Annotated in this window: 54 protein-coding genes and 1 tRNA gene (2 of these 55 cut by a window edge); 21 read left to right on the top strand and 34 right to left on the bottom strand. The window is 70.3% G+C overall.

The genetic code is table 11. The annotated features are described in order from the left end of the window. The 5 genes from ABZX02_RS26730 to ABZX02_RS26710 all read right to left on the bottom strand — a co-directional run. Positions 1-367 carry the 5' portion of a M50 family metallopeptidase gene (locus ABZX02_RS26730; protein WP_355301812.1) on the bottom strand. Its footprint begins 314 nt before the window's first position, so the window shows 367 of its 681 coding nt (coding positions 1-367); its start codon is at positions 365-367; its stop codon lies beyond the left edge, outside the window. Positions 368-445: 78 nt separating this feature from the next. Next, positions 446-1,075: a DUF4383 domain-containing protein gene (locus ABZX02_RS26725; RefSeq protein WP_355301810.1), complete on the bottom strand. Its 630-nt coding sequence runs from the start codon at positions 1,073-1,075 to the stop codon at positions 446-448. Positions 1,076-1,146: 71 nt separating this feature from the next. Continuing rightward, positions 1,147-1,800, bottom strand: coding sequence for an SAM-dependent methyltransferase (locus ABZX02_RS26720; RefSeq protein WP_355301808.1), 654 nt, complete (start codon positions 1,798-1,800; stop codon positions 1,147-1,149). 119 nt (positions 1,801-1,919) lie between these two features. Continuing rightward, a tRNA-Glu gene (locus ABZX02_RS26715) sits at positions 1,920-1,991 on the bottom strand. Positions 1,992-2,136: 145 nt separating this feature from the next. Further along, positions 2,137-3,627, bottom strand: coding sequence for a PucR family transcriptional regulator (locus tag ABZX02_RS26710; protein ID WP_355301806.1), 1,491 nt, complete (start codon positions 3,625-3,627; stop codon positions 2,137-2,139). A gap of 88 nt (positions 3,628-3,715) precedes the next feature. Between ABZX02_RS26710 and ABZX02_RS26705 the strand changes: the two genes are divergently transcribed. From ABZX02_RS26705 to ABZX02_RS26690, 4 genes are read left to right on the top strand one after another with little or no spacing between them, the layout of a single operon-like run. Beyond that, positions 3,716-5,137: a sodium:solute symporter gene (locus ABZX02_RS26705; protein ID WP_355301805.1), complete on the top strand. Its 1,422-nt coding sequence runs from the start codon at positions 3,716-3,718 to the stop codon at positions 5,135-5,137. Continuing rightward, positions 5,134-6,072, top strand: coding sequence for an agmatinase (speB, locus tag ABZX02_RS26700; RefSeq protein WP_355301803.1), 939 nt, complete (start codon positions 5,134-5,136; stop codon positions 6,070-6,072). Before ABZX02_RS26705 ends, speB begins: the two co-directional genes overlap by 4 nt. Further along, complete coding sequence (locus tag ABZX02_RS26695) at positions 6,069-7,682, top strand: thiamine pyrophosphate-binding protein (RefSeq protein ID WP_355301801.1); 1,614 nt, start codon at positions 6,069-6,071, stop codon at positions 7,680-7,682. Before speB ends, ABZX02_RS26695 begins: the two co-directional genes overlap by 4 nt. Continuing rightward, on the top strand, positions 7,679-9,067 hold the full coding sequence (locus ABZX02_RS26690) for an aminobutyraldehyde dehydrogenase (RefSeq protein WP_355301799.1): 1,389 nt from the start codon (positions 7,679-7,681) through the stop codon (positions 9,065-9,067). Before ABZX02_RS26695 ends, ABZX02_RS26690 begins: the two co-directional genes overlap by 4 nt. Here ABZX02_RS26690 and ABZX02_RS26685 read toward each other — a convergent pair. From ABZX02_RS26685 to ABZX02_RS26660, 6 genes are all read right to left on the bottom strand, one after another. Next, entirely contained in the window at positions 9,042-9,842 is an 801-nt protein-coding gene (locus ABZX02_RS26685; protein ID WP_355301797.1) for an oxygenase MpaB family protein, read from the bottom strand. The two genes, ABZX02_RS26690 and ABZX02_RS26685, sit on opposite strands and share 26 nt — an antisense overlap. Before the next feature lie 44 nt (positions 9,843-9,886). Next, a complete protein-coding gene (locus ABZX02_RS26680) occupies positions 9,887-11,704 on the bottom strand; it encodes a penicillin acylase family protein (RefSeq protein ID WP_355301795.1) in 1,818 nt (605 codons plus the stop codon). A 57-nt stretch (positions 11,705-11,761) separates the two neighbouring features. Beyond that, a complete protein-coding gene (locus ABZX02_RS26675) occupies positions 11,762-12,352 on the bottom strand; it encodes a hypothetical protein (RefSeq protein WP_355301793.1) in 591 nt (196 codons plus the stop codon). Between the two features lie 77 nt (positions 12,353-12,429). Next, positions 12,430-16,188, bottom strand: coding sequence for a hypothetical protein (locus ABZX02_RS26670; protein WP_355301791.1), 3,759 nt, complete (start codon positions 16,186-16,188; stop codon positions 12,430-12,432). A gap of 185 nt (positions 16,189-16,373) precedes the next feature. Then, complete coding sequence (locus ABZX02_RS26665; RefSeq protein ID WP_355301789.1) at positions 16,374-16,958, bottom strand: hypothetical protein; 585 nt, start codon at positions 16,956-16,958, stop codon at positions 16,374-16,376. Position 16,959: 1 nt separating this feature from the next. Continuing rightward, positions 16,960-18,501 carry a tachylectin-related carbohydrate-binding protein gene (locus tag ABZX02_RS26660; protein WP_355301787.1) on the bottom strand — a complete coding sequence of 514 codons (1,542 nt, stop codon included), beginning with the start codon at positions 18,499-18,501 and terminating at the stop codon, positions 16,960-16,962. A gap of 205 nt (positions 18,502-18,706) precedes the next feature. On the opposite strand from ABZX02_RS26660, the gene ABZX02_RS26655 reads away from it, so the two are divergent. Then, entirely contained in the window at positions 18,707-19,651 is a 945-nt protein-coding gene (locus ABZX02_RS26655; RefSeq protein WP_355301785.1) for a zinc-binding dehydrogenase, read from the top strand. On the opposite strand, the gene ABZX02_RS26650 is transcribed toward ABZX02_RS26655, so the two are convergent. The 5 genes from ABZX02_RS26650 to ABZX02_RS26630 form a co-directional block, all read right to left on the bottom strand. Beyond that, positions 19,641-19,985 (bottom strand): hypothetical protein, encoded by a 345-nt coding sequence (locus ABZX02_RS26650; protein WP_355301783.1) that lies wholly within the window; start codon positions 19,983-19,985, stop codon positions 19,641-19,643. The genes ABZX02_RS26655 and ABZX02_RS26650 overlap by 11 nt on opposite strands. 50 nt (positions 19,986-20,035) lie before the next feature. Beyond that, on the bottom strand, positions 20,036-20,740 hold the full coding sequence (locus tag ABZX02_RS26645) for a zf-HC2 domain-containing protein (protein WP_355301781.1): 705 nt from the start codon (positions 20,738-20,740) through the stop codon (positions 20,036-20,038). Beyond that, a complete protein-coding gene (locus ABZX02_RS26640) occupies positions 20,737-21,288 on the bottom strand; it encodes a sigma-70 family RNA polymerase sigma factor (RefSeq protein WP_355301779.1) in 552 nt (183 codons plus the stop codon). The genes ABZX02_RS26645 and ABZX02_RS26640 overlap by 4 nt, the downstream gene beginning before the upstream one ends. Positions 21,289-21,411: 123 nt before the next feature. Then, positions 21,412-22,347 carry a DUF1996 domain-containing protein gene (locus ABZX02_RS26635; RefSeq protein WP_355301777.1) on the bottom strand — a complete coding sequence of 312 codons (936 nt, stop codon included), beginning with the start codon at positions 22,345-22,347 and terminating at the stop codon, positions 21,412-21,414. A 154-nt stretch (positions 22,348-22,501) separates the two neighbouring features. Next, positions 22,502-23,065, bottom strand: a complete 564-nt coding sequence (locus ABZX02_RS26630; RefSeq protein ID WP_355301775.1) for an anti-sigma factor — start codon at positions 23,063-23,065, stop codon at positions 22,502-22,504. 151 nt (positions 23,066-23,216) lie between these two features. Between ABZX02_RS26630 and ABZX02_RS26625 the strand changes: the two genes are divergently transcribed. From ABZX02_RS26625 to araD, 3 genes are read left to right on the top strand one after another with little or no spacing between them, the layout of a single operon-like run. Then, positions 23,217-23,861, top strand: a complete 645-nt coding sequence (locus ABZX02_RS26625) for a GntR family transcriptional regulator (RefSeq protein WP_355302150.1) — start codon at positions 23,217-23,219, stop codon at positions 23,859-23,861. Next, the gene (locus ABZX02_RS26620) at positions 23,848-24,753 is read left to right on the top strand and encodes a dihydrodipicolinate synthase family protein (RefSeq protein WP_355301773.1); all 906 of its coding nucleotides are present in this window, start codon (positions 23,848-23,850) and stop codon (positions 24,751-24,753) included. The genes ABZX02_RS26625 and ABZX02_RS26620 overlap by 14 nt, the downstream gene beginning before the upstream one ends. Further along, positions 24,750-26,456: an L-arabinonate dehydratase gene (gene araD / locus ABZX02_RS26615; protein ID WP_355301771.1), complete on the top strand. Its 1,707-nt coding sequence runs from the start codon at positions 24,750-24,752 to the stop codon at positions 26,454-26,456. The genes ABZX02_RS26620 and araD overlap by 4 nt, the downstream gene beginning before the upstream one ends. Here araD and ABZX02_RS26610 read toward each other — a convergent pair. Together ABZX02_RS26610 and ABZX02_RS26605 are read right to left on the bottom strand one after the other, a co-directional pair. Continuing rightward, entirely contained in the window at positions 26,453-27,328 is an 876-nt protein-coding gene (locus ABZX02_RS26610; RefSeq protein ID WP_355301769.1) for an alpha/beta fold hydrolase, read from the bottom strand. The two genes, araD and ABZX02_RS26610, sit on opposite strands and share 4 nt — an antisense overlap. A gap of 89 nt (positions 27,329-27,417) precedes the next feature. Next, a complete protein-coding gene (locus ABZX02_RS26605; RefSeq protein ID WP_355301767.1) occupies positions 27,418-27,642 on the bottom strand; it encodes a hypothetical protein in 225 nt (74 codons plus the stop codon). Positions 27,643-27,867: 225 nt separating this feature from the next. Between ABZX02_RS26605 and ABZX02_RS26600 the strand changes: the two genes are divergently transcribed. Both ABZX02_RS26600 and ABZX02_RS26595 read left to right on the top strand, forming a co-directional pair. Continuing rightward, on the top strand, positions 27,868-28,176 hold the full coding sequence (locus tag ABZX02_RS26600; RefSeq protein ID WP_355301765.1) for a hypothetical protein: 309 nt from the start codon (positions 27,868-27,870) through the stop codon (positions 28,174-28,176). A 150-nt stretch (positions 28,177-28,326) separates the two neighbouring features. After that, positions 28,327-29,310 (top strand): LacI family DNA-binding transcriptional regulator, encoded by a 984-nt coding sequence (locus ABZX02_RS26595; RefSeq protein ID WP_355301763.1) that lies wholly within the window; start codon positions 28,327-28,329, stop codon positions 29,308-29,310. 190 nt (positions 29,311-29,500) lie between these two features. Here ABZX02_RS26595 and ABZX02_RS26590 read toward each other — a convergent pair whose 3' ends face one another. Together ABZX02_RS26590 and ABZX02_RS26585 are read right to left on the bottom strand one after the other, a co-directional pair. Next, on the bottom strand, positions 29,501-31,282 hold the full coding sequence (locus ABZX02_RS26590) for a long-chain fatty acid--CoA ligase (protein ID WP_355301761.1): 1,782 nt from the start codon (positions 31,280-31,282) through the stop codon (positions 29,501-29,503). A 30-nt stretch (positions 31,283-31,312) separates the two neighbouring features. After that, on the bottom strand, positions 31,313-33,451 hold the full coding sequence (locus ABZX02_RS26585; protein ID WP_355301759.1) for a molybdopterin-dependent oxidoreductase: 2,139 nt from the start codon (positions 33,449-33,451) through the stop codon (positions 31,313-31,315). 301 nt (positions 33,452-33,752) lie between these two features. Between ABZX02_RS26585 and ABZX02_RS26580 the strand changes: the two genes are divergently transcribed. Then, entirely contained in the window at positions 33,753-34,700 is a 948-nt protein-coding gene (locus ABZX02_RS26580; protein ID WP_355301757.1) for an MASE1 domain-containing protein, read from the top strand. Here the strand turns inward: ABZX02_RS26580 and ABZX02_RS26575 are convergent. Next, a complete protein-coding gene (locus ABZX02_RS26575) occupies positions 34,697-36,268 on the bottom strand; it encodes an alpha/beta fold hydrolase (RefSeq protein ID WP_355301755.1) in 1,572 nt (523 codons plus the stop codon). The genes ABZX02_RS26580 and ABZX02_RS26575 overlap by 4 nt on opposite strands. Before the next feature lie 189 nt (positions 36,269-36,457). On the opposite strand from ABZX02_RS26575, the gene ABZX02_RS26570 reads away from it, so the two are divergent. Then, positions 36,458-37,444, top strand: a complete 987-nt coding sequence (locus ABZX02_RS26570; RefSeq protein ID WP_355301753.1) for a PHP domain-containing protein — start codon at positions 36,458-36,460, stop codon at positions 37,442-37,444. On the opposite strand, the gene ABZX02_RS26565 is transcribed toward ABZX02_RS26570, so the two are convergent. Beyond that, positions 37,407-37,985 (bottom strand): hypothetical protein, encoded by a 579-nt coding sequence (locus ABZX02_RS26565; RefSeq protein WP_355301751.1) that lies wholly within the window; start codon positions 37,983-37,985, stop codon positions 37,407-37,409. The genes ABZX02_RS26570 and ABZX02_RS26565 overlap by 38 nt on opposite strands. Positions 37,986-38,173: 188 nt before the next feature. Between ABZX02_RS26565 and ABZX02_RS26560 the strand changes: the two genes are divergently transcribed. The 3 genes from ABZX02_RS26560 to ABZX02_RS26550 are packed head-to-tail and all read left to right on the top strand — an operon-like array spanning position 38,174 to position 41,679. Then, on the top strand, positions 38,174-39,502 hold the full coding sequence (locus ABZX02_RS26560) for a DNRLRE domain-containing protein (RefSeq protein ID WP_355301749.1): 1,329 nt from the start codon (positions 38,174-38,176) through the stop codon (positions 39,500-39,502). A 21-nt stretch (positions 39,503-39,523) separates the two neighbouring features. After that, the gene (locus ABZX02_RS26555; protein ID WP_355301747.1) at positions 39,524-40,726 is read left to right on the top strand and encodes an MFS transporter; all 1,203 of its coding nucleotides are present in this window, start codon (positions 39,524-39,526) and stop codon (positions 40,724-40,726) included. Then, the gene (locus ABZX02_RS26550; RefSeq protein ID WP_355301745.1) at positions 40,723-41,679 is read left to right on the top strand and encodes a hypothetical protein; all 957 of its coding nucleotides are present in this window, start codon (positions 40,723-40,725) and stop codon (positions 41,677-41,679) included. Before ABZX02_RS26555 ends, ABZX02_RS26550 begins: the two co-directional genes overlap by 4 nt. Positions 41,680-42,190: 511 nt before the next feature. On the opposite strand, the gene ABZX02_RS26545 is transcribed toward ABZX02_RS26550, so the two are convergent. From ABZX02_RS26545 to ABZX02_RS26515, 7 genes are all read right to left on the bottom strand, one after another. After that, positions 42,191-42,397, bottom strand: coding sequence for a hypothetical protein (locus ABZX02_RS26545; protein ID WP_355301744.1), 207 nt, complete (start codon positions 42,395-42,397; stop codon positions 42,191-42,193). A gap of 183 nt (positions 42,398-42,580) precedes the next feature. Beyond that, on the bottom strand, positions 42,581-43,867 hold the full coding sequence (locus ABZX02_RS26540; RefSeq protein ID WP_355301742.1) for an ABC transporter substrate-binding protein: 1,287 nt from the start codon (positions 43,865-43,867) through the stop codon (positions 42,581-42,583). A gap of 10 nt (positions 43,868-43,877) precedes the next feature. Beyond that, entirely contained in the window at positions 43,878-44,978 is a 1,101-nt protein-coding gene (locus tag ABZX02_RS26535) for a branched-chain amino acid ABC transporter permease (RefSeq protein WP_355301740.1), read from the bottom strand. Beyond that, entirely contained in the window at positions 44,975-45,862 is an 888-nt protein-coding gene (locus ABZX02_RS26530) for a branched-chain amino acid ABC transporter permease (protein WP_355301738.1), read from the bottom strand. Before ABZX02_RS26530 ends, ABZX02_RS26535 begins: the two co-directional genes overlap by 4 nt. Beyond that, the gene (locus ABZX02_RS26525) at positions 45,855-47,675 is read right to left on the bottom strand and encodes an AMP-binding protein (protein WP_355301736.1); all 1,821 of its coding nucleotides are present in this window, start codon (positions 47,673-47,675) and stop codon (positions 45,855-45,857) included. Before ABZX02_RS26525 ends, ABZX02_RS26530 begins: the two co-directional genes overlap by 8 nt. After that, a complete protein-coding gene (locus ABZX02_RS26520; protein WP_355301734.1) occupies positions 47,672-48,451 on the bottom strand; it encodes an ABC transporter ATP-binding protein in 780 nt (259 codons plus the stop codon). Before ABZX02_RS26520 ends, ABZX02_RS26525 begins: the two co-directional genes overlap by 4 nt. Next, on the bottom strand, positions 48,448-49,221 hold the full coding sequence (locus ABZX02_RS26515; protein WP_355301732.1) for an ABC transporter ATP-binding protein: 774 nt from the start codon (positions 49,219-49,221) through the stop codon (positions 48,448-48,450). Before ABZX02_RS26515 ends, ABZX02_RS26520 begins: the two co-directional genes overlap by 4 nt. A 215-nt stretch (positions 49,222-49,436) precedes the next feature. Between ABZX02_RS26515 and ABZX02_RS26510 the strand changes: the two genes are divergently transcribed. The 3 genes from ABZX02_RS26510 to ABZX02_RS26500 are packed head-to-tail and all read left to right on the top strand — an operon-like array spanning position 49,437 to position 51,101. Then, a complete protein-coding gene (locus ABZX02_RS26510) occupies positions 49,437-49,901 on the top strand; it encodes an SRPBCC family protein (protein WP_355301731.1) in 465 nt (154 codons plus the stop codon). A gap of 12 nt (positions 49,902-49,913) precedes the next feature. After that, on the top strand, positions 49,914-50,633 hold the full coding sequence (locus ABZX02_RS26505; protein ID WP_355301729.1) for a SigB/SigF/SigG family RNA polymerase sigma factor: 720 nt from the start codon (positions 49,914-49,916) through the stop codon (positions 50,631-50,633). Positions 50,634-50,675: 42 nt separating this feature from the next. Beyond that, a complete protein-coding gene (locus ABZX02_RS26500; protein WP_355301727.1) occupies positions 50,676-51,101 on the top strand; it encodes a DUF4383 domain-containing protein in 426 nt (141 codons plus the stop codon). A gap of 16 nt (positions 51,102-51,117) precedes the next feature. Here ABZX02_RS26500 and ABZX02_RS26495 read toward each other — a convergent pair whose 3' ends face one another. Continuing rightward, entirely contained in the window at positions 51,118-52,041 is a 924-nt protein-coding gene (locus ABZX02_RS26495) for a DNA topoisomerase IB (protein WP_355301725.1), read from the bottom strand. Positions 52,042-52,090: 49 nt separating this feature from the next. On the opposite strand from ABZX02_RS26495, the gene ABZX02_RS26490 reads away from it, so the two are divergent. From ABZX02_RS26490 to ABZX02_RS26480, 3 genes are read left to right on the top strand one after another with little or no spacing between them, the layout of a single operon-like run. Beyond that, entirely contained in the window at positions 52,091-53,158 is a 1,068-nt protein-coding gene (locus tag ABZX02_RS26490; RefSeq protein WP_355301723.1) for a glutamate--cysteine ligase, read from the top strand. After that, the gene (locus tag ABZX02_RS26485) at positions 53,158-53,925 is read left to right on the top strand and encodes an iron-containing redox enzyme family protein (protein WP_355301721.1); all 768 of its coding nucleotides are present in this window, start codon (positions 53,158-53,160) and stop codon (positions 53,923-53,925) included. The genes ABZX02_RS26490 and ABZX02_RS26485 overlap by 1 nt, the downstream gene beginning before the upstream one ends. 20 nt (positions 53,926-53,945) lie before the next feature. Further along, positions 53,946-54,308: an STAS domain-containing protein gene (locus ABZX02_RS26480; protein WP_355301719.1), complete on the top strand. Its 363-nt coding sequence runs from the start codon at positions 53,946-53,948 to the stop codon at positions 54,306-54,308. Here ABZX02_RS26480 and ABZX02_RS26475 read toward each other — a convergent pair. The 4 genes in view from ABZX02_RS26475 to ABZX02_RS26460 are tightly spaced (at most 31 nt apart) and all read right to left on the bottom strand, a layout consistent with a single transcriptional unit that may run on beyond the window. Then, a complete protein-coding gene (locus tag ABZX02_RS26475; RefSeq protein WP_355301717.1) occupies positions 54,296-55,447 on the bottom strand; it encodes a pentapeptide repeat-containing protein in 1,152 nt (383 codons plus the stop codon). The genes ABZX02_RS26480 and ABZX02_RS26475 overlap by 13 nt on opposite strands. Before the next feature lie 31 nt (positions 55,448-55,478). Next, on the bottom strand, positions 55,479-55,868 hold the full coding sequence (locus ABZX02_RS26470; protein WP_355301715.1) for a hypothetical protein: 390 nt from the start codon (positions 55,866-55,868) through the stop codon (positions 55,479-55,481). A 10-nt stretch (positions 55,869-55,878) separates the two neighbouring features. Beyond that, positions 55,879-56,319, bottom strand: a complete 441-nt coding sequence (locus tag ABZX02_RS26465; protein ID WP_355301713.1) for a nucleoside deaminase — start codon at positions 56,317-56,319, stop codon at positions 55,879-55,881. Between the two features lie 10 nt (positions 56,320-56,329). Beyond that, positions 56,330-56,806: the end of an immune inhibitor A domain-containing protein gene (locus tag ABZX02_RS26460; protein WP_355301711.1), read on the bottom strand. Its footprint extends 1,848 nt past the window's final position; the window shows 477 of its 2,325 coding nt (coding positions 1,849-2,325); its start codon lies beyond the right edge, outside the window; it ends in the stop codon at positions 56,330-56,332.

Genomic DNA, 56,806 nt, shown 5'->3' with positions numbered 1-56,806 from the left:
TCAGCATCGCGGCGAGGAAGCCGATGCTGATCCACAGCATCAGCTGGATCCGCTCGGTGGTGATCAGCAGGGCCGCGCCGAAGCCGAGCAGCGACGGCGCGACGTAGCCCGCGAGCGCGGTGAGCACCATGCCGGGCCCGCGCGGCTTGCCGCGGGACACGGTGAGGCCGGACGTGTCGGAGTGCAGCTTGATCCCGCTGAGGCGCCGCCCGGTCAGCACGGCCAGCAGCGCGTGCCCGCCCTCGTGGGCGATGGTGATGACGTTGCGGGTGACCCGCCAGATCCCGTGCACCGCGACCGCGAGGAACGCGGCGGCCGCCGTCCCCCAGGTGATCAGCACTTCGTGGGTCAGCAAGTCGGAAGGCATCGCGACATCGAAACAGACGCGCCGTGAGAGCCGCATGTGGGCTCTCACGGCGCGTCTGCGCCGGACAGGGGTTGCTCGCTAGTGCTTGATCTTGTCCTTGCTCACGCGCTCGGTCTTCGGGTCGAGGACCGCCTGCTCGCGGGTGACCGGCTCGCGGTCGAACGGCTCGGTCCGCCGCGTGGTGCTGACGGCCGGGTCCGTCGGCTCGACGTGCGGCGTGTCCCGCTCGTCGCGGAACGCCTCCGACCGCGGCTCCGGCACCACCGGCTCCTCGTCCTCGATCAGCTTGCGGCGCGCGGGCATGACCGCGAGCAGCAGACCGAACAGGGCGATGCCGAGGTGCAGCCAGTTGTCGTTGACGTTGACCGCCAGCGGGTTGCCGTACTGCTCGGCCGGGTTCTGCGCGAGGATCCCCGTGATCATGAGGTCCCACACGAAGAGCGCGGCGAAGCCCGCGAACAGCAGCCAGCCGTACAGCCGCGACAGCCCCGAACCCAGGGCCGTGAGCACGCCCAGCACGCCGACGGCCACCATGACCGTGTTGTGCAACGGGTTCACCGAGAACCCGAGCACGTAGGACTGGGCGGCCCAGTCCCCGACCCCGGTGCGGGTGAAGCCCACGACGCCGAACACGATGAACGCGATGCCGGCCAGTCCGGCCAGCAGCTGCACCGGCTGCAGACCGGCGACCTTGATGCGGTGGGTCATGACGCCCTCCAGGCTCCGTGTCTTGTCGCCTGGCGGACTACCCCGACCTCACACGGACCAAACGTTCCGCGTCACTTGCGGCCGATGCCCGCGTACGCACCGGGTACGACGGCGGGCGCCTCGATCCGCAGGCCCTCCATGAGCTGCTCGACCGGAGCCGGGTGCGACACGACGAGGAACCCGCCCGCGGGCAGCGCGTGCCGGTAGCGGCGCACGACCCGGCCGGGCCCGGTGGCGTCGTCGACGTACCGCAGCACGTCGACCATCAGCACCGCGTACGGCTCGCGGAGGTCGAGGTGCTCCATCACGCCGGGGTGCCGCAGCACCTGCTCCGGCCGGCGCAGGTCCGCCTCGACCGCGCACGCGCGCGGCTCGCCGCGCAGCAGTCCACGCGAGAACGCGACCGTGACCGGGTCGGAGTCCACGTAGACGACCCGCGCCTCGGGCAGCGTCTGGTGGACGGCACCGCACGTCGGGATGCCGGCGCCGAGGTCGAGGAACTGGCGCACGCCGGACGCCCAGCAGTGGCGGACGGCGTGGCGGAGGAACGTCCGCTGGGCGCGGGTCACGAGCGGCAGCTCCGGGTCGATCCGGACGGCCTGCTTGGCGAACGCGCGGTCGGCGGCGTAGTTGTGCGCGCCGCCGAGGTAGAAGTCATGGATGCGCGCGGCGTTCGGCCGACGTACGTCGACCTCGTAGCGTGCGAAGGCGGGGACCGCAGCCATTCGCAGAGCGTAACTGGCGCCTAGACCATTCGGGCGAAGTTTTCGAAGATTCTTTGGGTCCGTCTGACATGGACCGTCCCGCGGGAGGGCCCGGTCCACCCCACGAAGACCGGGCCACGTAGCGCGTACGGGGATCGAACCCGTGTTTCCGGAGTGAGAATCCGGTGTCCTGACCACTGGACGAACACGCCTTCGAACGAGCATTAAATTGCACCTGCTCGCAGAATTAGAAGAAAGTGAACTAGCAGGTCACGGCTTGGAGGGCGCTCCGGCCCACTCATCTGCTCGGATCATGTGAACAATGATGACCGAGAACACGGACGGGTCGCAAAGGAATTAATCGAGCCACATCAGGGCGAGCCACAGCGTCGCCCGCGCGTCGGCCGCCGCGAGATCTTGCCCGAGCAGTCGCTCGACGTGGGAGATCCGGTGCCGGACGCTGTTGCGGTGCACGCCGAGCACCGCCGCGGTGCGGTCCCAGCCGCCGTGCTGGGCGAGCCAGGCGCGCAGGGTGTCGATCAGCTCGGGGCGGTTGCGGAGCGGGGCGAGGGTGCGGCGGGCGAAGGCGCGGGCGGTAGCCGGGTCGACGAGGGCGGACAGGGTGGAGGCGGGCAGCGCGGGTGCTCCGGTGGCGAGGGCCCTGGGGAGCAACGCGGTCGCCTCCGCCGCCGCGGCGTCGACCGCGGCTCGGGAAAGAGTGGCCGAAGTGGACGGCAGGGCGGCGGACGGGGTGGGCGGCGGCGCGATGGCAGTCGCGCCGGGCATTGCGCCAGTGGACGCGGAAGTCGTTGCGGCAGCGGAGAAAGGTGTCGCCGTCACGGATGTGCGCGCTCCGGGTGCGGCGGTGTCCGCGACCCCGACCGGCGCCACCCCCACCGGCCCGGTCACGTCCAGCCCGCCGCCCACCAGCGCGAGGAACCCACCGTCCACCTCGGACACCAGCGGCCCGTACCGCTGCGCCAGCACGTCGTAGTCCGCCCGCGACCGCCCCGCCACCACCCGGTACGGCCCGCCCCCGAGCACCGCCTCCACCCCGGTCACCTCGGCCCGCAGCAACGCCCCCGCCGCGAGCCGCGCGATCTGCCCGCGCTCGCTCTCCAGGTCCCGCCGCAGCAGCCCGAGCAAGGCCAGGGCGACCGCGACGACCGCCCGTTCGGCCGGAGAGAGCGGCGTCGGCCGGCGCACCACGAGCACCGCGGACTCCACCGGGTCGAGCGTCACGTGCTCGTCACCCACCTGGGTCGAGGCCGAACGGGGTCCCGTCCCCGACGCCACCCGGCGCACGAGCGAGGCGACGTCGTCCGGCGCGGACGAGGCCTCCACGAGGTCGGCGCGGCAGTCCAGCACCACGGCGAGGGTCGTCAGGACCGACTCGACCGGGCGGACGCGGGTCGCGGCGCGGGTCAGGGCGCGCTGGCTGTCGGCGAGCATCCGCTGCTCGCGCACGGCGATCTCGGCGAGCAGCGCGCCCAGGGCCTGCGACACCGCGAGGAACGGCGTCGAGGGCGGCACCTCCAGCAGCGGCATGCCCTGCGCGGAGCAGGCGTCCACCAGCGACGACGGCACCATCGGGAACTCTGGTTCGACGCCGAAGCCGATCGCGCTGACGCCCGAGGACACCAGGCCCGCGACGTACGCGGGGACGTCCGACGGGAACCGCACGCCCGCCGTGAGCAGCAGCTCCTCGCCGACCAGGTACGGCGTCGGGTCCTCCAGCTCGGACACGTGCGCCCAGCGGACCGGCCGGTCCAGCGCGCCGGCTCCACACAGGACGGTCAGGCCGAGGTCGGCGCGCGCGACCAGGGCACGCAGGGGGACGGTTTGCACAACCACAAGTCCAGGATTGTGCACAACGACCACTTACCGGCGCCAGCACGCGTTCCTACTGTGACCTGCAACCCAAGGAGGTCCGGCAGTGGCTCTCGACTACGCGGTGATCGCCGCCTACGTGCTCGGCATGATCGGCATGGGCTGGTGGGGCATGCGCCGCGCCACCAGCAAGAGCGAGTACCTGGTCGCCGGGCGGCGGCTCGGGTTCGGCATGTACTCCGGCACGATGTCGGCCGTCGTGCTCGGTGGCGCGTCGACCATCGGTGGTGTCGGGCTCGGCTACAAGTTCGGCCTCTCCGGCGCCTGGATGGTGTTCGCGATCGGGCTCGGCATCCTGCTGCTCTCGGCGCTGTTCGCCCGCAGGATCGTCAAGCTGAGGGTCTACACCGTCTCCCAGATGCTCGACCTGCGCTACGGCGGCAACTCGTCGCTGATCTCCGGCTCGGTCATGTGGGCCTACACGCTGATGCTGACGGTCACGTCGACGATCGCGTACTCGACGATCTTCAACGTCCTCTTCGGACTCCCGAAGACCGTCGGCGTGATCATCGGCGGGTCGATCGTCGTGCTGTACAGCGTGCTCGGCGGCATGTGGTCGATCACCCTCACCGACATCGTCCAGTTCGTCATCAAGACGATCGGCATCCTGTTCCTGCTGCTCCCGGTCAGCATCGTCGCGGCAGGCGGGTTCGACGGGATGCGGCAACGGCTCGACGATCCGGCGATGTTCGACATCGGCAACATCGGCATCGGCACGATCATCACGTTCCTGTTGATCTACGTGTTCGGTCTGCTCATCGGCCAGGACATCTGGCAGCGGGTGTTCACCGCGAAGTCGCCGGAGGTCGCGCGGTGGGGCGGTATCACGTCCGGGCTGTACTGCCTGGTCTACGCCGTCGCGGGCGCGTTGATCGGCACGGCCGGCAAGGCGTTGTACCCGGACATCGCCAACAAGGACGAGGCGTTCGCGGTGATGGTCGAGAACCTGCTGCCGACCGGCGTGCGCGGCCTGGTCCTGGCGGCGGCTCTCGCGGCGATGATGTCGACGTCGTCCGGTGCGTTGATCGCCTGTTCGACCGTCGCCGCGAACGACATCTGGAAGCGCAAGACCGATGTCCACTCCAACCGGCTGTTCACGCTGGTCCTGGGCGTCGTCGCGATCGGGATCGCGGTGGTCCTGAACGACGTCGTGGCCGCGTTGACGGTCGCCTACAACATCCTCGTCGGCGGGTTGCTGGTGGCGATCATCGGCGGGTTGATCTGGAAGCGCGGCACGAGGATCGGTGCGATGGTGTCGATGGCCGTCGGTGCGCTGACATCGATCACGTTCATGATCATCGATGGTGTGCTGGCCGACTCGCCCATCTACTACAGCCTCGGCGCGTCGCTCGTGACGTACGTGGTGGTCAGTCTGGTCACGCCCGCCACGGACCCGGCGGTGCTCGCGCACTGGGAGCGCCGGGTGCGCGGTGAGGCGAACGAGGAAGAGGAACTGGTGAACGCATGATCGGCCCCGTCGACTCCTCGCGGGTCCCGCGCTACGCGGGCCCCGCGACCTTCGCCCGGCTGCCGCGCCTCGACGAGGTGGCGCACGCGGACGTGGCGGTGGTGGGGGTCCCGTTCGACACCGGCGTCTCGTACCGGCCCGGCGCGCGGTTCGCGCCCGCGGCCGTGCGCGAGGCGTCCCGGCTGCTGCGCCCCTACAACCCCGGCCTGGACGTGTCGCCGTTCGAACGGCTGCAGGTCGTCGACGGCGGCGACGTCGCGGTCAACCCGTTCCACATCGGCGAGGCGATCGAGACGATCGAGCAGGCGTCCTCGGACCTGCAGGCGGGCGGCACGAAGCTCGTGACGATCGGCGGTGACCACACGATCGCGCTGCCGCTGCTGCGGGCGGTGTCGCGGATCCACGGACCGGTCGCGCTGCTGCACTTCGACGCGCACCTCGACACCTGGGACACCTACTTCGGCGAGCCCTTCACGCACGGGACGCCCTTCCGGCGCGCGGTCGAGGAGGGGATCCTCGACACCGAGGCGCTCTCGCACGTCGGCACGCGCGGGCCGCTGTACGGCAAGAAGGACCTCGAGGACGACCGGCGGCTCGGGTTCGGGATCGTGACGTCGTCGGACGTGATGAGGCGGGGGGTGGACGAGACGGTCGACGCGCTGCGGCAGCGGATCGGCGCACGCCCGCTGTACGTGTCGATCGACATCGACGTGCTGGACCCGGCACACGCGCCCGGCACCGGGACGCCCGAGGCGGGCGGGATGACCTCGCGCGAGCTGCTGGAGATCGTCCGCGGGCTGCGCGGGCTGAACCTGGTCGGCGCGGACGTCGTGGAGGTGGCGCCCGCGTACGACCACGCGGACATCACCTCGGTCGCGGCGTCGCACGTGGCGTACGACCTGGTGAGCCTGCTGGCGTTGAAGGAGGGCCTGTGACGCGCACCGGTGGCGACCTCGTCGTCGAGACGCTGGAGGCGCTGGGCGCCGGCACCGTGTTCGGCATTCCCGGCCAGCACGCGCTGGGCCTCTTCGACGCGCTGCGCCGGTCCGACCTGCGCTACGTCGGCTCGCGGACCGAGGTCAACGCCGCGTTCGCCGCCGACGGCCACGCGCGGATCACCGGGTCGGTCACGCCGCTGCTGGTGTCGACCGGGCCGGGCGCGCTGCAGACCCTGGCGGGACTGCAGGAGTCGGCCGCCGCGTCGGCGCCGGTGCTGGGCATCTCGTCGCAGATCCCGTCCGCCGGGCTCGGCGGGGTGCGCGGGGGCTACCTGCACGAGCTGACGGACCAGCTGGCGTCGTTCCGCGACGTCGTGAAGCACGCACGGGTCGTGCGGCACGCCTCGCAGATCCCGTCGGCGCTGGCGGAGGCGTGGGAGATCGCGATGACCGCGCCGTTCGGGCCGGTGTGGCTGGAGATCCCGCAGGACGTGCTGCTCGGGCCCGCGTCCGTGCCGCCGGTGACGTCGGTGCCGTGGGCACCGCGTGACCTGCATCCGCGTGCCGAGCTGGTCGAGGAGGCCGTGCGGCTGCTCGACGGCGCGTCCCGTCCGGTGATCCTGGCCGGTGGTGGCGCCCTGCACGCGCGGGACGAGTTGCTGGAGCTGGCGGAGAAGCTGCGCGCGCCGGTCGTGTCGACGTTCGGCGGCAAGGGGAACTTCCCGTGGGAGCACCCGCTGTCCGCGCAGTCGTGGCTGGAGGACTGGCACACCACCGAGTTCCTCGCCGACGCGGACGTGCTGCTGGTCGTCGGCTCGGGGCTCGGCGAGCTGTCGACCAACTACCGGACGTTCCGGCCGCGCGGAGCGGTGGTCCAGGTCGAGGCCGACCTCGGCAAGCTGGAGGCGACCCTGCCCGCGCTCGGCATCCACGCCGACGCCCGGCACGCGGTGCGCGCGCTGGCCTCCGGCGTGACGGCCCGTGCCGCGGACGGCGTCGCCGAGGAACGGGTGCTGGGGCTGCTGGCGAGCGTGCGGGAACGGCTGACCTCGCAGCACCTCGACCTGGAGTGGCAGGTGCTCGACGCGGTGCGGGCGGGCGTCCCGGACGGCACGCCGACCTGCTGGGACATGACGATCCTCGCCTACTGGGCCTGGTCGGCGTGGGACCCGCGCGGTGGCGCGCAGTTCTCCGCCCAGGGCGCCGGCGGGCTCGGCTACGGCTTCCCGGCGGCGCTCGGGGTCGCGGCGGCGGTCGACGGGCCGGTGCTCGCGGTGTCCGGTGACGGCGGCGCGATGTACGGCATCTCGGAGCTCGCGACGGCCGCGCAGCACGGCTCGCGGGTCGTGTGGCTGATCGTCGACGACGGCGGCTACGGGATCCTGCGCGAGTACATGACCGACGCGTTCGGCGAGGCCACCGCCACCGAGCTCGCGCGTCCGGACTTCGTGGCGCTCGCCGGAGCGTTCGGCGTGCCCGCCACCCGCAGCACGCCCGAGTCGCTGCGCGAGGACCTCGCCAAGGCCTTCGCCGGGGACGGCCCGCACGTGGTGGTGCTGCCCGCGGTGTTGCGCATGTTCGCCCCCACGCACCTGGAGCACACGTGATCGTCGCGAACTTCGTCAACGGCGCTCCTGCTGCCACGCAGGAGACCTCGCCCCTCGTCGATCCCGCGACCGGCGAGGAGTTCGGCCGCGCGGCCGTCTCCCGGGCCGCCGAGGTCGACGCGGCCGTGCGGGCGGCCGCAAGCGCTTTCCCCGCCTGGTCGCGGACGACTCCGGGCGACCGCCAGCTCGCGTTGCTGAAGCTCGCCGATCTGCTGGAGGCGCACGCACCCGAGGTCGCCGACGCGGAGGTCCGCGAGACCGGCAAGGTGCGCGCGGTCCTGCTGGACGAGGAGATCCCGCAGTGCGTGGACCAGATCCGGTTCTTCGCCGGCGCCGCCCGCGCGCTGGGCGCGGCCGCCGCGGGTGAGTACCTCCCCGGCCACACGTCCTACCAGCGCCGCGAGGCGGTCGGCGTGATCGCGCAGATCACGCCGTGGAACTACCCGCTGATGATGGCGGTGTGGAAGATCGCGCCGGCGCTCGCCGCGGGCAACACGGTGGTGCTCAAACCCGCGGACACCACGCCGTCGTCGACGGTGCTGCTCGCGCGGCTGGCGGCGGAGGTGCTGCCCGCGGGCGTGTTCAACGTCGTGCTGGGCGACCGCGACACCGGCCGGTTGCTGGTCGAGCACCCCGTACCCGCGATGGTGTCGCTGACGGGGTCCACCCGCGCCGGGGTCGAGGTGGCCCGCGCCGCCGCCGCGACCGTGAAGCGCACGCACCTCGAACTCGGTGGCAACGCGCCGGTCCTGGTGTTCGACGACGTGGACGTGCCGGCGGCGGTGGAGGGCATCGTCGGCGCCGCGTTCTACAACGCGGGCCAGGACTGCACGGCCGCCTCGCGCGTGCTGGTGCACTCCGCGGTGCACGACGAGTTCATCGCGGCGCTGGTGAAAGCGGCGTCGGCGCAGGTGCCCGGCACCGACTTCGGGCCGTTGAACAGCCAGGCCCAGCTCGACCGCGTGCTCGGCCTGCTGTCCCGTTCGCCCGCTACCGTCCACTGTGGAGGAAAGCGGCACGGGTCCGCGGGCTTCTTCCTGGAGCCCACCGTGATCTCAGGGCTGTCGCAGGACGACGAGCTGGTGCAGGAGGAGGCGTTCGCGCCGCTGATCACCGTGCAGTCGTTCGCGGACGACGACGAGGCGGTGGCGCTCGCCAACGGCGTGCCGCAAGGACTCGCGTCGTCGATCTGGACCAGCGACGTGAGCCGGGCCGCCGCCCTGACCGCACGGCTCGACTTCGGCATCGTCTGGGTCAACACGCACGGCGCGGTGGCGTCCGAGATGCCGCACGGCGGGTTCGGCGCGTCGGGCTACGGCAAGGACCTGTCGCTGCACGGCCTGGAGGACTACACACGCGTCAAACACGTGATGATCGCGCACTGACCATCGCCCGGTACGGCATCGGGTAGTGCAGAAGGCGGGACGGGACGAACGCGGAGACCACCCGGATCATCCGGATCCACCGGCGCAGCCTGCGTTCGTCGCGGTCCGTCCACTCCAGACCGAGCTTGTCCCGCAACGCCTCCGGCAGCGTGCCGACGGCGAAGTCCGGCAGCACCTGAGCCGCCACCGGCCGCACCAACGGCCACAGCGCGCCCGGCAGGTGCTCGGACCCCGGCGCCCGGCCCGACCGGAACTCGAACGCCTCCAGCAACCCCGGCACCCCGTCCGTGCACGTCAGCTGCGTCGCCACCACGTCGTCGACGTACGCGCGCAGCTCGGTGAGATCGCCTGGCATCGACCTGATGCCGAGCGACTCCCCCGTCTCGCGCCACTCCCGGTACAGCCGCTGCTCGTGGATCGCGGGCAGCCGGGGCCGCAGCAACCGGTACGCGGTGAGCAGCGAGTCGAAGCTGGTGGCGTGCACCCAGCGGAACAACTCCTCGTCCGCGCCGGGAATCCGGGCGTGCGCCCGCACCAGCCGTTCCGCCTCCCGCGCGGCCTCCTCACCCCCGAACAACCGCAGCTGCGACGACGTGATCGTCCTCGTCAGCCGGGCGAACGGGTCGGCGCGGTACCCGTCGCGCACGGCGGCGGCGATCACCGGGTGCGCGACCTGCATCAGCACCGCACGTCCCAGCACCACCAGCTCGAACCGGGTGTACCAGCCGAGCCGCCACGTCACCGACTCCGGTCCCAGCGTCACAACCATGATCATTCCGCGTTCCGCCGCGCGGGCTGAAGATCCTTACCCCGAAAGGATTACCGGCAGAGGGCGCCCTTCTGCCACTTCTTCGCGCCGTAGAGGTCGGGCCGCGCGGGCGCCATGATCGTGTACGCGGTCGGGCACGCCTCGTCGGTGTACTCCACCGCGAAGACGAAGCTCGACCCGTCGCTGACCTCCTGCTTCCCGGGTGTCATGTTGACGAGGTTGTAGACGCCGGACGACCCCGGTCCGCCGTGCAACGGGATCCTCCTGCCGTCGTGGACCACGTACTGCGTGTCCCCCAGCGGCAGGTGGATCTTCGGCCCGAGCTCGGCCACCACCTCGTCGAACGCCTTCTCGGTCCCGCCCGCGGCGAACCACCGGTCGAACAGCACCGCCCCGACGCTGCCGATCTCGTTGCGGCGGTCCCACTTCCGCAGCACCTCGCACTCCGCGCGCCGGCACGGCATCCGGTCGAGGTACTTCTCCGCGGCGGTGTTCCGGTTCTCGAACACCAGCTCCTTCACCGTCTCCGCGTCGAACCGCCCCAGGTGACGTGGAATCTCGTTCAGTCCGAACTCGGTCCGCAGGTTCGCGACGCTCTCGTCACCGAACACGGGAGGAAACCCGGTCAACGGCTTGTCCGCCCGCACGAACGCGTGCGTGGAGTTGGAGTTCGTCGCGTACGTGTCGCTCTCGATCCACGGCATCTCCCCGACCGGCAGCAGCCCGGGCCGGCACGCCGACCGCGTTCCGTCCACGACCGGAACGCTGGTGCGCAGCAGGAACTCCCGGTCCACCACGCAGTCGTCGGCGACGTCCGGCACGACCTGGATCCCCGCGTACAGCGTCCTGCCGCGCCGGTCCGCCGCGACGATGTTCGTCCGCACCGTGCCGCCGTGCCGGTCGAGACTCTCCTTGAGGTCGCGGGTCGTCCGCGCCTCGAGGAACTCCGCCACCGAGTTCACCGCCGGCAACCGGTCCGCCGCGGCGTCGGTGACGGCGTACGCCTCCGCGTCCGTCCACGGCAGCTCGGTCATCTCGTGACCGGTGAGGTGCGGGTTCGTCCGGATCTTCGTGGTGACGGGCCCGTAGCGGGTGTCCCAGTGCGTGCCGCGGTCGACCATCCGCTCCGGCCTGCCGTCGACCAGGTAGGTGTGCCGGTCGACGAGCTTCAGCCTGGCGAGCGAGTAGCTCACGGCGGTGGACACCGTGGCCGACCACGCCACGCCGCGGTTGTACCCGTTGAACACGACGGGCAGGCCGAGCAACGTCACCCCGTCGACGTCGACCAAGCCCGGAATCGTCAGCCTGGCGTGCCAGAACGACACCTCCCCGCGCCACGGCACGTGCGGGTTGCCCAGCAGCACACCACGACCTCCGTTGGTACCCCTCGAACCAACGGCGATCGTGTTGCTGCCCCGCTCCTTCACCTGCTGCGGCGGTCCAGGCCAGATCCCTTCGTGCGCCCGGAAGATCCCTTCGTTGAACGCGACGTGGGCGAACCGGAAGAGCTCGGTCTCGGTGATCCGGCGTCCGCACTCCGGACGCGTTGCCGCGTAACGGTTGTAGCCCCGCACGTACCCGGCGAACAGGTCGCGCACCTTCCGGGTCGGCCCGATCGGAGGAGGCTGCGCGACAATCCGCTCGACCACCTGCCGTTTCTCGAGGTCCCGGAACTGGGGGTCGGCGGCGTAGCGGGCGAACATCCCGGAGATCTCGCACAGGTGCGACTTCGCCTGCCCGAACCCGATGCCGTCCCCCAGGCCGCGGTGGTGCGACGCGACGACGTGCGGCACCTGCTCCGGTCCGGCCGCCGGCGCCAGGGGCGCGGACGTGACCAGGAGCAGGCTCGCGATGACTGTTTTTAGCACATCCGTGTTTTAACACAGTCGTGCCATCAACCGCCAAGGTTTTGGCGATGGCGTCGCTCAGTCCTGGACGCGGTGCTCGAACGAGCCGTTGTACGGGTCGCCGAGCAGGCGCAGCCCGGCAGCAGGCACGAGGCCGTCGAACCCGACCGCGTTCACCGCGTAGCCGTTCTCGGCCAGGCTGATCTGCGGGTGCACGAGTTCTGCGGGAAGTTCGACGTCGCGCACACCGTCGAAGACGATGTCCAGCGGTCGTTCGGAGTTGTGGTAGCGCACCACCGGTCCGGTGGCCTGCCTGACGAACTTCCACGGGAGGAAGACGGGGAACACGTCGGTCGCGTCGGCCCAGCCCTCCGCCATCGCGACCAGTTCCTCCACCGAGGCCCGCACGTCCGGGGTCTCGGCCGCCAACTCGTCCCGCAGCGGCCCCAGGATGACCCGGACCATCTCCGCGCCCTGCTCGTCCGGGTACCAGCTGAGGAAGAACATGCCGCTCGGCTCGGCGAAGTGCTCGCGCACCGCCGCCTCGACGGCCTCGTCCTCGGTGAGGGCGGCGATCCGCTCCAGCACCCAGGAGAAGAGGCCGGAGGAGGTGTTCCAGGTCGGGCCGTACCAGGTACCGGCACGATCGACGGTGAAGTCACTGGACATGATGCTCGATTCTACCGATGAGGGCCGCCCCGCGGCACGGGACGGCCCTCATCAGTCTCAAATAGACAGTCGACGCATCACCTGACGAACACGATGTTCGGCAGGGAGTTGTCCTTGATGTACTTCATCATGGTCTGCAAGTTCTGCGGACTCAGTCCCGTCGTGTCGAGCAGCACGTAGTCGGCCTTGCCCGTGTGTGCTTTCAGACTCGCCGACGTCTTCGGCCAGTTCTGCACGAAGTGCTGGTCCGCCAGCGCGTTGAACGGGCCGAAGGCGTCGTAGGTCTTCCCGTCGACGTCGTACCAGTCGGGGTTCTTGTTCGCCTGCGGACCCGTGTAGCGGAAGAGCATCCTGCCGAAGTGCTTCTCCGCCCAGAGGGCGCTCTTCTGCTCATCCACCAGGAACTTGTTCTTCCCCGGATCCCAGCCGAGCGCGTAGATGCGGGCGTCCTCGGCTGTCTTGAGCTGTGCCGCCTGCTGCGCGCGCAACGTCCGGATCATCGTGAGCTCGGACTGGAACGCGTTCACCTCGGCCATGGCCTTGGTCATCGTGTTGGTCAGGGCCGACCTGGAAGCCGACAGGGCAGCCAGCGACGGGACGACGGCCATGCCCTCCGGCGTGATCGACGACAGGAGACCGCCGCAGATGGCGCCGCAGTACAGCAGGTTGATCACCGACGCGTTGCCCACGACCCACACCGTCAGGATCGCCATGAGCAGCTGCGCGGTCACCATGCCGAGTTCGAAGCTCCGGTTCTCCGAGAAGCCGGGGTGGAGCACTTCGGCGGTGCAGTTCTTGTACATGTCGCTGTCGCGACCCTGGCCGTACAGGTGATCGCAGACCATGCCGTTCTGGAACGCGCGCAAGGTCTTCTCGTCGTCGGTCTGGCCGACCAGGTTGATGCAGTTGGTGTACTCACCAGAGCCCGCGGGGTGGCGGATCCGGCAGTACTCGGCCTGCGACACCGCCTCCTGGGCCTTCGCGGCGTCGACGAGGAGGGTGGCGCGGTCGAAGGCCTCGTCCGCGGCCGCCTTGGCCTCGCCCGCGGACTTCCCCGCGTCGACGGCGGCCTGGTAGGCCACCTCCGAGGACGCGTACGCCTCGTTGGCGAACCTCCTCGCCTGGCTCGCGGACGACTCCGCCCAGGTCGCGGACCTGGCAGCCTGACTCGCCGCGGCCGAGGCCTTGGCCGCCGCCTGCTTGGCGGTGCGTGCCGACTCGGCCGCCTGCTGCGCGGACTTCTCGGCTTCGACCGCGGAGGCGGAGGCGTCCTGGGCGTGCTTGGCCGCGTCGTTCGCGCTGTTGCGAGCGAGTTGCGCGTACTGCGCCGCCTCCGTCGCCGCACCACGTGCGGTCGCGGCGACGGCCTGGGCCTCGTTGGCGGCCTGAACGGCGGTCGCCGCCGCCTTGGAAGCGACCGACAGCAGCGTCGACACCTCGGCGATGTGCGACGCGGATTCGGCGTCCCGGCGCATCGAGGCGTACCGGCCGGACTCGAGCCACTGCCGGACCGCCGCGGGCGAGCCGTCCAGCACGGCACTGCCCATGGCCTTGGTCTCCGGGCCGCTGGCGGGGTCGCTGACGATCCTGTTCACCGCGATGCGGTCGTCCGTGACCGCGGTGGTGAACCTGTCCTTCGTGAGGAACTTCTGGTAGGCGGCCGCGGTACCGGCGTCGAGGGCCTTCTGCGCGGCGTTCGCGGTGGCGGTGCGGTTCTCCGCGCGTTCCGCCGCGAGCACCTGGTTGATCTTGATGCGGTCGTCCTGGTCGCGTCCCGCGTAGTTCTTGTTCCGCAGGAACCCGACGACGTCGGCGTCCGATCCGGACAGGGCGGCGTTGGCGGCGTCCTTCAACCTCTGGGTGCCGCCGGCGGCGACGATGGAGAGGATGTTCCGGTCGTCCTTGCCCGCGGCGAACTGAATGCCGCCGCGCACGTACCGGACAACCTCGTCATCAGTGCCGACGAGCGCCCCCTGCGCGGCGCGCTTGGTCCACTCGCCGTCCGAGTCGGCCAGCTTCATCGCGATCCTGCGGCCCTTGCTCGCCACGACGGAATCGGTGACGCCGGCCGCGGTGGCCTCGGCGATCAACGTGTTCGTCTCCGCGTCGCGCAGGGTCGCCTGGTCGGCGTCCCACTGCGGAGCGGGCCGTGCCGCGGCGGCCGCCGTCCTCGTGTCCTGGGCCGCCGAGCGAGCCTGGTCGGCGTGGATCGCGAGGTTCTCCTCCTCGACCAGGCGGGCGGCGTCGTAGACCGCCTTGGCCTGCGTCGAGGCGTTCACGGCGTTCTCAGCGGCGGCCGTGGCGTTGTTCGCGTGCTTGGTCGCCTCGGCGGCCTGCTTGTCCGCCTCGACGGCGTGGTCAGCGGCCTGCTGGGCGGCGTCGGCGGCGTCCCTGGCATTCTGCGCCGCCCTGAGCGCGGCGGCCTTGGCCCGGTCGGCCGCGTTGGCCGAAGCGGTGGCGAAGGTCTCCGCGGCGGTGGCCGCGCGCTTGGCCCGGTCGGCTTCCCGCTGGGCGTACGCGGCGGCGTTGCGGGCGGCCTGGGCGTCTGCCCCGGCCTGGTCCGCGAAGTTGCCCGCGGACGCAGCGGCCACCGCGGCGGCCGCAGCGTGCTGGCTCGTCGACACCGCCGACTGCGCCGCGCTCAGCGCGTTGCGAGCCGCGTCGGCGGCGAGTCCGGCGGCGGCCGCCGCCTCCTCGACCTTGTTCGCGTCGTCCCTCGCCTTGACCGCGGCGTTGCGGGCATCGCCCGCCTTGTTCCGGTCGGCGACAGCGGCGGCTGCCGCCGTGTGCGCGGCCGACGCGGACTGCCCGGCGGCGGCCGCGGCCGATGCGGCACGGGACGCGGCGCTCGCGGCCATTCGCGCGGCGCTGGTGGCGTTGTTGGCGGCCGACACGGCCTCACCGGCCGACCGGGCCGCCCTCGTGGCCGCGTCCGCCGCGACCGAGGCGTAGCGAGCCGCCTCGTCGGCGTTGTTCTTCGATTCCTCGGTCGCCTTGGCCGCGCGCTCCGCGGCCTCCTTGGCGAGCTGGGCCTCGGCGACGGCGCGCGCGGACGCGTCCTTGGCGGCCTGGGTCTCGGTGACCGCGAGCTCGCCGGCGGCCTTGGCAACCTGGGAGAGTTCGGCGACGGAGGCCAGCTCCTGGTCACGCGCCTGCGCGATCGGCCATTCCGAGGTGAGGAAGTTCGTGTAGGCCTCGACCGTGCCCGCGTCGAGTGCCTCCTGCGCCTTGGCGCGCACCCTGGGCCCGCCGACGGACATCAGCTGGTTGACCTTGATGCGCTGGTCGAGCTTGTCCTCGTCGTGCCAGCCCGACTGCAGGAACTCGCGCTGGACCTCCGCGTCGCCGGAGTCGAGCGCCTGCTGCGCCTTCACCCGCACGTTGGGGCCGGAAACGGCCATCACCTGGTTGACGCCGATGCGCACGTCCACGTTCTGCGCGTTCTGCCAGCCGGTGCCGATGAAGTCCTTGACCGCGGTGGTCGTGCCGGCGGCGAGCGCCTGCTGGGCTCCTCGTTTGACCGACACACCGCCGGTCTCCAGCATCTTCGCGAGCCAGGCGCGGTCGTCGGACTCGGCGGCACGCAGGTAGCTGTCGCCGTTGACGAAGTTCGTGATGTCGGCGTCGGTCCCGACCAGTGCCGCGGCGGCCGCCTCCTTCACCGCCGAGCCGCCCAGACGCCACAGCGCGAGGACGCGCTGGCGGTTGTCGGCTTGTGGAACGGGCTCCTCCGCCACGGCCCGCGGTACGACGACCACGGAACCAGCCACCGTGGTGAACGCGAGCAGCAGCGAGGTCAGACGCGTCGAGACGCGCCGTGATCTGTTGCGTTTCATCCAACTCCCCCAGGACTTCAGCTTCACTTCGACAGGCGAGGACCCGGGATCGTCCGATGTGGACGATCCCGGTCGCCTCGTGCTTGCACCGGAGCGGCCTGCCCGGCCGAGCGGGTCAGGTACCCGTTCGTCGTGCCGGGCTGACACCCACCGCGCCGCGGACGGGTGTCAGCCCGGCATCCGCCTCACGGCTTGATCTCGAGCCTGACGAGAGCTTCCTCGGGGCCGTTGGAACCGATGCCGACCTGCTGGTGACCGTTCGGGTTGAGGTCCACCTTCCGGCGCTCACCGGAGTCGCGCGTGACCTCGGCGGTGCCCTTGTGGCCCGACACCGTGCCGAAGCCGTCACCGCGGATCTCGAACACGTTCGGGATCCGCAGCGTCAGCCAGCCGGTGTTGCCCAGCACCTTGAAACAGACCTTGCCGTCGCCCGTCGGTCCCACGGTGTCGTCGACCGAACCGACCTCCATCACCCCGATGCCGTTCTTCGGCTGCTGGACGCACGGGGTGTAGACGATGTGGCCGTCGCCCGAGATCAGCTCGACGTTGTCCTCGGCGAGGATCCTCGCGGCATCGGGGTAGGCGAAGTCCTCCACGAGCGGCTGCTGCACGTCGGCAGCCGTCGGCTCGGTGGCGTTCGCCACGAAGACACCTCCTGCCGCGATCACTCCGACCGCCAGACCCGCTGCCACCGATCGCGACCAAGCCTTCATGTCGAACCCCCAGGTCTTCTCGTTCTTCACCGTGTCGTTCATCCCGCTCGAGCGCATGTCACTTCACCAGCGCGCAGGAACCGGCCTGCGCGGAGACGTGACGCTCGGTGTCCCAGCCCGAGCCGATGGACCGGCCGGTGTTGTCGGCCGCGCCGGGGGCCCAGCCGTCGGTGTTGTCGTAGTGCGCGTACCAGCGCAACACCGGCACCGTGTCGTCGCCCCACGGGTTCTTGCCCAGCGCGCCGCGGGCGTACAGGAGGTCGCCGCCCGGCGAGAAGATCTCGCTGAACATGTTCCAGCCCGTGCCTGCGGGCTTGTCCTTCTGGATCCACGTCTTCGCCGGCACGTCGTACTCGAAGCGGAACAGCTCACCGTTCGGCTTGCGGGCGTACAGGACGCCGTCGCCGGCGGCGGCGATCAGGTCGAAGCGCTCCCAGCCGGACTCGATCGTGTCGCCCGCGCCGTTCACCCAGGAGCCGGTCGCGGTGTTCCAGACGTAGTACCGGAGCCTGCCCTGGTCGTCGATGATGAAGATCCGGCCGGCGCTGTCGATCGTGATGCGGTTCTTGTACTCCGCGGTGAGGTACCGCTCCCAGCCGTTGCCGACCACCTGGCCACCGGACCAGAAGCCGGTGTCCGGAGTGGTCGCGCTCGGGTTCCACACCCAGCGCTTGAGCACGCCGTCCGCGTGCGGGTCGTTGCCGTCGATCTTCTTGTGGAAGTCCCACACCACGTTGCCGGAGCCCGCGAGCATGCGCCCGAACCAGCCGTTGCCGACCGCCTGCCCACCGGACCAGGACAGGCCACCCGTCCTGGCGTCGTTGTGCACGTAACGGTGCAGGTCGCCGTTCTGCCGGGCGGACCACACCGTCACCGGCGCGCACGTGACCGGCGTGGGCACGATCTGCTTGGTGATCCACGAAGCGAGGTCGTCGACCCTGGTGCCGGTGCTGCCCTTGCGGGTCTCGGTGACCAGCAGGCAGCCGTTCTGCCAGGACCTGCTGTTCAGCGCGACCAGCTGCGGCGTGCCGCCGGCCTCGCGGAACACCGGACCGCCGGCGTCACCCTTGCACGTGTCCTTCTGCCCGGCGAGCGACGCTTCGGTGGCGTTGAGCGCGCCGACGGTGAACGTCGCGAGACGAGGCCGGGCCGGCACCCATTCCGTTTCGGTGCGACCGAACCCGGCGGCCTTCACGGACTCGTTCTGCGCCAGCGCGGTACCGCTGAGCGCCAGCGGCGTGATGCCGGTGGTCTTCGCTGCGAGCTTGACGACCGCCACGTCGCGATCCGTGTGGCGGACGATCTTCGCCGCGGTCGTGACGTGGCCGGCGCCTGTCGCCAGGTTCGTCCTACCCACCACGATTCTCACCTCACCGGCCTGCGGCAGGCAGGAGGCCGCGGTGACGACGAACTCCGGGTCGATCAGCGCGCCCGAGCACCCCTTGTCCCCTGCCGTGAGGCGAGCGAGGAACTCGTAGGAGCCGTCGGGGACGACCGAACCACCCGACAACGCCTGCGCGACCGGCACGCCCGCGAAACCGACGGCGACGAGCGAGACGCCGATGATGATCTTTTTGCTTACTGCAGCACGAAAACGCACGAGCGTCTCCTCTTACCCCCAGAGCGCGCAAAATCAGCGCGCTTCCCCCAGAACACCGCACGCTCCGAGAGCGTGCGGCGGGAACGGTACCTGCAGATTTGCCGGTTTGCCACGGCACATGAGGTGACGCTTGTCGCGTAACACTGCCGGATGATCTTCGTTGAACGATTGACCTCCACATAAGTGGAGCTCCTAGCTTCGATTCATGTTCGCGATCAGGCAGTACGAGTTCGGTCCGGCGGAGAACCTGCTCTTCGAGGAGGTGCCCGATCCCGAGCCGGCGGGTGGGCAAGTGCGGATCACAGTCGCCGCGGCGGGCGTCCACCTCGTCGACACCACGATCCGCAAAGGCGGGTTCGGCCCCGTCGAGTTCCCGATGACACCGGGCCGCGAGGTCGCCGGCGTCGTCACTGCGCTCGGCGAGGGGGTCGAGGCCGAGTGGCTGGGCCGGCGGGTCGTGGCTCACCTCGGCCAGGCCAACGGCGGCTACGCCGAACTGGCGGTGGCGCACACCGGTGCGTTGCACGCGCTGCCCGACGACGTGTCGTTCGAGGCGGCCGTCGCGATGATCGGCACCGGCCGCACGGTGGTCGGGGTGCTCGACGCCGCGAAGCTCACGAAGGACGACGTGGTGCTCGTGACGTCGGCGGCCGGCGGAATGGGGGCGTTGTTCGTGCAGGAGGCGCGCAACGTCGGCGCGCGGGTGATCGGGCTGGCGAGCACGGCGAAGCTCGACCTCGTCATGGACAACGGTGCGGACGCCGCCATCGACTACACGCGGCCCGGGTGGGCGGACGGGCTCAAGGACATGACCGTCGTGCTGGACGGTGTCGGTGGTGAGGCGGGGGCTCAGGCGTTGACGACGCTCGGGCCGGGTGGGCGGCAGATCATCTACGGATGGGCGTCCGGGAGTGCCACGCCGATCAGTGCGGAGGCGTTGTTCGCGAACAGCCTCACGGCGACCGTCGCGCTCGGGCCCGGGCTGATGCGGCGCGGGATCCGGGCGTTGGAGGACGAGTCGATGGCGGGGCTCGCGAGCGGGCGGTTCGTGCCGTCGGTCCACGCGCCGTTCGCGTTGAAGGACGCGGCGCTCGCGCACGAGGCGCTGGAGTCCCGTGCCACGGCGGGGAAAGTGGTGCTCAGGCCTTGACCCAGCGGTCGGCCATGCCGATCAGCTCGTCGACCATGACGTGGATGAGCGCGTTCCGCGGTTCGGCGATCGGCTGCACGGCCTCGGTCGCCGCCTTGAGGTCGGTGCGGATGACCCGCACGATCTCGGCGGCCTGCTGCTGGGTGAAGAAGCCCAGGCCGAAGTAGCCGTACCCGCCGTCCACGATCTCCCGCAGGGAGCCGGCCAGCCACTCGTCCCGGACGCGGTCCGCGCACACCTCGACAGCCCACAGCATCGCGCCGCGCGTCGGGTTCCACGTCTCGTAGTCGCGGTCGGGGAAGTCGGGCCAGTCGAGGTTGAAGATGCCGGACATGCCGAAAGGGTAATGGGGCCGTCCGAAGAGGACGGCCCCATCACCCTCGGTCACGCCTGGACCGGCACCTCGACGAACTTCTTGCCCGCGAAGTTCTCCACCACGACCGACTTGACGTCGGCGGGTGCGACCAGCGCGGAACCGTCCAGGTTCGTGCCCTCGGCGGCGCCCTTCTTGGACACCACCCAGGAGCCCGCCTCCTGGCGGCTGCCGTCCTTCGCGACCACGAAGATCCGGCACTTCTCGCCCTCGGGGATGCCGCTGATCGCCATGTTCGTGCGCACCCAGCCGGCGGCGGGGACGACCTTCACGGTCATCGACGCCTTGGTGGCCGGGTCCGTGAACGTGGCGAGCCTGGTGCCCGCCGGGTCCGGTGCCACCGTCGGAGTGGGAAGGGCAGTCACATCGGGTGACGTGGCCTTGCCGACGAAGACTCCGGCTCCGAGAACCAGCGCGGCCACCACGGCGGCCGCGGCACCGAGTGCGAACTGACGGCGTTTCGCGACGCCGCCCCGTTCGGCACGCACCTGGCGCAGGGTGCGCTGCAACAACAGATCGCCGCCCTCGGGCGGCCCGTCCAGCATGGCCTCCGGCGGCACCTCGCCGAGGAAGGCCTCCATGTCGCGGAGCTCTTCGAGTTCACGCTTGCAGTCGGGGCAGGACGCCAGGTGCTGGTCCATCTCACGCACCTCCTGCTCGTCGAGCGCCCCCAGAACGTAGGCACCGAGCAGTTGCGGGTCGTGCTGCGTGGTCATCCGGCCACCCCCTTCAGTACGACCTTCTGACCTCCGAAGGTCTCCCTCAAGGCTCGCAACGCGTAATACGATCTCGACTTCACTGTGCCAGGTGGCACCCCGAGCGCCTCCGCCGCCTCCGTCACGCTCCGGCCGCGGAAGTAGATCTCCATCAGCACGTCGCGGTGGTCGGAGGACAGCCTGTCGAGCGCTTCGAGCACCACCACCGAGTCGACGACCTGGTCGGCGTGGTCGCGCTCGATCGGGGGCGTCGCCGGGGACTCCGCCACCTCCTGAGGCCGCGCGGCCTTCGCCCGCACCCTGTCGGTGACGATGTTGCGTGCCACCGTGAGCAACCAGCCGCGCACCGATCCCTTGCCGTTCACGAGGGCGTCGGGATGGCGCCACGCTCGGACCAGGGTCTCCTGGACCACGTCCTCGGCAGCCGCCCGATCACCGGTCAACCGCGTCGCGTACGCCAGCAACGCCCGACCGTGCTCCTCGTAGAGCGATCGGATCAGCGCCTCGTCGGCCGCGGTCTCCCGTTTGCGGGAGAACAAAGCCGCCATCCACCCACTCCTCCCCGCCCGCGAACACCTCTTGCGGGCGTCCTGTTCAAGACCTCAGCCGACACACGAGCGGCAGAGAGCTTCGGTTCAACGGGTTTCAACTAAAAATCGGAACGACGGATGTTAGCGGGACCGGTTGAGCCGTCCGACCAGCTCCGCCATCCGCGCCTGCGGCATGACGTTGATGTACATGCCGTGGTCGGTCGCCGGGTCGCGCAGCTCCTCCTGGAAGCTGTCGATCGCGAACGGGCGGCCGTCGGGGACGTCGTAGCCCACGGTGACGCGCAGCCGCGGGATGGGGAAGGTCTTCGCCGGGCACGTGCCGCCCGCGAGCGGGAACACGACGTGCGTGCGGTGCGAGGCGCTGTCGGTGTTGCTGCCGTCCCAGCAGCTCGGGAAGTCGTAGCCGCGCAACGTGGTCGCGCTTCCACACCGCGGGTACTTCGTCGTGAACCGGCCGGGCTGGTCCGAGCAGCCCCACCGCGCCCGCGTGTTCGGGCCGTGGTCGTTGGTGAACGCCGCCGGGTCGCCGGTGATCAGCCGCAGGAACCGGGGCATCGGCAGCACGTCGCTCACCGGGCTGCCGTCGTAGCGGACCTCCACGCTCGTCGGCCGCAGCACCTCGCCTGCGTTGCCGTGCAGGCCGCCGCCGTCCGCGTGCTCGTCGTGGCCGACGGCGTCGGTCAGCCGCAGCACCGGCCAGTAGTAGGTGGAGAGGTCGCCGTTCTCGCACGTGGTGGTCGCGGCGGCGAGGGACTCGTCGGTCGACCTCGAGTCGGCCGACCGGTTGCCCACGTACTCGTGCGTGTGGTGGGCGCCGAACGGGATGCCGGGCGAGACAACGGGGTTGTCCGCGTTGAGGTGGCGGTCCTCGTTCGTGCCGCAGCGGACGACGACGCCCGGCACCTCGGGTTCGGTGAGCACCTGGTCGAGCACGCTCACGTACTGGTCGGCCGACGGCGCGCCGGTGGAGGTGCCCCGCAGCAGGACCGCGGAACCCGTGACGACGAGGAGCGCGACCACCGCGACCGCGAAGGTCGCCGGCTTGCTGCGGGTCACGGCCAGAGCCTGCCAATCCGTTCGGGTGAACAGAAACGCGCTGTCCCCCAGGACACGACGACTGATCGTCACGTCGTCACCCAATGGTGGCATCACCCGAACGGACCAGGCAAACGCGCTGGCAGGCGGGGACCCCACGTCCCCGCCACCCGCGCTACCCGGCGGTCACCAGCGGCCGCCGGTCGTGGTCCACCACGCTCACCCCGGCCACGTCCCCGGCCCGCACCATCGCGGACCCGGCGAGGGTCACCTCGCCCTCGTGCGCCCTCCACGACCCGGCGGTGAAGGTGCGTCCGTCCTTCGTGTGCACGACGAGCCAGCAGGCTTCCCCGTCCTGCATGCCGTCGACCGTCGCGACCAGCCTCAGACCGCCCTCGGTGTCGGTGACCCGCACCGCCAGGTGCGCGCCCGCCGACGAGGTCCCCCGCAGGAGCGCGTCGGCCTCCGCGGTGTCGCCGACCCCCATCCCCTGGCCCAGCCAGACGCCCCCGGCGAGCACGCCGGCGACCGCGAGGGTCGACGACAGGGCCGTGATGCGGCCTCGGCGGCGCACGGCCTGATGTCTCTCTTCGCGGACCGTGCCCAGCGTGCGCTGGAGCAGGTGGTCCATGTCCGGCGGAGGCCCGTCGAGCGCGGCCTCCGGTGGCAGTTCTTCCATCAGCATGTCGTTCTCGTTCAACTCGTTGGGAGACACGGTCACGCGGAACGATTCACTCAAATTTCCCCTTCTCCAGTCCCGCGCAAAGCGGTGACCAACACCCTCAGAACGAGCCTGCGAGGAAGTTGGTTCAACGCAGATACAAGGAGGTTGCGCAGACCACACGAGAAGGTTGACCAGCCGTCTACCTGCTCCTACGCTCTCATATATGATGTATGACCGGGTAGCGGCGCCTCCTGCGTCTCGAACGGACTTCGTTCTGGAATCGATCAAAGAAGCGATTCTTTCTGGAAAACTCACGCCCGGTCAGGCCCTCGTCGAAACCGATCTCGCCGCGACGCTCGCCGTCTCGAAGACGCCCGTGCGCGAGGCGCTCAAGACCCTCGCCGGGTCGGGCCTCGTCGTGATGAGCCCGTACAAGGGCGCCGCGGTCCGCACGGTCGACGCCGAGCTGGCCCGGTCCGTCCACGACGTGCGACTGCTGCTGGAACCCGAGGCGCTGCGCCGCTCGGTCGAGCTGCGGGTGGACCTCTCCGAGGCCAGGGCGGCGCTGGACGACACCGACGACCTGGCCCGGCGCAGCCTCGCGAACCGGCGGTTCCACCGCGCGCTGTACGCGGGCTGCGGCAACCCCCTGCTGGTCGAGATCCTGGACGGGCTGCGCGACAGGACCGCGCTGATCGCCGTCGCCGGCTGGGGCATCAGCCCGACCTGGGAGGCCGAGGACGCCGAGCACCGGGCGATCCTGGTCGCCGCCGAGGAGGGCTTCGCCGACGAGGCCGCCGAGCTGCTGCGCCGCCACATCCGCACGTTCGCCGACCGAGTGGTGGAGGAGCTCACCGATGTCGTTCGATGACCTGACCGAGCAGCTGGCTTCCGTCGTCGCGATCACCGTCACGCCGTTCGACGCGGACGGGGCGGTCGACGAGAAGAACTACGCCGCCGTCGTGGACCGCGTGGTCGAGGGCGGGATCTCGGTCGTGACGCCGAACGGCAACACGAGCGAGTTCTACACACTGTCGCCCGCCGAGACCGAACGCGCGCTGCGGATCACCGCGGACACCGTCGGGGACCGGGCGGCGGTCGTCGCCGGGGTAGGCCACGACCTCGACTCGGCCGTGCGGGCCGCCCGGTTCGCGGACCGGGCAGGCGCCAGGGGGATCATGGTCCACCAGCCGGTGCACCCGTACGTCTCGCCGGAGGGCTGGGTCGACTACCACCGCGCGATCGCGGCCGCGGTGCCCGAGCTGAGCGTGGTGCTGTACGTGCGGAACCCGCGGATCGGCGGCGCGCACATCGCGGCACTGGCGGACGCGTGCCCGAACGTCGTCGGGGTGAAGTACGCGGTGCCCGACCCGGTGCGGTTCGCCTCGGTCGCCCGTGACGCCGGGCTGGAGCGGCTGACGTGGGTCGCGGGTCTCGCCGAGCTGTCGGCGCCGGGGTACTTCGCGGTCGGGGCCACCGGGTTCACGTCCGGGCTCGCGAACGTCGCGCCGCAGCTGTCCGTGCAGTTGTTGCGGTGCCTGCGGGCCCGCGAGTTCGGTGCGGCGATGGAGCTCTGGGAGTTCGTCCGCGGGTTCGAGGAGCTGCGGGCCGCGAACGAATCGGCGAACAACGTGTCCGTGGTGAAGGAAGCGTTGGCACAGCTGGGGTTGTGCCGCCGCGACGTGCGTCCGCCCGCGTCGGTGCTGGGCGAGGCCGGCCGTTCGGCGGTGGGCGTGCTGCTCGACTCGTGGGGCCTGCTGTGAGGCTGCGCAGCGCGGAGTGGTTCGAGGGCAACGGTTTGCGGGCGTTCTCGCACAACGCGCGCATGCGGCAGCTCGGCGTGAACGCGGTCGAGCACACCGGCAAGCCGGTGATCGCGATCCTCAACACGTGGAGCGGCATCAACCCGTGCCACATGCACTTGCGCGAACGGGCCCAGCAGGTCGAGCGCGGCGTGTGGCAGGCCGGTGGTTTCCCCCTGGAGTTCCCGGTTTCCACTCTGTCGGAGACGTTCCAGAAGCCGACGCCGATGCTGTACCGGAACATGCTGTCGATGGAGACCGAGGAGGTCCTGCGGTCCTACCCGGTCGACGGCTGCGTGCTGATGGGCGGCTGCGACAAGACCACCCCCGCGTTGCTGATGGGCGCGGCCTCCGCCGGGCTGCCCACCGTGTTCGTGCCGGCCGGGCCGATGCTGCGCGGCCACTGGCGGGGCGACCCGCTCGCGTCCGGCACGGACATGTGGCGCTACTGGGACGAACGGCGCGCCGGGACGATCTCCGGCGCGGACTGGGCGGAGATCCAGTCCGGCCTCGCCCGCTCCCCCGGCACGTGCATGACGATGGGCACGGCGTCGACGATGACGGCGGCGGCCGAGGCCCTGGGCCTGACGCTGCCCGGCGCGTCGTCGATCCCGGCGGTCGACTCGGCGCACCACCGGATGGCGGCCGCGGCGGGTGCGCGTGCCGTCGAGATGGTGCGCGAGGGACTGACGATCGCCGACGTGCTGTCGGCTGCGGCGTACGAGGACGCGGTCCGGACCGTGCTGGCGCTGGGCGGGTCGACGAACTCGTACATCCACCTGATCGCGATGGCCGGGCGGTCGCGGATCCCGTTGTCCCTCACCGACTTCGACCGGCTCTCGCGCGAGGTCCCCGTGCTGGCCTCGGTGCAGCCCGCCGGGTCGTTCCTGATGGAGGACTTCTACTACGCGGGTGGACTGCGCGGACTGCTGTCGCGGCTGCGGGACTCGTTGCACCTCGACAGGACCACGGTGACGGGGCGGACGTTCGGCGAGGACCTGGAAGGTGCCGAGGTCCACGACGACGCGGTGATCCGCCCGCTCGACGACCCGATCTCGGCGGAGGGCGGACTGGCCGTGCTGCGGGGAAACCTCGCGCCGGACGGCGCTGTCATCAAGTACGTGGCGGCGGATCCTTCCTTGTTGAAGCACACCGGGCCCGCCGTGGTCTTCCACGGCTACCAAGACCTTCAGGCACGCATCAACTCGCCGTCGCTGGACGTGACGAGGGAGTCGGTGATCGTGCTCGCCGGCGGCGGCCCGAAGGGCGGGCCCGGCATGCCGGAGTACGGGATGCTGCCGATCCCGGACAAGCTGCTGCGGCAGGGCGTGCGGGACATGGTGCGCGTGTCGGACGCGCGGATGAGCGGAACCTCTTACGGCGCTTGCGTTCTGCACGTGGCACCGGAGGCGCACGTGGGCGGTCCGCTGGCACTGGTGCGGGACGGCGACCTCGTGACTCTGGACGTCGAGGCGCGGGTGTTGCGCGTGGAGATCTCCGACGAGGAGATGGCGCGGCGCAGAGCCGCGTGGACGGCGCCACCGCCGAAGTTCGAACGCGGGTACGGCGCCCTGTACTACGAGCACATCACGCAGGCCGACGAGGGCTGCGACTTCGAGTTCCTCTCACGCCCCGGCGCGAACCCGGAGCCGAACGCGCACTAGCTCTTGGACTCGACCCGACCGGCGACCGGTTCGATGCCGTCCCAGTCGCCGGTGCCGTCGAGCCGGTCGCGCAGGTACGCCGTGGTCAGCCGCAGCAGCTCCGCGACACGTTCCGGGCTCTCGTCCGTGGTCTCGGCGACGTCGTACCCGGACACGCCGCCGAACCCGTGCTCCGCGCCGAAGAGCGTGAGCAGGTCCTTCGGGCCGGGCGCGAGGTGGTACGGGTCGGCGTGCCAGTCCGGCCCCATCGTGGTCAGGTGGGCGGAGGCGTCCGCGTCACCGGCGACGACGAGCGCGGGCGTGGTCATCGTGCTGAAGTCCGTGGTCTGCATGAAGGAGTAGTTCTCCTTCACCACGTCGGTGACCGCGTCGCCGCGGCCGGTCGCGCCGAGCAGCACGCCCGCCTTGATCCGGTCGTCCTGGAGACTCACGCCCTCGGTCCTCATGCCGAGCAGCAGGCTCGCGGTGTGGCCGCCCATCGAGTGGCCGACGACGGCGATCTTCGTGCGGTCCAGGCGGTTCCGCAGCTGCGGCACGGCCTTCTCGATCTCGTCGAGCCGGTCGAGGATCGCCGACATGTCCTCGGCGCGCTCCCGCCAGAAGAGCGGCGCGCCGGGCGTGTCCGCGGGCAGGTCCAGCGACCTGCTGCTCAGGTGCGTGGGCTGCAGGACGACGAACCCCTGCTCGGCCCAGTGGTTCGCGAGCGGCGCGTAGCCGTTCAACGAGGACAGGTGGTTCGAGTAGCCGTGGCCGTGCGAGAGCAACAGGATCGGCAGCCCGCTGCCCTCGGTCGGCGCGGAGACCTTGAGCTGCAGGTCCACCGGCCGGCCGGGGACGTCGAGCACGACGGGACTCACCGTGAAGACGGTCATGGGTTTCCTTCCGAAGACGGGCCCCTGAAGCGGAGCGACGTTCCGGAACGATACGGAGCGCTGTTCCGCTTTGTCAACCGCGCCCTCCGTCAGAAGACCTTGACGATGCGGTCGATCCCCTTCTCGTCGCGGACCACCAGCTCCCTGCCCTCGCGCATCTGCGCCTCCAGGAACTCGTAGAGCTGCACGGCCCGGTTGACGATGTCGACCTTCTTCATGCCGGTGCGCGCCTGGAGCTTGCCCAGGGCGGCGGCCGAGTCGGCGATCAGCGCGACGTTGACGCGCTCGGCGACGGCGGGTTTGTCGGTTCCCATGCCTGCCAGCCTCGCACATCCCTGGCTACTTTTTGACACAGAAAATGTGGCGAATCGGTTGCTTCAGGCGGTGGGAGCGGCGCTATCCTGGGGACGGACCGCGCTGCGGGAGTGGCGTGACCTGGGGGGCGTGCCACATCGGCGCCGCGGTCTGCTCGGCCGCCGCGTTCAGAGTGGGCGCGTGCCGTGCCGGGGGTGAAAGGAACACTTGTGGAGACAGGTGTTGTGACTCCGGACGTGGGCGAGCCGGAGTCGTTCGATGAGCCCGGCGACACGGCCCAACTGCGCATCGAGTTCGACGACAAGGCCGTGGACGTCCGAGGACCGTCGAGCCGGTTGCCCGACCTGACCGACTCGATGTCGCTGGCCGTCGCCACCGCCGGTGGCGTGGCCGGTCCGACACTGGCGCTGGGAGCACTTCCCGAGGGCGCGCCGGTGTGGCTGACCGGCGCGGTGGCCGGCGCGCAGCTGGCGTTCCTGTCGTACGTGGTCACGACGATCCTCGTGCGCCGCCGGCGGACCCGATCCGCCTGACGCTGGAGGGGCACTCCGCCGGGGTGCCCCTCCAGGCGTCGCGTTTCCCTTGCCACGGCCCGGCTTCGGCGCCGCCCGTCCACGCGGAGGCCCCGCTTCACAGCCGACCCGTCATGATTGGTCCAACCGGCTGGCGAGGGTGAGGTACTAGTGGCAGTCACGATCCGCGACGTGGCACGCAGGGCGCACGTGTCGGTCGCCACCGTGTCCCGGGCGCTGACGTCCCCGGAGCTGGTCCGCCCGGAGACCCGGTCGCGCGTGCTCGCCGCCGCCACCGAGCTCGGCTACCAGCCCAACCGGGCGGCGCGCGGGCTGATCACCGGCAAGACCGGCAACATCGGCATCGTCGTGCCGGATCTCGACAACCCGTTCTTCACCGGTGTGCTCAAGGCGGTGCAGGCGCGGGCGATGCAGGCCGACTACGCGGTGTTCGTGGCGGACAGCGACGAGGACCCGGTCGCGGAGGCCAAGCTGGTGCACGCGATGGCGAAGCAGGTCGACGGGGTCGTGCTGTGCGCGCCGGGGCTCGAGGACTCCCAGGTGCGCGAGGTGGCCGGGGTGACGTCGCTGGTGCTGCTCAACCGGCGGCTGCCCGGGGTGCCCGCCGCGCTGATGGACTCGGCGGGCGGGATGGAGGCCGTCGTCGAGCACCTCGTCGCGTTGGGACACCGGCGGATCGCCTACCTCAACGGCCCGCGCACGTCGTGGTCCAACCAGGAGCGTCGGCGCGGCCTGATGAAGGCCGTGGCGCGGCACGGGGTGGACCTGGTCGACCTCGGGCCGTTCGCGCCGCGCTACGAGGGCGGGCTGCAGGCGGCGGACCTGGCTCTGGCGGCGGACACGACGGCGATCGCCGCCTACAACGACATCATGGCGCTCGGCGTGCTGGCGCGGCTGCGCGACCGCGGCGTGTCCGTGCCGGGGGACGTGTCCGTGACGGGGTTCGACGACCTCACGTACGCGTCGCTGTGCTCCCCCGCGCTGACGACGGTGGCGATGCCCGTCGCGCAGGCGGGACGCACGGCCGTGAACCTCCTGCTGGACTGGCTCGACGCGGACCACGCCGACGTGCCGCAGATCGTGGCGGAGACGCAGCTGATCGTGCGCGGCACCACCGCGCCGCCGAAGCGCTGACCACAGAGGACGGATGTGCAAGGCGGCCCCGGCTGGGCGTCTGGGGGGAGTACGCCTTGAGCCGGGGCCGCGAAGCGGCTGGGCCCGAGGGGGGAGGGGGCCTGGCGCCGCTTGGTGTCCCACTCTGCCCTGACCGGACCGAAACCGCCAGGGTGGATGTACCTGTTTTTCGAATTCTCGTACGTACGGGTTACTCGTAGAGCCCTTCGTACAACCCAGAGTGAAGGCGGTGCACCACGCTGCGCTTGACCTTCAACGTCGGCGTGAGCTCACCTTCCTCCTGGGACAGATCCCTGGTGAGCAGCACGAACTTCTTCACCTGGGAAACACTGGCGAAGTGCGCGTTCGCTTCGTCGACAACTCCCTGCACGAGCGTTCGCACGTCCGGGTGACCCACCAATGATTCGACGTCGGACGGCAACCCGCGCGCCGCCGCCCACGGCACGATCTCGTCCGCGTCGAGTGTGAGCAGGGCCACGCAGTACGGCTTGCGCTCGCCGTACAGCACGGCGTGCGAGATCCAGCGGGACTGGCGCAGCACGTTCTCCACGTTGGCCGGCGCGATGTTCTTGCCGCCCGCGGTGATGATGATGTCCTTCTTGCGCCCCGTGATCGTCACGAAACCGTCCGCGTCGATCTCGCCGAGGTCGCCGGTGTGCAGCCAGCCGTCCCGCAGCGTCTCGGCCGTGGCCTCCTCGTTGCGCCAATAGCCCGCGAAGACGTGCGGGCCGCGCATGAGCAGCTCGCCGTCCTCCCCCACGGTCATCTCGAGGCCCGCCACGCCGGACGCGCCCACGGAGCCGAGCTTGAAGCTCTCCAGCGTGTTGATCGTGCCGACGGCGGTGGACTCGGTCATGCCGTAGCCCTCCAGCACCGGCACGCCGGCCGCGTGGAAGAACTGCAGCACCTCACGCGAGATCGGTGCGGCACCGGACAACGCCTGCACGAGCCGGCCGCCGAACGCTCCGCGCACGTTCGCGAACAACGCGTCCACCTTCTCGAACGCCGCCGCCATCTCGGCCGGCACGACCTCTCCCGCGGCACGCCGGCGCCGGACCTCCAGTCCGAGCGCGACGGCCTGCTCGAGCTGGTCCGCGGGCACGCTCGCCGTGACGAACGTGTAGATCTTCTCGAAGATCCGCGGCACGGACGGCAGGAACGTGGGCCGCACCTCGGCGAGCTCCGGCACGATCGCCTTCATGTCCCCGCCGAAGTACGCGAGCGCGCCGCCGCGGTACATCGTGCCGAACATGACGATCTGCGCGAAGACGTGCGCGAGCGGCAGGAACAGGTAGACCACACCGGTCATCGCGTCGATGCGGGCCTCCTCCGCGACCCGGCACAGCGCGACCCAGTTGGCGTTCGTGAGCACGCATCCCTTGGGCGGTCCCGTGGTGCCCGAGGTGTAGATGATCAGGCTCGGGTCCTCCGGCCTGATCGCGGCCCGCCGGGAGTCCAGCACGTCGGCGAGCGGCGAGGTGCGGCCCGCGTCCTGCAGCTCGGCGACCCGCGGCCGTTCGCCGGCCTGGTCGATCGCGAAGACCGCGCGCAGCTCGGGCAGGCCGGCGGCCACCGCCTCGACCTTCGCGCACTGCTCCTCGTTCTCCGCCACCACGATCGACGCGCCCGAGTCGCCGACGACCCAGGCGATCTCCTCGGGCGTGCTGGACGGGTAGATCGGCACGACGATGCCGCCCGCCGCGAGCACCGCGAGCTCGACCGCCGTCCACTCCGGACGGGTGTTCGCGAGCACGCAGACCCGGTCGCCCGCCGCCAGTCCGGCGTGGACGAACCCGGACGCGAGGTCCAGCACCACCTCGGCGACCTCGGCGTAGGTCTGCTCGTGCCACCGTCCGTCCTGCTTGGACCGCCACGCCACCGCGTCCCCGTACGCCTGCTCCGCGAGGAACGGCAGGTCGGCTATCCGGCGGACGGCTCGCACCGCGGTCGGGCTGGTGACTCCGGCGGTCATGGCGGCTCCTCAGCACTTCGGGGGGAACGGTCAGGCGGGCAGGACCTTCACGCGGGTGCCGTTCAGCACGGCGGTGCCCGAGAGCGGGTCGATGCGGAGGTCGTCGGTGAGGAGGTTGACGTTCACGCCGGCGTGCTCGTTCGCGACGGTCAGCCGCGTGCCGGGCTGGTCGTGGCCCCAGCCGTGCGGCATCGAGACGACGCCCGGCGCGATGTCCGGCGTGACCTCGACGAGCACCTCGACCTCGCCGACGCGCGAGGTGACCCGGGCGTGCTTGCCGTCGGTCAGGCCGAGGCGGTCGGCGTCGCCGGGGTGCACGAGCAGGGTGCACAACGGCTTGCCCTTCACCAGCGCGGGCACGTTGTGCATCCAGGAGTTGTTGGTGCGCAGGTGCCTGCGGCCGACGAGGACCAGCCCTGTCTCGGGCGCGTGCAGGGCGGTGCGCACGCGCGGCAGGTCGGCCATGATCGGCGCCGGGGTGAGCTCGATCTTCCCGGACGGCGTGCGCAGGATCTCGGGCAGGCGCGGCGTGAGCGGGCCGAGGTCGATGCCGTGCGGGTTGTCGAGCAGCTGCCGCAAAGAGATCCCGTACGCGCCGGTGCGGAGCTTGAGGTCCAGCAGGCGTTCCTCGCGGGTGTCGCCCTCGGGTTCGAAGTCGACGCCGGCCTGCCTCTTCAGCGCGTCCAGCTGGGCCGCGGCGACGGCGTCGAGGTCGGCGGCCGGGCCGAGACCGCCGAAGATCGTGGCGAGGCGGAAGAAGATGTCCGTCTCGTCGACCCTGCCCTCCTCCAACGGGATCGCGGCGCGCGAGTACTTCGCGACGTTGCGCACGGAGTTGTTCAGGAACGCGATGTCGTAGTGGTCGCGGCGCGAGGGCGGCGGCGTCGGCAGGACGACGTCCGCGTGCCGGGTGGTCTCGTTGAGGTACGGGTCGACGCTGACCATGAAGTCCAGCGAGGACAGCGCCGCGTTCACGCGGACCGAGTTCGGCAGCGACAGCGCGGGGTTGCCGCCGATCGTGACCAGCGCCCGCACCTGCCCCTCGCCGGGCGTCTCGATCTCGTCGACCATCGTGACCGCCGGGAACTCCCCCATCACCTCGGGGTGTCCCCGCACGCGGCTGTGCCAGCGGCCGGTGCCGAAGCCCTTGCCGGTGCCCGTGCCGCGCTTCGAGTGGGCAGGCAGCGGCCACATCGCGCCGCCGGGCCGGTCGAGGTTGCCGGTGAGGACGTTGAGCGTGTCGACGGCCCACGACGCGATCGTGCCGAACTCGACGGTCGTCGTGCCGATGCGGCCGTAGACCACGGCGCGGTCGGCCTCGGCGAGCTGCCGCGCCAGCGCGCGGATCGTGGCGGCGTCGACGCCGGTGCGCTCCGCGACGGCCTCGGGACCGAACTCGGCGACGTGTTCGCGGATCACGGTGTGGTCGGTGACGTGCTCCGCGAGGTCGCGTAGCCGCACGAGGTCCTGCGCGAACAGCTCGTGGATCAGCGCGAGCAGCAGGAACACGTCGGTGCCGGGCCGGATCACGACGTGCTGGTCGGCGGCCTGGGCGGTGCGGCTGCGGCGCGGGTCGACGACGACGAACCGGCCGCCGCGCTTCTGCAGCTCCTTGAAGCGGCCCGGCGCGTCCGGGACGGTCCACAGGCTGCCGTTGGACGAGAACGGGTCCGCGCCGAGCACCAGCATGAAGTCGGTGCGGTCGATGTCGGGCACGGGGATGGAGAAGATCCCGCCGAACACGTGACCGACCTGGACGTGCTTGGGCATCTGGTCGACGGTGCTCGCGGTGAAGACGTTGCGGCTGCCCAGCGCCTTGCGCAGCGGTCCGGCGTAGAGGCCGCCGGCGAGCGAGTGGACGACGGGGTTGCCGAGGTACAGCGCGACGGCGTTGCGGTCGGGGAAGTCCTTCAGCCGCTCGTCGATGTGCGCGAACGCCTCGTCCCAGGTCGCCTCCCGGAACTCCCCGTCGCGCTTGATCAGCGGGAGGCTCAGCCGGTCGGGGTCGGCGTCGAGCGTGCCGAGCGACGCGCCCTTGGGGCAGAGGAAGCCCTTGCTGAACTCGTCCTCGCGGTCACCGCGCACCTTGGTGATGCGGTCGCCCTCGACCGTCAGCTCCAGCCCGCAGGTCGCCTCGCAGAGCGGGCAGGTCGTGAACACGGTCCTCATGGGTCCCCTCACACGGCTTGTTACCAACGGGTACCAGTCGCTCCCCGGCGTACCGCAACCACTCGGCCGAGGGTCCACCCGAACAGCCCAACGGCCACCGAGAGTGGCCGAGCATACCAGCCGGTATGTCGATTTGCACTGGTCAAACGAATGCGGAACGCCGCAGGGTGCGCCCTGTTCGTCCTCGTTCGCACCGATCACCCACCGCGCGTGGCCGGTGCCCGCCTGCGGAGGGAGTCCAGGTGGGTACGCCGCGTCGCGAGGTATGGCCAACGTGTGTGCACGGGTGCAGCATGTTCCGGTGAACGCCGCACTCCGCACCGTCGCGACGATCGCCGCGGTCGCGGTCGCGTACTACGCGACCGCGCAGGTCGGCCTGGTCCTGGCCCTCGTGGAGGGTCAGGTCACCCCGCTGTGGCTGCCGACGGGGATCTCCGTGGCGGCGCTGCTGATGTCGGGCCGCAAGGTCTGGCCGGGGATCACGCTGGGCGCGTTCGTCGCCAACATCGGCCTGGGCGCACCCGTGTTCTCGGCACTGGTGATCACCGCGGGCAACACCGCCGCACCCCTGCTCGCCTGGTACCTGCTGACCCGCTTCGGCTTCCGGCCCACGCTCGACCGGCTGAAGGACGCCCTGCTGCTCGTGTTCGCCGGGGCGCTGGGCGCGATGATGGTGAGCGCGCTCGTCGGCGCGGCGGCACTGCGCATCGGCGGCGTGATCCCGTGGCGCGACGTGCCGGCCGTGGTGTCGGTGTGGTGGACGGGTGACGCGATGGGCGTGCTGATCTTCACGCCGCTACTGCTCACCCTGCCCCGCCGGTGGGCCTTCACGCCGCGCCGCCTGGTCGAGGCGGGTGTGCTGCTGACCGCGACCACCGTGCTCGCGTCCCTCGTGACGACCGCGGAGTCGCGCCTGCTGTTCCTGGTGTTCCCGATGCTGATCTGGGCCGCGCTGCGCTTCCAGCACGCGATCGCGGCCCCGTGCGCGGTGATCGTGTCCGTGGCCGCCGTGATGTCCGCGGCGGGCGGCCACTTCGCCGCCGGCGACCTGCTCACGACGATGATCGTGCTGCAGGCGTTCAACGGCTCGGTGGCGCTGACCGGGTTGATCCTGAGCGCCATCACCAGCGAGCGCAACGAGGCCCGCAGGGCGATCGAACGGGCCTGCGAGCAGCTGGCCGAGACCGTCGCGCGCTACCAGGAAGAGGGAGTGCGCAAACGGCTCGGCCGCGTCGTGCCGCCCGGTTAGAAGGGTTTCGTCTCCGCAGCGATCTCACCCAGGATGTCGCTCAACGGCCGTGCGGACTGGGCGCCGAGCGAGGCGGCCTGCCCCGGCGGCACGGTCTCCGCGATGTCCGTCCCCGCGCACGTCACCCGCGACGCCGGCAGGATCCCCGACACCAGGTACTTGTCGACGATCGTGTCGACACAAGCGTTGCGGCGCAAGGCGTAGTGCCCGTGCTGCCCGTCGTTCGCGACACTGATCAACGGCTGGCCGAGGTGCTCGGCCATGACCCGGCCGTTGGCGAGCGGCGTCTGCGTGTCGCCGTCCGAGTTGACCACCAGGCCCGCCGGGTACTTCCGCGTGATCGCCGGGATCTTCTCCGGCCGCTGGAAGGCGCGGAACGTGCAGTTGGTCGGCGCCATGTAGTCCACCGTGCCGCCGTACGGGTTGGTGTCGCGCCAGCGCTTCATGTCGTTGTAGTAGGTGGTGACGTCGGTGGACCAGTCCCACTCGCACACCACGGCCTGGAACGTGCCCGGCGAGGTCGGTTCGACGTCGCCCTTCTTCAGCGCCGCGACGATCGCGGAGGCCTCCGCGGGGTCGGCGACGCCCGCCTTGATCGAGGCGATGTGCCGGGAGAACGCCGCCCACGAGCGACGGTAGCGGGTGGCGCCGGCGGCGTAGTCGAACGAGGTCACGTCCGCGTAGCCGCCGTGCGGGCCGGTCTTCAGCTTCGCCGCGATGGCGTCGAGCTCCCCGCGCACGGCGGCAGGGGTGGTGCCCAGGCCGTAGGTGCCGTGACGGGCGGCGGTCCACTCCGTCCACTTGCGGAGGTTGTCGGTGATCGCGTCGACCACGTCGACGTCCTGCTCGTGCCACGTCTTGAGCGGGTCGAGCGCGGAGTCGAGGACGCTGCGGTCGAGGTTCTTCGGGAACATCGAGCCGTAGACGGCGCCGAGCTGCGTGCCGTAGGAGTAGCCGACGTAGGAGATCTTCTTCTCCCCCATGGCACCGCGGATGACGTCCATGTCGCGGGCGGTGTTCATCGTCGAGATGAACCGGCGCATCTCACCGCCGCCGCGCTGGCAGTTCGCCTCGACCGCACGCGCGTAGTCGGACCAGTTCGCGAGCTGCGAGTCCGTTGGGCGGGAAGGGAACTCGTCGTCGGACGGGGTCGAGACGCACCGGATGTTCGTCGACCGGCCGACGCCGCGCGGGTCCATGCCGATGACGTCGTAGATCTTCAGCACCTCGGTCTGGGCGTTGAACCAGTGCACGGCACCGAGACCCGAGCCGCCGGGACCGCCCGGGTTGGTCATCAGGACGCCTCTGCGGCGTGCGGGATCCGTCGCCTTCTTGCGCGAGATCGCGATCTCCAGGTTGCCGTTGCCGGGGTTCTTGTAGTCCATCGGCACGACGACCGTGGCGCACTCGACCCCCGTCGAGGGCGTGACCCAGCCCGCCGGGCACTCGGCCCACGCGACCGTCTGGGCGTAGTACTCGTCCAGCGGCCCAGGCGCCGCCTGGGCCGTTCCCACCAGGGACATGACCAGCGGGGCGACCAAAGCCGCCGCGCCCCAACGCTTCCTCACCGCGCACCCCTCCGATTCGTCGGCCTGCGCGAGAACGCTTCCGCAGTGGCGAGTCCGGTCGACACCCTCGAAGGTCGCGTGGAATTCACCGCGTTCGGCCCCTTCCCGGGGTACCGCCGAAACCAGCCGAGACGTCAACCCGCCCTCGGTAGGAGCCGCGCGTACCCCGGGGATGGGGTAGGAAGAGGTATGGATCCGGTCAAGGCGTTGAAGCAGGTGGCCTTCCACCTCGAACGGGCGGGCGAGCCGACCTACCGCGTCCAGGCGTTCCGCAACGCGGCCGCCGTCCTCGCCGACCTCGACCCGGCCGACGTCGAGAAGCGGGCGAAGCTGGGCACGCTCACCGACCTCAAGGGCGTCGGCAAGTCCACCGCCGGCGTCGTCGTGGACGCCCTGGCGAACCGCGAACCGTCCTACCTCGCGAAGCTGCGGCACGTCGACATCACCGGCGGCGAGGAGATGCGCGCGCGGCTCAAGGGCGACTGCCACGTCCACTCCGACTGGTCCGACGGCGGCAGCCCGATCCGCGACATGGCCGAGGCGGCTCGCGACCTCGGCCACGAGTTCATGGTGCTGACCGACCACTCCCCGCGGCTGACCGTCGCGAACGGACTGTCCCGCGACCGGCTGGAGAAGCAGCTGGAGGTCGTCGCGGAGCTCAACGCCGAACTCGCGCCGTTCGTCGTCCTCACCGGCATCGAGGTCGACATCCTCGACGACGGTTCACTCGACCAGGACGAGGACCTGTTGGCACGCCTGGACGTCGTGGTCGCGAGTGTCCACTCGAAACTGAAGATGCCGCGCGCGGAGATGACCCGCCGGATGGTCAACGCGGTGCGCAACCCGCACGTCGACATCCTCGGCCACTGCACCGGCCGGCTCGTCGTCGGCAAGGGCCGCCCCGAGTCCCAGTTCGACGCCGAGGAGGTCTTCGAGGCGTGCGCCGAGCACGGCACCGCCGTCGAGATCAACTCGCGGCCGGAGCGGCTCGACCCGCCGCGGCGGCTGCTCAGCCTGGCCGTCGACGCCGGGTGCACGTTCTCCATCGACAGCGACGCGCACGCGCCGGGCCAGCTGGACTGGCTGAACTACGGCTGCGCGCGGGCCGAGGAGTGCGGCGTCGAGCCGGAACGGGTGATCAACACGAGGAGCGCAGCTCGGCTGCTGTCCGGGTGAGGTGCTCGTACCAGGACACGAGCGGCCCGGTGTCGGCGAGCGCGCGGGTCAGCGCCACCCGGCAGAGGTCGCGCACCGGTTCGGGGTCCCAGGCGGCCAGCAGATCGTCGAACGACCCGAGTGAGCCCAGCGCGTAGTCCTCCAGCCCGGCGCAGATCGGCACGACCGTGCCGTCCGCCTTCACCACCAGCGGGTCCGGCCGCACGAACGAGGCGGGATCGGCCCGCAGCAGCGCGGCCGAAGTGACGTCGAACTGCACCTCGACCGCGTCGTCCTCCGCGACACGGTTCAGCTCCACCGCCGCGTAGACGAGGTCGACCCGGTCGACGCCGTGCGGGCGCACCCGCACCTTGCGCGCGCCCTCGCCCACGGCCTGCGCGGCCAGCCCCCGCAGCAGGGTCACGTTGTCCGGCACCAGGTCGATCAGCACCGTCACCCGGTGCCCGTCGGCGGCGTGCTCTCCCACCTCGTCCAGCGCGACCACCAGCTCGGCCTCCGGCACGGCCGGCAGCCAGCGAGGGTCGCAGACCTCGACTCCCATGCCTGTACGGAGCGCGCGGGGGCGGGGGAAATACGTGCTCACCCCCTGGAGGGGTTTTCCGAGCGTTCACCCAACCGCCGCCGAACGATCATTGGTGGCCGAACCATCGCGGCCCTACTCTCGCCGACGGCCCATGTCCGCCCACCACCACGAGGACAGGCATGTCACGTCGCAGGGCTCCCTTAGCCGTGCTCTCCAGCATCATCGTCACGGCGGCCACCCTCACCGCCTCCACTGCGGCCCACGCCGCCATCACGACGTTCACCCCCACCGCCGACACCTACGTCGACAACGGGTCCACGGGCACGAACTTCGGCACGTCGGGCCAGCTCGGCATCGACAACTCGCCGGTCAAGCGGACGTTCCTCAAGTTCACGGTCTCCGGCGTCAGCGGCGTGAGCAACGCCAAGCTGCGTCTGCACACCGACGACGTCTCCGGCGCGGAGAGCCCGAACGGCGGCACGTTCCGGGCCATGTCGAACGTCAGCTGGACCGAGACCGCGGTCACCTGGGCGAACCAGCCCGCGGTCGACGGCGCCACCCTCGGGTCGCTGGGCGCGGTCGTGCGCAACGCCTGGTACGAGGTCGACGTCACCAGCCTCGTCACGGGCAACGGCACCTACAGCATCGCCATCACGTCGGGCAGCACGGACGGCGCCGACTACGACTCGCGCGAGAGCGGGTCCACGGCACCGCAGCTCGTCGTCACCGACGGCACGACGCCGCCTCCCGGCGACCCGGTCTGGGTCGGCGCGGGCGACATCGCCGACTCGGGATCCGGTGACACGGCCACGGCCGCGTTGCTCGACGGCATCCAGGGCACGGTCTGGACGACCGGTGACAACGTCTACCCGGACGGCACGGCCTCGCAGTTCAGCACCTACTACGAGCCGACGTGGGGCCGGCACAAGGCACGCACGAAGCCTTCTCCCGGCAACCACGACTACCACACCAGCGGCGCCACGGGGTACTACAACTACTTCGGCGCGCAGGCCGGTCCGTCCGGGCGCGGGTACTACTCCTACGACCTCGGCAACTGGCACATCGTGTCGCTGAACTCCAACATCAGCATGGCGGCGGGCAGCGCGCAGGAGCAGTGGCTGCGGCAGGACCTGGCGGCGAGCACGAAGCCGTGCACCGCGGCGTACTGGCACCACCCGCTGTTCACGAGCGGCGCCAACCACGCGCCCTCGACGGCCACGAGGCCGTTGTTCCAGGCGCTGTACGACGCCAACGCGGACCTCGTGGTCTTCGGGCACAACCACCAGTACGAGCGCTTCGCACCGCAGAACCCGAGCGGTGGCCTGGACACGGCGCGCGGCATCCGGTCGTTCGTCGCGGGCATGGGTGGCGCGGGCGCCTACGGGTTCGGCACGATCAAGCCGAACAGCGAGGCCCGCAACACCGGCACGCGCGGGGTCCTGAAGTTCACGTTGCACGACAACAGCTTCGACTGGCAGTTCGTCCCCGAGGCGGGCAAGACCTACACCGACAGCGGCACCACCGACTGCCACTGACGGACCCGCTGGAGGCCGGTGATGTACCTGTCCACTCTCGACAAACCCAGGACGGCGAACTGGAAGGGGCTGAGCGGCAACGTCTTCGCGCTCGGCACCGTCAGCCTCATCACCGACGTGTCGTCGGAGATGGTGGCCGCGGTCCTGCCGCTGTACCTGGTCATCGGCCTCCAGCTCAGCCCGGCCGCGTACGGGCTGATCGACGGCGTCTACACCGGCGCCACCACCCTGCTCAGACTCGCGGGCGGCTACCTCGCCGACCGCACGCACCGGCGCAAGGCCGTGGCGGGCTTCGGCTACGGCATCTCCGCCGTGGCCAAGCTGGGCTTGCTCGCGGCCGGCAACTCCCTGACCGCGCTGGGGATCGTCATCACCGCGGACCGGGCGGGCAAGGGGCTCCGCACGGCGCCACGCGACGCGTTGATCACGCTCTCCACGCCGAGCGGAGACCTGGGGCGGGCGTTCGGCGTGCACCGGGCGATGGACGGCATCGGCGCGTTCGCCGGGCCGCTGGTCGCGATGGCCGTGCTCGCGGCGTCCGCGCAGTCGTTCGACGCCGTGTTCGTGGTGAGCGCCTGCATCGCCGCGTTCGGCGTGCTGGTGCTCGTGCTCTACGTGCGCGATCGTCCGGAACCGCTGGAGCGCAAGGAACCCCTGAAGCTCGCGCTGCTGAAGGACCCGGCCGTCCGGCGGATCGTGCTGGCGGCGTCGCTGCTCGGCCTCGTCACGATCGGCGACGGGTTCGTGTACCTGTTGCTGCAGAAGCGCGAGGGGCTGGCCTTCGGCTGGTTCCCGTTGCTCGCCGTCGGCACGAGCCTCGTCTACCTCCTGCTAGCCGCACCGCTGGGCGCGCTCGCCGACAGGGTCGGCCGGCTCAAGGTGATGCTGGCCGGGTACGGCGCGCTGACCCTGGTCTACCTGCTGCTGCACGGACCGCTGGGCGGCTGGCCGCTGCTCGTGCTGGTCGTGGTGCTGTACGGCGTGTTCTACGCCTGCACGGACGGCGTGCTGATGGCGCTCGCGGGCCCGGTGCTGCCGGAACGCCTGCGCACCACCGGCATCGCGCTGATCCAAAGTGGACAGGCGCTCGCCTACCTCGGCTCGTCCGTGCTCTTCGGCCTCACGTGGCAGTTCACCAGCCCCGAGACCGCCACCAGGATCGCCGCCGTCGCGGTGGTCCTCGCCCTGGTCACCACCGCCGCACTGCTGGGACGACGCCGATGAACCGACGCCTGCTGGTCCTGCTGACCGCCGCCGTGCTGCTCGGCGGGGTCGCCGTCGGCTACACCGCCCTGTCCGGTGCCACACCGGAGAACGCCGCGCGGTCCGTGCCGACCGACGGCGGGCCGCGCCTGATGGTGCTGAGCAACGGCAAGCTCTCCACGGTGTCGAGGAACGACCCGGCCGGCGCGCGCGAGGTCACCGCGCAGAGCTGCGACCGCGTCTACTCCGCCGCGGGCACGATCTCCTGCCTGCGCCCCGTCGGAGCCTTGAAGGCGGGCGAACTCGCCGTGCTCGACCGCGACCTGCGCGAGCTGAGGACCGTGCCGCTGACCGGGTTCCCGAACCGCACGCGGGTCTCGGCGAGCGGCCGGATGGTGGCGTGGACGCTGTTCGTCGACGGGCATTCGTACGCCGCCAACGGTTTCTCCACCAGCACCGGCATCCTCGACACGAAGACGGGCACGCTGGTCACGTCGCTGGAGGAGTTCGCGGTCGAGGGCATGCCGGCCCGGCCCGTCGACACGAACTACTGGGGCGTCACGTTCACGGCCGACGACAACCGCTTCTACGCCACGATGTCCACCGGCGGTCACCGGTGGCTGCTCGAGGGCGACTTCGCGGCCCGCAAGGTCCGTCCGCTCACCGACCTGGACGACGTCGAGTGCCCGTCGCTCTCCCCGGACGGCACCCGCATCGCCTACAAGAAGGCGGTCGAGGGCGACCCGCAGAAGGGCTGGCGGGTCTCGGTGCTGGACCTGACGAGCAGGAAGATCACCGAGTTGGCCGAGACCCGCAGCGTCGACGACCAGCCGGCGTGGGTGGACGACCGGACCGTGGCGTACTCGATCCAGCGCGACGACGGGCTGAACGACGTGTGGGCGGTGCCGGCCGACGGCAGCGGGTCGCCCGCGGTCCTCGTCCCGGAGGCCAGCTCCCCCGCGCCTGTGAGTTGAGCGAGCCGACCTGGGGCCTTGGCTTGCGCGGGTCGGTTTGCGTTGGGACGTCAAGTTCCAGCGGGGTGGTCACCTGCCGTGCGACCTGTCGCCTTCCAGCGTGGTCGCCTTGCGTCGTGTACCGAGCCGGTGCCGGGCATCGCCGCTTCGCGACGATTGCGATTGGGGCTTGACTTCGGGGCCCTTGCGAGGCCTTCCTCGGCCCAGAAAAGCCGGGTCTGTACAGCCCGGCCGAGGGTCAAGTTTAAGGCCTCGCACCCAAAGTCAAGCCCCAATCGCCGTCGTGGTTGCGTCACCACCACTGACCCGACATCCATCACTCACACGCCTCGGCTTCGCCATCGCGTGAGACGTTGCTTGACCGACGTCGAGTGCTCACACGCCTCGGCTTCGCCATCGCGTGTGGGGCGTTGAGGTGGCTCGGCTTCGCCGTTGCCCTTCGCGCTGGGAAGCACGCCTCGCCTTCGGCATGCGTGGGCGTGCCGGACGCACCGTCCGTCCGGCAACCGGGTCAAATAGGCAAGGGCCTCATCCGGTCCGGCATGTGCGCGCGGAGCGCGGCGTGCAGCGCCGACACCTCGTCGGCGTCCAGCAGCACGGTGCCCGTCTCGCACGCCAGCACCGCCTCACCGGTGCGCTGGTCGGGCACGTACCTCAACTCCACGTCCGGCACGGTGCACGACTCGGCCCGGCGAATCGCGACCAACAGCTCCGACACCCGTTCGTACCCCAGCCGCGCGTTCCAGCACAGCGCGGCCGGGGGACGAACGAATAACCGGAGCCCTCCGGCGGATCGGCGAACCTCGACGCACGACAACACCGCTGACGACCTCCTACAGGCTTCAACCAGCAAGGATAGTCAGCAATGTCCGGTTTCAGAGTCGAGCATCACCCGTTCGGTTCATTGGTAGCAGGGCTTCTCGAACTTGAAGTCCTTGGCCGTGGAACCGGTGAAGAAGTCCTCCACCAGCGTGACTCCGGTCGGAGAGGCGTCGTCGGGCTTGTAGAGGGTGCTCTGGCGGAACAGCCCGTCCTGGGGCGAAGCGGAGAAATTACCCGCACCCGAAGGAAGCATGCCCTCGTAGTCCACGGAGGTGAGCTGCTTCACAGCGTTGAGCACACCGGCCCGCGTCAGGTCCTTGTTGGCGGCGGCCTTCTCGAGCGCCGCCTTCAACGGGTAGGCCCACACCCAGCCCGCGGTGTAGCCGTCGTTCGGCGTCACACCCGGCAGGGCCGCGCGCATCGCGGTGTGGCCGACGGACTCGGTGCTCCACGACTTCCACGGCGCCGACTGCATGTACAGCGCCTTGATCGCCGGTGCGGCCGGCGACTTCAGCAGACCGGGGTTCCACGTCGGCGAGGTGCCGATGAACTTGCCCTTGAAGCCTCGTGCCGCGGCCTGGCCGATGATCACGGCCGCGTCGGTCGGGCCGGTCGTCAGCACGACGAGGTCCGGCTTCTTCGACACCACCGCGTCGATCGCGCCGCCCTGGTTGTCCTGACCGGCGGTGGTGGTCACGTTCTCGAACGTCAGACCGCGCTTCTCGGCGGCGATCTTCGCGCCGGCCGCCGCGTCGTCGCCGTAGTCACCGGCGTTGTGCACGGCCATCACGGACTTCACGCCCATCTTCTCGACGGCGTAGTCGACGGTGTTCATGGACTCGACGCAGTAGTTCGCGCCGGACTCCAGCACGCCGTCCTCGACGCCCCACAACGAGGTCCACGACGCCGGCACCGCGACCATCTTCGTGTTCTTCATGTCCGGCAGGATCGCCGCGGTCGTGGGCGAGCCCAGGGTCTGGGTCAGCGCGAGGACGCTGCCCTTGATCTCCTGGTAGACCTGGTTGTGGATCTGCGGGTTGTACTTGTTGTCCTTGACGTACTTGGTGACGTCGACCTCGTAGCCGCCGATGCCGCCCTTGTCGTTGACGCGCTTCCAGAACGCCTTCTGCGAGTCCGTGATCGGCACCGCGAGCGTCTTGAACGGGCCCTCGGTGAGGTCCGAGATGGTGCCCAGGTAGATGCAGCCCTTGGACTTGTCGACGGCGTTCGGGCAGGCCTCGGACGTCACGCCGACGTCGACCTTGACACCGCCCGCGCCCTCCTGTGGCGCCGCGCCGTCCCCTCCTCGGCACGATGCCAGGGCGAGCGCCCCGACGAAGATGACTGCGAGTCTCTTTCCAGACATGGAGATCTCCTCAGTACGAGAACGGCCAGGTGCGCCAGTAGTTGCGGACGCGGATCCAGATGCCGAACAAACCGCGTGGCTCGACGATGAGGAACACGATGATGAGCACGCCGTAGAGCACGGCCTCCACCTGGAAGACCGTGATCACGCCGGTCGCGTCACCACTGATGAACGGCAGCACCGAAGGCAGTTCCCTGGTGATGCGTGGCAGCAGAGTGATGAAGAGCGCGCCCATGATCGCTCCGGAGATGGTGCCCGCGCCGCCGATGAGCACCATCGCGATGTACTGCACTGACAACAGCAGGCTGAACGAGCCGGGGTCGAAGAACCCGTTCACCACGAACAACAACGCGCCCGCGACCCCCGCGTAGAACGAGGACACCGCGAACGCCAGGACCTTGTACCTCGTCAGGTCCACGCCGATCACCGACGCGGCCAGGTCCCGGTCCCGCACCGCCGCGAACGCCCGGCCGACCCGCGAGCGCACCAGGTTCCGCGCCAGCACACCGAAGATCACGAGCAGCACGAACATCAGCAGGTACAGCTGCTGTGCCGCCGTGAACACCGCGTTGTCCTGGTCGAGGCGCACCCCGAACAGCTCGGGCACGGCCGCGGGCCGCCCGACACCGGGACCGCCGGTGAGCGACGTCCACTCCCGGAACACGTGCTCTCCCAGGAAGACCAGCCCCAGCGTCACGATCGCGAGGTAGAGCCCGCGCAACCGCACCGCCACCGGCGCCACCAGGACGCCGAAGAACGCGGCCACCAACCCGGAGGCCAGCAGCCAGATCGGCAGCGACGTGATGCCGAAGCCGATCACCCGCCCGGTTTCCGACCCGGACAGCGCCGCGCCCGTATAGGCGCCGATCGCGAGGAAGAACGCGTGGCCCAGCGAGACCTGGCCCGCGTAGCCCGTGACGATGTTCAGGCCGATCGCGCCGATCGCCGCCACGAACCCGGTCGCGAGCAGCTGCAGCAGGTCGTCGGTGATCATGAACGGCATGAGCAGGGCGAGCACGACGAGGCCGCCGGACCACGCGCGTTTCGGACGCGTGTTCAGGAACGCCATGTCCTGCCCGTAGGAGGTGTAGAGCTCAGGACGACCCTTCACAGACGTTCCACCTCCCGCTTGCCGAACAGCCCGTACGGTCTGACGAGAAGAACGAGCAGCATCAACGCGTACGGCGCCACCAACCCGAAGTTCGGCCCGAGCCAGGGCGCGAAGTCGTTCTGGTACGTGCCGAACAGCGACTCGACGACCCCGACCGTGAGACCGCCGACCACGGCGCCGCCCAACGACTCCAGGCCGCCGATGATGATCGCGGGCAACGCCTTCAGCGCCACGATCCACAGCTGCTGGTCGACACCGGCGCCCGTCGCGACGAACACGCCGGCCAGCGCGGCGAGCCCGCCCGCCAGCGCCCACGACAGCGCGAACACCGAGCCGACCGACACGCCCTGTGCCAGCGCGACCTCCTGGTCGTAGGCGACCGCGCGCATCGCGAGCCCGATCCGCGAGTAGCGGAAGAAGAGGAACAGCACGCCCGTCACGACGGCGGTCGTCGCGATCATCACGAGGTAGCGCTGCTGCACCTCGGCGCCCAGGAAGTTGATCGTGTTCAGCCCCCACGGGTCGCCGACCTGCCGGACGTCGAGGCCGATGAACGCGTTGGTCACCACCCTCACCACGACGTCCACGCCGATGGTGATGATCGCGACCACGAACACCGGTTTGCCGACCATCGGCCGCAGCACCGTGCGTTCGACGCCCAGGGCCAGCACGGCGATCACCACGGCGGCCACGACGACCGCCCCGGCGAACGAGACCACGGGCGAGAGGTACGAGACCAGCACCGCGCCCGCCAGCATGAACGCCGGCTGCGCGAAGCTGATCACCTGCGTCGACTTGTAGATGATCACGAAGCCGAGCGCGAGCAGCGCGTAGATCGACCCGGTGCCGAGACCCCGGATCAACGACTGGAGAAACTCATCCATACATGCTCTCCACGAGGTCGTCGAACATCTTGCCCAGCGCGGACCTCTTCACCTTCTGCGTCGCGGTCAGCTCGCCGTCCTCGTGGTCGAGCTCCTTGGGGAACATCCGGAACTTCTTGATCTGCTCGACCTGGGCGAACTTCCCGTTGGCCTCGGTCACGATCTTCTGCACCAGCTCCAGCACCTCGGGCTTCTCCGACAGGTCCCGGTAGGTGGTGTAGGTGATCTTGCGCTGCTGCGCCCAGTGGCCGACCGTCTCGTACTCGATGCCGATCAGCGCCACGAGGTACGCGCGCTGGTCGCCGATGACGACGGCCTCCTTGATGTACGGGGAGGTCTTCAGCGCGTTCTCGAGCTCGGACGGCGCGATGTTCTTGCCGCCCGCCGTGATGATGATGTCCTTCATCCGGTCGGTGATCTTCACGTGCGTGCCGCCGACCCACTCGCCGACGTCACCGGTGTGCAGCCAGCCGTCGCTCATGACCCGGGCCGTGGACTCGGGGTCCTTCCAGTAGCCCGCGAACGTGCCGCCGTGCCTGGTGAGGATCTCGCCGGTCTCCTCGTCGATCCGCAGCTCGATACCGGGTTGCGGCTCGCCCACGGTGCCGAGCTTGACGCGCCCCGGCCGGTTTCCCGTTGCCACGGCGGTGTTCTCGGTCATGCCGTAGACCTCGTGCATCGGCACCCCGATGCCCATGAAGAACTTCAGCACGTCCGGTGCGATCGGCGCGGCACCCGAGGCGGCGTACCGGACGTACCGCATGCCGATGCGGGCTTTCAGCGCGCGGAAGCAGAACAGCCAGCCCGCGGCGTAGAGCAGCCTGCTCTTGCCCGTGTGCACGCCACCGGTCCGCACGAGCGTCTCGCCGATGGTCTCGGCGCGCTTCAGCCAGAACCCCGTGGTGGTGCGCTTGAGCCAGGACGCCGACGACACCCCGATCTTGACGCCCGCCAGCACCTTCTCCCAGATGCGGGGGACGCCGAAGAGGATCGTCGGCTGCACCTCGCGCAGGTTCGCCTGCACGGTCTCGATCGACTCGGCGAAGTGCACCTGCACGCCGCTCGCCGCGCTGAACCACGTCGTGAAGATGCGTTCCGCGACGTGGCAGAGCGGCAGGTAGGACAGCGTGACGTCGGCGGAGGACGGCGGTGGCGAAGTGAAACCGCCGCCCTCCACCAGGACCTGGACGGCGAACTCGACGTTCGCCACCGTGAGCATCGCGCCCTTCGGCGGCCCGGTCGTGCCGGACGTGTAGATCAACGTCATGACGTCGTCCGGCTCGATCGCCGCCATGCGCTCGGCGAGCTCGTCCGGGAACTCGTCGCGGTGCCGCGCGCCCAACGCGAGGAAGTCGTCCCAGGCGAGGAGTTTCGGGTTGTCGTAGCGGCCCTTGATGCCCCGTGGCTCCAGGTAGACGATCCACTCCAGGTCGGGGGTGTCCTCCAGCACCAGCAACGCCTTGTCGACCTGCTCCTGGTCCTCGGCGATGAGGATGCGCGTGCCGGAGTGCGACAGCAGGTACGCGACCTCGGCGGCGGGGTTCGTCGGGTAGAGGCCGACCGCGATGCCGCGGGCGGCGACGGTGCCGAGGTCGGCGTAGAGCCACTCGCGGCGGTTCTCGGAGTGGATCGCGACCCGGTCGCCGGGCTGGAGGCCGAGGGCGAGCAGCGCGTGCCCGACCAGTTCGACGTTCGCCCAGTAGCAGGCCCAGCTCACCTCCTGCCAGATGCCGAAGTCCTTGGCCCGCAACGCGATCTGGTCGGGCGTGCTCTCCGCGCGGTTCTTGACGCGCGTCACCACCGTCGTCGTCATGGCGCCACGCTCTTGTGCTGCTCGCCGAGGTAGGCCCGGATGACGTCGGGGTCCTGCTGCACCTCGGCCGGGGTGCCGGTGCGGATCGGGCGGCCGAAGTCCATGACCATCACGCGGTCCGCGAGATCCATGACGAGGCCCATGTCGTGCTCGACCATGATCATCGGGATGTTCAGCTCCTCCCGCACGTCGAGGATGAACCGGGCCATGTCCTCGGTCTCCTCGACGTTCATGCCCGCGACCGGCTCGTCCAGCAGGAGCAGCTTCGGCTCCATCGCGAGCGCCCGCCCCAGCTCGACGCGCTTCTGCACGCCGTAGGGCAGCAGGCCGACCGGGAACCGGCGCCACTGCTCCAGTTCGAGGAAGTCGATGACCTCCTCGACCGCCGCCCTGTTCTTCAGCTCCTCGTTCTTCGCCTTGCCGAGCCAGAAGAACGCCGACAGCGCGCCGTAGCGCATGTGGTTGTGGCGCCCCAGCATCAGGTTGTCGACCACGGTGAGGTGGGAGAACAGCTCGATGTTCTGGAACGTGCGGGCCATGCCCTGGGCGGCGATGCGGTGCGGCCGCATGCCGACGAGGTCGGTGCCGTGGAACCGCACCGAGCCCCGCTGCGGCCGGTAGACGCCGCTCAGGACGTTGAAGATGGACGTCTTGCCGGCGCCGTTCGGGCCGATGACGGCGAAGAGCTCGCCCTCCTCGACGCTGAACGACACGGTGTCGACGGCCACGACGCCGTCGAACGCGAGCCGGATCTCGCTGACCTCCAGGACGCTCAAGACAACCACCGCTTCCTGCGCTTGTAGTGCTTGACCGCACGGAACGAGGAGGTGCCGAGACCGAGGTAGAACTCGCGGATGTCGTCGTCGGCGAGCAGTGCCGCCGCCGGCTTGTCCATCACGACCTTGCCGGTCTCGAGCACGTAGCCGTGGTCGGCGATGGAGAGCGCCATGCTGGCGTTCTGCTCGACCAGCAGGACCGTGGTGCCCTGTTCGTTGATCTTCACGACGAGGTCGCGGATCTGCTGCACGAGCAGCGGCGCGAGGCCGAGGCTGGGTTCGTCGAGCAGCAGGTAGGACGGTTCCGACATGAGCGCCCGGCCGATCGAGAGCATCTGCTGCTCGCCGCCGGAGAGGTAGCCCGCGCTCTGTCTTCGCCGTTCGGCCAGCCGGGGGAAGAGCTCGTAGCAGCGGTCCAGGTTCTGCCGGATCCGCTTGGGCCGCGCGTGCCCGCCGACCTTGAGGTTCTCCTCGACCGTGAGCTCGGCCAGGATCCTGCGTCCCTCCAGGGCCTGCTTGATGCCCCGTTCCGCGATCCGCGCCGGTGAGAGGCGGTGGATCGGTTCACCGTCGAGCGTGATCGAGCCCTTGGTGACCTTGCCGTCGTGCACGTCGAGCAGGCCGCTGAAAGCTCTCATCAGCGTCGTTTTGCCTGCTCCGTTCGCGCCGAGCAGCGCGACGACCTTGCCCTGGGGCACCCGCAGGCTCACGCCGCGGAGCACCAGCATCACGTCGTCGTAGACAACCTCGAGGTTGTTCGCTTCGAGCACCAGCGCCTCCTAGGGGGCCCCTGACATACCGCGCAGTATGCCGCTCGTGAGACTTGGATCACAGAGCGGTTTGACCACTGTGGGCGATTTCGTGATGTGCGGACAGCGGCCGGTTCGACACGCTGCGTGACTGTCCTCAGTGGACAGATGTCGGATGTGTAACGCGGTGTGTCGCGGGTACTCACCTACCGACACCAATCGAAGGAGGAGGTTTCGTGACCACCATTGAGAAGTCGGTGGACGTCCACGTGCCCGTGAGCACGGCTTACAACCAGTGGACCCAGTTCGAATCCTTCCCGGCGTTCATGGACGGCGTCGAGAAGATCGACCAGCTCACGCCGACGAAGACGCACTGGACCACGAAGATCGGTGGCGTCGTCCGCGAGTTCGACGCGGAGATCACCGAACAGCACCCGGACGAGCGGGTCGCGTGGACCACGGTCGACGGCGCCCCGCAGGGCGGCGTGGTCACGTTCCACCGGCTCGACAACGACACCACTCGGGTGCACGTGCAGATGGAGTACCACCCCGAGACGTTCACCGAGAAGGCCGGAGCCGCGCTCGGCGTGGTCGGCCACCGGGTCGAAGGCGATCTCAAGCGGTTCAAGGAGTTCATCGAGAACCGCGGCACGGAGACCGGTGCGTGGCGTGGCGACGTGACGCCACCGCCCCAGGTCTGATCGCGGTGTGCGTTGACGCCGGACCAGCACGCGGCGTTCGAGGAGCTCTCGCGCACCGGCCGTGACTCGCCTCGGTACTACGAGATGCGGGACCGGTTGGTGCGCGAGTACCTCCCGCTCGCCCGGCACATCGCCCGTCGCTTCAGCGAACGCGGCGAGCCCATGGAGGACCTGGCGCAGGTCGCCGCGGTCGGGCTGATCAACGCCATCGACCGGTTCGACGTCGGCCGGCAGACGGACTTCCTGTCCTACGCCGTGCCGACGATCACCGGCGAGGTGCGCCGCCACTTCCGCGACCAGTGCTGGGCCGTGCGCGTCCCCCGCAGGTTGAAAGAGCTGTGCGACGCCATCGACGGCGCGACCGCCGAGCTGTCGCACAAGACCGGGCGATCTCCCACTCCCTCCGAGATCGCCCGGCACCTCGGGGTGTCGCTCACCGACGTCTACGAGGGCCTGCGCATCGAGAAGAACATCGCGTTCGCACCGCTCGACGCGCTGGAGACCTCGACCGTCGACGACCCGGCGCTCGAAGGCGTGGAGATCCACGAGGCCCTGCAGCCGATGCTGCGGGGCCTTCCCCGCCGGGAGCGCACGATCGTCGTCCTGCGCTTCTTCGGCAGGCTCACCCAGACCGAGATCGCCCGTCGTGTGGGCATCTCGCAGATGCACGTGTCGCGGCTGCTCACCAAGTCACTGGAGCAGTTGCGGCACGATCTGCTGGCGGAGGAGTGACATGAGCGAGCGGGAATCTCCCGTTCTGGTGATACTGGGTTCATGAACCGGTTGCGGTGGCCCCAGAAGCTGGCGATCGGCCTCGGTGCCGTGCTGGTGCTCTGGGGCATCGCCGGTTTCTTCGTGACCGGGTTCGCGGGGTTCGCGGCCGAGTCGGACACCTGGGTCCTCGGCCTGCGCGTCAACCCGCTGCAGAACGTCATCCACCTCGTGTTCGGCGCGGCGCTGCTGGCCTCGTTCCCGCGGCTGAAGGCGCTGAGCGGCACCGCGCTGCTGGTGGCGCTGCTGTTCCTGGTGATGTTCGGCCTGGGCCTCGCCCGCTACGACGGCGAGGTCGTGAACTTCCTGAACGTGAACCCCGGCTCGAACGCGCTGCACTTCCTCGCGGGCTTCGCCTCGCTGGCGGCGGCGCAGGGTGCCGCCTGGTGCCGGCAGTGCGACCGGGCCGCCGTGGTCAAGCCCGCTTAGCCGGCGGGCCGACGGCTCACCCCCGCGCCAGCAACCTGCGCACGGCCCGTTCCGGATCTCCCCCGCCGATGACCTCGCCGTGCTCGAACGCCTCCACCAGACGCGGGTCCACGTAGGACTTCCGCGCCACGGACGGCGTGTTGCCGAGATCCTCCGCGACCTCCTTCATGACCGCGCTGACCGCGCGCTTCGACGGCTTGCCCCGCTCCTTCAGGGCGGCGGCGAACGCCTGCGCGGCGAAGACCGTGGCGTGCCAGGTGCGCAGGTCCTTGACGCTGAACTCGTCGCCGACCAGCTCGCGGAAGCGCTCGTTCACGTCGTCGGCGGTGAGGTCGAAGACGCGGCAGTCCGGGGTCTGGCCGCGCAGCAGCGACCGGACGGCCCGCGCGAGCACGGGATCGGTGACCTCCTGGTCCACCTGGACGCCGGACTTGGCGGGGAAGGTGAACCGGACGCGGTCGCCGCAGACGCTCAGGTGCTCGCAGAGCAGGGTCGCGACGCCGTGCGTGCCGTTCTCCTCCGCGTACTGCTCGTGGCCGACGCGGAAGATGCCGAGGTCGAGCATCCGCAGCGCGATGGCGAGCAACCGCTTCCTGCCGCGCGTCCTCATGTCCGCCTCGATCTGCGCGCGGAACTTCCGCAGCTTCGGGGCGAGTGCCAGCACCCGGACGAACTTCTCGGTGTCCCGGTCGGTCCGCCACTTCTCGTGGTAGAGGTACTGGCGCCGGCCGGCGTCGTCGTAGCCCACGGCCTGGATGTGGCCGTTCGGGTGCGGCGAGATCCACACGTCGCGCCACGCGGGCGGGATGACGAGGGCCTTCACCCGCGCCGCGTCGGCCGCGGAGAGCGTGGCGCCCGTCGCGTCCAGGTAGCGGAAACCCTGGCCGTGCTTGCGCCTCGTCCAGCCCGGACCTGCGGTTTTACTGCGGCGCAGTCTCATCTGGCCACTCCGAGGTTGATCACCATGGATGGCGGGTACCCGCTCGCCGATGAATCACTACACGGTCGGTGTGGAACAGGAGTTCCTCCTCGTGGATCCCGATTCGCGACGGCCGGTGGCACTGGCGCCGCGCGTGCGGGAGATCTCGCGCGCGCCGGGGGACCTGGACGTCCAGGGCGAGCTCACCCCGTTCCAGATCGAGGTCGCGACCGGCGTCACGTCGTCGTTCGAGGAGCTGTCCGAGCAGGTCCGCCTGGGGCGGAAGGTGCTCGTGGACGCCGCCGACGAGGCCGGGTGCCGGCTCGTGGCCACCGGGATGCCGCCCATCGGCGAGGCCGGGCCCCCACCCGGATCGGATGACCCGCGCTATCACCGGATCGAGTACTCCCACCGTCGGCTCGTGACCGGCACGGGCGCGTGCGGACTGCACGTCCACGTCGGCGTCCCGTCCCGGGCCGAAGCGCTGGCGGCGTCGAACAAGCTGCGGCAGTGGCTGCCGACGCTGCTCGCGCTGAGCGCGAACTCCCCGTACTACCAGGGAGAGGACACCGGGTACGCGAGCTGGCGGTCGATGGTCTGGTCACGCTGGCCGGTGAGCGGCCCGCCGCCGCACTGGGACGGTCCCGCCGACTACGACCGGACGGTCGAGGCGTTGATCAGCTCGGAGGCGTTGATGGACCGGGCGATGGTGTACTGGGACGTCCGCCCGTCGGCCGATCATCCGACCGTCGAGGTGCGCGTCGCGGACATTCCCCAGCTGGCAACGGAAGTCGCGGTCCTGGCCGAGTTGATCCGCGCCCTCGTCGTGACGGAACCCTCCGATGGACGGGTGGACGATTCCGTGCTGCGAGCGGCATATTGGCGGGCGTCGCGCGACGGGGTCGACGGACTGGCCGCCGATCCACACACCGGAAAACTCTCCCCCGCGTTCGACCGGGCGGTGTCGCTCGTGGAGCACGTCGCGGTCGCCCTGCGCGATCGTGGCAGTCTGTCTACTGTGGAGCAGCAATTGGACTGGTTGCGCCACAACGGCTGCGGTGCCGCTCGACAACGACGCTGCCCGGACCCCGAGTCCCTTGTGGACCAGCTGATCGCCCGAACGCGTGAGGAAACCTGATGCGCCTGCCCGCTCCCCGCGGCCACATGAGCTCCGCCCTGGTCGCAGCACTGCGCCTGCCGCCCCCGCTGCGGCCCGCGCTGCTGCACAGCGGCGGCACCAGGGAGGCCTGGCAGGACGACGACCTGCAGCTCTCGTTGTGGATCTGCTACGAACTGCGCACCAGGGGCTTCGACGACGCCGCCGCCGGCTGGGAGGACCACCCGGCCCTGGCGCAGTTCCACGCCGCCCTGGAGGCGCGCTGGGAAACCGCCCTCCGGTCCCTGACCGAGACCACCTCCCCCGCCGCGCTGTCCGCCGAGGGCCTGGCGGAGCTGCGCCGGCACCAGGCGTTCTGGCAACCGCGCCGCGAGATGCGGTCCGTGCTCCGCGACATCCAGGGCGACGCCTACGGCACCCGGTCCGAACGCACCCATTCGGTGCTGTTCACCGTGACGCTGCGCGACCTCGACCCGATCACCGTCGTGGACGAGATGCCCGCCCCCACCCTCGCCCTCGCGAACGCGATGTCGCTCTTCGGCCTCCACCAGCGCCTGGTGGGAGCCCTGGTCGGCTTCCTGAGCGCGGTCGACACCATCGGCGGTGACCCGTTCGCGCAGCTCCTGCCCGTCCAGTGCCCGCCGGAGGACGTCCGCCTCGGCTTCACCGCGTGCCACGAACTGCACGCCCGCCTGACCCAGCACGTCCACACGTCACTGCGGGCGGGCCGCACCTCGACGAGGGGCCGTAGGCTGACCTCGCAGACCCGCGTCAACGTGGGCTGCTGACGTTCGTGAAGGGAGACAGAGTGCCCGACCCCACCGCTCTGGCGACCGTGGTCGCCGATCGGATCTCACCCGACGTCGTGGTGCTGCACGTGTCCGGAGAACTCGACACCACCTCCAGCGGCACCCTCACCGGCCCGCTCGACAGCCACGTGGTCAAGGGCCAGCGGGCCGTCGTCGTGGACCTCGGCGGGGTGCGCTTCCTCGGCTCGGCCGGGCTCGAGGCGCTGGTGCTGGGACAGCAGCGGGCGGCGAAGGCCGGTGTCGAGTTCGTGGTGGTCGCGGCGGCGCGGGCGGCGTTGCGGCCGATCGAGGCGACGGGGCTGGACGCGGTGTTCACGATCGTGGGGTCGGTGGACGAGGCGGCGGCGCGCTACTCGTCCTGAGTGAGGCGGTACCACTCGCCCTCCCGCTCCGGGTGCCGGACCTGGGTGGTGCCGACCGCCCACCCCGCCGGCCACGTGGAGGCGGGAGCCGCACCCTTTCCACTCACCCGTGCGCCGCTGAAGGAGACGCTCTCCCCGAAGGTCGCGCGGTCGAAGTTCACGTGGGCGGAGAAGTCGGCGTTGTCGAAGTCCGCGTCGACGGCGAAGGACGCGCCCCTGAACGAGGCGGAGCCCTTTTCGAAGCAGGTGAACGAGAAAGACGCGGTGCCTCCGAACGACGCCTCGGAGAAGACGGCGCCTTGGCGGAAGACTCCGTCGAACGACGCGCCTCCCGTGAACGTCGCCCTGTAGAAGGACGCGAGACCTGTCCACGTGGCGACCAGGACGGTGCGACCGACGAAGGTCGTACCTTTGAAGGTGGCCGCACCGATCTGTCCGTGGAAGAGGCTGAAGTCGATGAGGACCGCGCCGTCCAGGTTGATCTCGCGCTCGCCCCAGTAGTCCTCGCTCAGCGGTTGCAGGTGGGCGCACAGGATCCGTTGCGCAGTTGATCGCACGTCCCTCTCCTGCCGGGACTCCACGAGCGGAGCGGCCGCGCTCGGGCCGTCAGGGCGCCGGATCCCCACCCGGCGGCGCGAGTTCCGCAGCAACGGCCGGCGGACACCGGCTGCCGCGGAGGCCTGCTCGGGTGGCGGGGTGTACGGCATGCGCAGGTAGGCGCACAGCACGTTGACGATGGTCTGACGCTGGTCGGGTTGCTGCTGCCCGAGGCGTTCCAACGCGTAGAGCCCACCCAGCCGCACCGGAGCCTTCTCGTCTCCGAGCTGCTGCACGGCCTTCGTGTAGAGCTCGGTGAACCGCCGCGCCTCCGCGTCCGCGTTGAGGTCGGCCTGCGCCTCCTCCTGCGTGCGCTGCCGCCGCGCCGCCAGGTACAGCGTGAACAGGCCACCACCCCCGAGCGCGATCCCGGACGCCACCTTCACCACGTCGAGCTGCGCCAGCGTGCGCTTCTCCGGGTCGGTCCACGTCTGCCGGTTCACCCACAGCCACAACGCGACCAGCACCGCGCCCGTCACCAGCAGCACGGCCACCGTGACCAGTGGCATGGTCCACGGCGACATGGACTTCTTGACCTTCACGCCCTGCTATTCGCGGAACGCGCATCCCGCGCTACAGCGCCGCGAAGAACTCCCCGCTCGGCCCCTCCGGCCCGACCTGAGCCGCCCGCGCGACGACCTCCGCCCCGCCCCCGACCGCGTTGATCCGCAGCCGGGGAAAGGTCCGCGCGTACTGCGCCGCGACCACGGCGGCAACCCCCTGGGCCACCGCGTCCGCCCCACTGACCACCACGACGGGCGACGAGGACCGCTCCAACGCCGGCAGGTGCGACTCCAACACCCGCACCACCTCCTCCAGCGCCGCCGAGAACGACTCGGCGGCACCGGCGTTGATGACCAGCACATCCAGCTCGTCACCAGCCTCGCCGGACACCTCGTGCCCGGCCAGCGAGAGCAGGCGCGCGGCACCGGAGTCCGCGCCGGTGATCAGCACTGCTGCCATACGTCCCACGCTAATCCTGGCCGATGTCCTCGTACCAGAGCTCAGGACGTTCGGCGATGAACGTGGTCATCAGCTCGATCAACGACGGGTCCTCGACGACGGTGATGCCGACGCCGTGCTCGGCGAGCCACTCGTGGCCGCCCGAGAACGTCGTGGCCTCGCCGATCAGCACGTTCGAGATGCCGAACTGGCGCACCAGGCCGCTGCAGTACCAGCACGGCGACAGGGTGGTGACCATCGTGGTGCCGCGGTAGCTGCGTTGGCGGCCCGCGTTGCGGAAGGCCGAGGTCTCCGCGTGCATCGACGCGTCGCCGTCCTGCACCCGGCGGTTGTGGCCCCGGCCCAGCAGAGCGCCGTCGCCGTCGAAGAGCGCCGCGCCGATGGGGATCCCGCCCTCGGCGAGTCCCATCCGCGCCTCTTCGACGGCGACGGCCAGCATGTCAGAGGTCATGCGACCCAAGTTACTTCGTCTTGAACAGCTTCACCGTCATCGACGTGCCGGACTGGCGCAGGACCTTCAGCCCCACGCCCACCGCAGGCAGCTTCACGCCCGCGTTCGGCTGTTCGGCGAACCAGAACTGCTTCGTGTCGTCGAACGTCGGCTGGGCGGCGGCGCCGCGGACGTAGGACGCCTTGCCGTTGACGTGCAACGTGAAGGAGTCCGACTTCTGCAGGCCGAAGGGCGCGTCGTACCCGCTGACGGACGGCGACCAGCGCTGCCCCTCCAGGTTGTAGAGCGGCGCCGGGTTCGCGTCGATCGGCAGGATCAGGCCCTCGCCGGGGTGCTCGCTGACGTTGTTGTCGAGGAACGACGTGTTCCACAGCGACACCAGCAGGCCGTCCTGGTACGGGAAGTGCTCCACGAAGTCGGGCTTGTCCGGGAAGCTGTAGCGGTACGGGCCGGTCTTGTTGTACTTGCCGTACGACTCGTACGTGCG

The sequence above is a fragment of the Lentzea sp. NPDC003310 genome (assembly GCF_040610935.1).
Lineage (GTDB): Bacteria > Actinomycetota > Actinomycetes > Mycobacteriales > Pseudonocardiaceae > Lentzea.
This window is presented reverse-complemented; position numbering and strand designations above follow the sequence as displayed.

Bases quoted from the DNA above. Each gene is read 5' to 3' on its own strand.
- ABZX02_RS26555 (WP_355301747.1), top strand. From the start codon at position 39,524: ATGTACCTGTCCACTCTCGACAAACCCAGGACGGCGAACTGGAAGGGG.
- ABZX02_RS26465 (WP_355301713.1), bottom strand. From the start codon at position 56,319: ATGACCTCTGACATGCTGGCCGTCGCCGTCGAAGAGGCGCGGATGGGA.
- ABZX02_RS26625 (WP_355302150.1), top strand. From the start codon at position 23,217: ATGTATGACCGGGTAGCGGCGCCTCCTGCGTCTCGAACGGACTTCGTT.
- ABZX02_RS26495 (WP_355301725.1), bottom strand. From the start codon at position 52,041: ATGAGACTGCGCCGCAGTAAAACCGCAGGTCCGGGCTGGACGAGGCGC.
- ABZX02_RS26525 (WP_355301736.1), bottom strand. From the start codon at position 47,675: ATGACGACGACGGTGGTGACGCGCGTCAAGAACCGCGCGGAGAGCACG.
- ABZX02_RS26685 (WP_355301797.1), bottom strand. From the start codon at position 9,842: ATGATCATGGTTGTGACGCTGGGACCGGAGTCGGTGACGTGGCGGCTC.
- ABZX02_RS26470 (WP_355301715.1), bottom strand. From the start codon at position 55,868: ATGGCAGCAGTGCTGATCACCGGCGCGGACTCCGGTGCCGCGCGCCTG.
- ABZX02_RS26570 (WP_355301753.1), top strand. From the start codon at position 36,458: ATGGATCCGGTCAAGGCGTTGAAGCAGGTGGCCTTCCACCTCGAACGG.
- ABZX02_RS26605 (WP_355301767.1), bottom strand. From the start codon at position 27,642: ATGGGAACCGACAAACCCGCCGTCGCCGAGCGCGTCAACGTCGCGCTG.
- ABZX02_RS26610 (WP_355301769.1), bottom strand. From the start codon at position 27,328: ATGACCGTCTTCACGGTGAGTCCCGTCGTGCTCGACGTCCCCGGCCGG.
- ABZX02_RS26675 (WP_355301793.1), bottom strand. From the start codon at position 12,352: ATGTCCAGTGACTTCACCGTCGATCGTGCCGGTACCTGGTACGGCCCG.
- ABZX02_RS26530 (WP_355301738.1), bottom strand. From the start codon at position 45,862: ATGGATGAGTTTCTCCAGTCGTTGATCCGGGGTCTCGGCACCGGGTCG.
- ABZX02_RS26550 (WP_355301745.1), top strand. From the start codon at position 40,723: ATGAACCGACGCCTGCTGGTCCTGCTGACCGCCGCCGTGCTGCTCGGC.
- ABZX02_RS26650 (WP_355301783.1), bottom strand. From the start codon at position 19,985: ATGTCCGGCATCTTCAACCTCGACTGGCCCGACTTCCCCGACCGCGAC.
- ABZX02_RS26590 (WP_355301761.1), bottom strand. From the start codon at position 31,282: ATGACCGCCGGAGTCACCAGCCCGACCGCGGTGCGAGCCGTCCGCCGG.
- ABZX02_RS26490 (WP_355301723.1), top strand. From the start codon at position 52,091: ATGAATCACTACACGGTCGGTGTGGAACAGGAGTTCCTCCTCGTGGAT.
- ABZX02_RS26640 (WP_355301779.1), bottom strand. From the start codon at position 21,288: ATGGCGGCTTTGTTCTCCCGCAAACGGGAGACCGCGGCCGACGAGGCG.
- ABZX02_RS26500 (WP_355301727.1), top strand. From the start codon at position 50,676: ATGAACCGGTTGCGGTGGCCCCAGAAGCTGGCGATCGGCCTCGGTGCC.
- ABZX02_RS26585 (WP_355301759.1), bottom strand. From the start codon at position 33,451: ATGAGGACCGTGTTCACGACCTGCCCGCTCTGCGAGGCGACCTGCGGG.
- ABZX02_RS26665 (WP_355301789.1), bottom strand. From the start codon at position 16,958: ATGCGCTCGAGCGGGATGAACGACACGGTGAAGAACGAGAAGACCTGG.
- ABZX02_RS26540 (WP_355301742.1), bottom strand. From the start codon at position 43,867: ATGTCTGGAAAGAGACTCGCAGTCATCTTCGTCGGGGCGCTCGCCCTG.
- ABZX02_RS26725 (WP_355301810.1), bottom strand. From the start codon at position 1,075: ATGACCCACCGCATCAAGGTCGCCGGTCTGCAGCCGGTGCAGCTGCTG.
- ABZX02_RS26485 (WP_355301721.1), top strand. From the start codon at position 53,158: ATGCGCCTGCCCGCTCCCCGCGGCCACATGAGCTCCGCCCTGGTCGCA.
- speB (WP_355301803.1), top strand. From the start codon at position 5,134: ATGATCGGCCCCGTCGACTCCTCGCGGGTCCCGCGCTACGCGGGCCCC.
- ABZX02_RS26655 (WP_355301785.1), top strand. From the start codon at position 18,707: ATGTTCGCGATCAGGCAGTACGAGTTCGGTCCGGCGGAGAACCTGCTC.
- ABZX02_RS26565 (WP_355301751.1), bottom strand. From the start codon at position 37,985: ATGGGAGTCGAGGTCTGCGACCCTCGCTGGCTGCCGGCCGTGCCGGAG.
- ABZX02_RS26670 (WP_355301791.1), bottom strand. From the start codon at position 16,188: ATGAAACGCAACAGATCACGGCGCGTCTCGACGCGTCTGACCTCGCTG.
- ABZX02_RS26620 (WP_355301773.1), top strand. From the start codon at position 23,848: ATGTCGTTCGATGACCTGACCGAGCAGCTGGCTTCCGTCGTCGCGATC.
- ABZX02_RS26645 (WP_355301781.1), bottom strand. From the start codon at position 20,740: ATGACCACGCAGCACGACCCGCAACTGCTCGGTGCCTACGTTCTGGGG.
- ABZX02_RS26720 (WP_355301808.1), bottom strand. From the start codon at position 1,800: ATGGCTGCGGTCCCCGCCTTCGCACGCTACGAGGTCGACGTACGTCGG.